Consider the following 57671-nt stretch of genomic DNA (forward strand, 5'->3'; position numbering starts at 1 on the left):
GGGCACGACGTGGCCCTGACATCTCGTCGTAAAAAAGTTTTGGAAGATCTTGCAAAAGAGATCCGAGGCTATGGGGCGGGAGGCAAGGTGATCGTCGCTTCATTGGATGTTTCGAATCCGGAAGAGAATTTTAAAATTCTTCCCAAGCTAGCGAAGGACTTGGGTGGTTTGGATTTGTTTATAGCGAACGCCGGAATTTCCACCAGCTCTTCGTTCGGAGTCAAGAGTTTTGAAGCGGACAAGAAGGTGATAGATACGAATCTAATCGGGCTTATGGCGGGGATTTCCTCTTTGCAGAGTTTATTTCGCTCCCAAAAGAAAGGACAAATCGTCGGAATTTCATCGGTTGCTTCTTTTAGAGGCTTACCCGGTTCCGCGAGCTACTCTACTTCTAAGGCCGCAGTCTCCACTTATTTGGAGGCGTTAAGAGGGGAACTGAAGAGTTCGGGAATTAAGGTCACAGTGATTCATCCGGGATTCATAGATACTCCTATCAACCAAAAACTGGCTTCCCGACCTTTTGTGGTTTCCGTCGAAAAAGGAGCTAAAAAGATCTACGATAGGATTGAATCCGGAACTAGGTCGGCGACCGTGCCTTGGTTCCCTTGGGCTCTTATCGGAGTGCTGATGCGTTCGATCCCCGAATTCCTATGGGAGAGAATCGGAACCAAATAAGGTTTTTCGCATATGTTGGAATCCTCCTCTTTGACGAAGGTGCTTTTCGTTTGCCTGGGCAATATCTGTCGCTCCCCCGCTGCCGAAGGAGCATTTACGGACCTCGTAACCAAGAAAGGCCTGCTTGGGAACTTTGAAATCGATTCCTGCGGAACTTCTCGTTATCATTTGGGAGAATTGGCAGATCCTCGCACCCGGCAAACCGCAAGGAAAAAGAGTATAGAGCTTGTCCACAAAGCGCGTCAATTTCGCAGATCTGATTTCGTCGATTTCGATTATATTCTGGCGATGGATAGATCCAACCAAAAGGATCTTCTCGCACTTACATCAAGCGAAGAAGAAAGAAAAAAGATACATCTATTCAGAAAGTTCCAGAAGGGGCAGAATAAAGAGTCGGACGTCCCGGATCCTTATTACGGAACTTTAAAGGATTTCGAAGAAGTCCAGCAGATCGTTACGGAAGCTTCCGAGGGATTTCTGGAGTTCGTTCTGAGCAAAAACGGAGTTAAGCATGGCTGATAAAAAAGAGAAAAAAAGGGTAATCGTGATCGGAGCCGGTTTCGGCGGATTGCAGGCGATCAAAAAGCTCTCTGACGAAGAGAATCTGGAAATCATCGTAATAGATAAAAAAAACCACCATTTATTCCAACCTCTGCTGTATCAGGTTGCAACGGCGGTCTTAAGTCCTGCCGATATTGCGATCCCCACCCGTTCCATAGTGGGGGATAGGGAGAACGTAACCGTATATCTGGGTGAAGTGGACCGAATCGACATAGCGGGCAAGATGGTCTATTTTCAGGGCCATGAAGAGCATTATGATTATTTAATATTGGCGGCGGGGGCTAGGGCCGGGTATTTCGGGAACGATCATTGGCAGAAATATTCCATCGGACTGAAGACCTTAAAGGATGCGCTTCAGATTCGCACTAAGATTCTAACTTCCTTCGAGCAGGCCGAATTGGCCGGAGATCCCGAGACGGCGAAAAAACTCCTGAATTACGTGATTATAGGCGGAGGACCTACGGGCGTGGAGCTCGCCGGTTCCATTGCGGAACTCTCCCACGAAATCGTGCGAAACGAATTCCATACCATGGATCCGGGGCTCGCTAAAATCACATTAATCGAGGCGTCTCCCCGTCTTTTGGCGACCTTCGATCCTACGTTAGGTGAATTCGCAAAGAAGAGACTCGAAAAAAGGGGAGTGGAAGTGTTCACTGGCACCAAGGTCTTGGACATAGACGAGAAGGGAGTGCATCTGGAGAATCGGGTCATTCCTACCTCGAATATCATTTGGGCTGCCGGAGTTCAGGCCAATCCGATCGGCCAGGCTTTGGGAGTTCCTACGGATAGAATGGGCCGAGTCATGGTCGACGAATATTGTAATATAGAAGGCCATCCGGAAGTATTCGTCATCGGAGACATCGCGAATTATTCCAAAGGATTGGAAAGACCGCTCCCGGGAGTTTCTCCCGTGGCGATGCAACAGGGAAGATACGTGGCTTCCTTGATTCGAGGAGATCTGAAATCCAAGAAGAGAAAAGTCTTCCGTTATGTGGACAAGGGCAGCATGGCGACTATCGGAAGGCAGGATGCCGTGGCCCAGGTCGGTTCCTGGAAAATGAAGGGACTATTCGGATGGTTGGCCTGGCTCTTCGTTCATATATTCTACCAAGTAGGATTTAAGAATAAGGTTTCCATCTTTATCACTTGGGTTTGGTCATATATAGCCTTCCGTGCGGAAGCGAGGTTGATACAGGACGAAGTGGAAGCTCACAAATCCGATCAATCCGTCGTTCATTAATCGGATAAAAAATCCTTGAATCTGTCGGGTACGGAAGAAGGATAAGCGGTAATGCGGATCGATGCCTGGAAAGGCAAAACCATCGTTCTCACAGGAGGCTCCTCAGGGATTGGAGAGGCCTTGCTTGAGATTTTATCCCGTATACCTTGCCGACTGATCAATCTTTCCCGGACCGAGCCGGAGCTGATCAAAAAAGTTTCCAAGGGCAAGGAAAGTCGTCCCGCGGAGCTATTTCATATCGGCGTGGATCTCTCCTCCGAAAAGGAGATCAATAAGGCGGTAAGCAAATTATCCAAGCTTACGGACGGTGTGGATGTTCTATTCAATAACGCCGGAGTTACCGCGCATTCCCGTTTCGACCAGACCCAGATGGAAGCCTTCCGAAAGGCCTTTGAAATCAATTTCTTCGGTCCAGTACTTCTCACTCATAGGCTTCTTCCTTATATCAAAAAAAGAAAAGGAGCGGTGATGGTGACTTCTACCGTTAGCGGTCTCTATGGGATCCCTGCAAGAAGCGCCTATTCTTCCTCCAAATCCGCTCTCCACGCGGTGATGGAATCGGCACGTATCGAACTGATGGAGGATGGATTACGTTTCATCATATTCTGCCCGCCCTATACCAAGACAAATCTCCGCGCTAACGGTTTGGACGGGGACGGAAATAAATTGGGAGAATCCCATTATTCAGGCAAGAGTAAGTCTCCCAAAGAAGTTGCAGAAAAGATGATAGAGGCGGTCGAGAATCCCAAGTCCCGCTTGGTCGTGATGGATAAGAGCGGATTGTTCCTGAAATGGATGAGAAATATCTCCCCTTCTTTCTTGGAAAAGGTGCTATTTAAGAAACTCTATAAGGATTTTCACTGAGGAGAAAGATTCGATCATGGAGACCAGAAGCATAATCAAAGAATTCCGATACGACTATCCTCTGGAAAAAGTTTGGAGCGCCGTTACGGTTAACGAGGAGTTGATCCATTGGTTAGCGGACAAGGTGACAGGGCGTCCTAAGATCGGAGCGAGCTTCTCCTGGACTTGGAATCTAGGTCCGGAAGGAGAACTTACTTCCACCGGAATTTATAAGAAGATCGTTCCTTTCCAAGAACTGATACTCGAATGGCAGGATCATCCTGCGGGCGATATCGAATTGAAGTTGGAGTTCGAGAAGGACGGAGAAGAAGGAACCGTTTTGAAGTTGACCAATTCAGGTTATCCGGTGGGAGAAAAATTCGATCATTGGGTAGAGGCGGCATCCGAAGGTTGGGACGAGGAAAGCATGCACCTTCTACAATACTTAATGAGGAATTGATATTCCGCTTCCCGAATAAAAAACGTCAAAAATTCTATTGACTTTGAAAATTACTCATCTTCGCCTTTATATTGCCGATTTCTAATATAAAGGGTTTATTCAATGCAGATCGAGCCATACGAACAACCTTATCTAAATATAGAAAATCCTGCAAATATAGACACGGTGATCGAATTGCTCGTATCCAAAGGAGAGGAGATCGAGAAGCCGATATCTATATTAAAGCTTCATAAGCTATTATATTATATCCAGGCCTGGGTGCATGGGCCGGCATCAAGACCCGTTTTTGACAAATTTAAGAAAGATAAAGGTATGTACGATTCCTTGACGCTGGGCGATATCACCAGAACAAATTCCTTGCTTTCTCCTGAAATCCTATTTCATGTTAACGAGGTTTTGGACGTATACATGAAGTATAGCGGCTCGGAATTGGAAGATATGACTCATAAAGAGGATCCTTGGTTAAAGGCAAGAGCGGATATACCATCCTATCAGTCATCGGAAAATTATATCCAAGAATCCGATATGACGATTTATTATCGAGCCCGCCTTGTGTAAATGAGTCGGATCCCTTCTCCTCGCGATCACAAAGCCAGTAAAATTAGGCCGGGAAATTTTAATCCTAGATCCTCATATATTTCTTTTTCATTCTCCTTATTCAAGGATACAGAAAATTTCGGTTTCGATTGTCAACCACCCTTAACGCAGAATTGGATTGGGGCCTTTGTCGAAGCCTTACGTTCTTTAAGTGAGTTGACTGTAAAAGATTTGGAAGATAACGGCAGAACCAAAGAAAAATCTCATTTTCATAAAATCCCATGGGGAGACGCGAATGTCTATTTTTCAAAGGAAGAGTTTTATCGAAGATTTATTCCCCAGAAATATGAAGCGGACGATTATGAAATCTATCAATTTTCGATTTCTAAGGCAAACGGAAGAATTATAGGCTTCTTCGATGAAGATAAGACCTTTAAGGTGGTTTTGATAGACGCAAAGCATAATTTTCATTTATCTATACACTCTGGGAAGCGTTTAGATTTACAGCACGAGCGAATAGCTAAGACGGAACATGAATTAGCTTTGGATAGAATCTCTCATATTACAAAAATTGTTAATGAAAATTGCAAATGCGGATTCGCGAGCAAATATTCGGATGTACTAACAGACAGATATATTAAGCATCACAAGGATACAATTCTTAGATTAAGTGATTTCCTAACTGATGAGGAGACGGAAACTTTTTTCGAGATGCCATGGGAAAGAAAGAATGAACATTTGCTCGAATTATTTGCTGATTTTTCCGAAAAAATCGCTCTCTATTGTGCGTCATCTCCCCGGATAGAGTAAGTTTCCAGTCGTCCATTTTCGCTTAAGCTCCCCTTTTTTACTTGAACTCTCGGGCTCCCAAAAAAAAATGACATTAGAGCCCTAACTCATGGGTTTTCGCGGTCTCTCCGCGACGAGCAGAGGCAATCACCTTTCCTCCCGGAGCAGAAGCCGTGAACTGCTTTTCGAGGTGGTAGTAATAGTGAATTTTCCCGAACTAGAGACATACTTCCAAAGTTTAACGGATATAACGGATACGATTTCGATCTTGAATTCCCCTTATGAATCCGATTTCGACGCGGACATCGCTAAGATGGAAGACTTCTTAAAAGATATCCAGTCCAAAGATTGGACCTCAACGGAAAGAGATTATTTCAATCTGTTCACCAGTCATTTTTCCTTTCATATCAAGATCGTCGAAGAGATCGTAAGAGAGGCGCGAGAGATCCTACATCCGGAACGCAGGGCTTACGTAAAGCGCTTGGTAGGTTATATCAAGAGTTCCGAAGAGTGGCTGAGCGATCTTCAGAAACGTCGCAAATCCACGGAAACTCTCGCCACAGCGTAAAATCTTTCCGATTGACATCCCCGGTACGCCGGGGAGTCTTGAGTTCGTGTCTTCTTCCGAGTTAGAAACCGAAGAGAAGTTGAACTTTTTCACTCGTCCTTTTCTTCTTTATCCAGTCGCACTTTTTCTTTTCGTCTTTCTTGTGGACAAGCTCTTCTTCCTGGACAAGGTCCGGGATTACGTGAAGGTAGAGCTCACCTATATTTATTACGATGTAAAACAGGATCTCCTTAAGGAGATGATCTCTAAATACGGTAAAAACGCTCCCGAAAAGCCGAGCAAGAAACTCGTTCTTCTCATGGGATCTTCCCGGATGCTTTACTTCAAGAATAGCGAGATACTGGATTTCTATCCGGATTGGGAGGTCTATAATCTCTCATCTGCGGTCACCACCCCTGCCTATTATTTGTATTTTCTGGAGAGATTATTCGAAGGCGGAGTGAAGCCGGACTATCTGGTTTTGGAGGCGGACCCTTTTCAATTCAACGCCAATAGCACTACTTTCAAAAAATCGAATCTGGCAAACAGTTTCGATTTACGTTTTATTCTCACCCATGCATGGGATCTAGGCCGAGAGAATGTGAACTATTATCTAGCGAATTATTTCTTCGGAGTAAGTAAGAACAAGCCCTATATCGCCAACGTGATTTATCATTTGACCAGCAAGAAATACGAGCAGGCGGAGTTGATCAAACAACTTACGGTAGATTCTCTACATAAAGACAAAGGAAACGCCATCTCTCCCGCGGGAGGATTTGTGGAGAAGGATTTCGGAAAGTTAGAAGCAAGTTCCGCTCGAACTATCGGGTGGATTTATCCCAAATACGCTCCCTCCGAAATGCAGTTCGAATTCTACGAGGATATTCTCTCTCTCGTAAAATCGAAAGGAGTTCCCACTATCGTAGTCCGCCCCGAAGTTTCCCTGCCCTTGGAAGATCTACTCGCAGAATTGGGGATCCCGGCCCCTTGGTGGGAAAGAATCCGTCCGATCAATGCAAAATTCGGAATCCCTATCATCGATATGACGGAAGCGAAAGATTACGATTGTAACGCTTTTGCGGACAGCGGGCATATGGCGGTGGACTGCTATCGACCTTTTCTCCGTTTCCTTAGAATGCGGTATCCTGGAGACTAAGACTCTAAGAACGCTTTCCTCCGAGGGATCGGTCGGGAAAGGAGGTTGACGAGCATCTCGACTCGGCTTAATTTTGTTGAGTTAGATTTCTTCCTACGGAGTTCTTATGAAAAAAATTATATCCCAGGCGACGCTTCTCTCCATTCTATTCGGCTGTTCCACCATTGCTATGGTGGAAAATAAAGGCAAGGACCAGGAATACCAGATTCTGGAACCCAATCTCAGGGTCGAAAAGTTCAAGGAAACGTTCAATCTGAAAGCCGAAGGTCCAGTGACCTTGGATTGTTCCGGAAAGCCCTGTACACCGGACCAAGTTTCTTCTTTAACCCCGGATCAGATCAAGAAACTCAAACGCAACGGTTCTTGGAAAGAATATGTGGAGAAGGAAGACGCCCAGAAAAAGAAATTCTCCGTTTTAGTAAGAGTCGGAGATTATAAGGACGATAAGCGGGAAGGAATTTGGAAGACTCTCTATGAAACGGGAGAAACTCTGAGAGAGTCCCCTTACGTAGCCGGCCTGAAAGAAGGCGAGGAAAAGAAACTCGCTAAGGACGGAACTCAGACAGAAAGCACTCTTTATAAAGCGGACAAGAAGAATGGCCCGTACTGGTCCAAGACGGACAAGGGTGTTCTGAGCGAAGAAGGCCAATATACCGACGACAAAAAGACCGGAACTTGGAAGGAATACTACGACGAGGACGGAGCTAAGAAAGCTGTAACCGAGTTCAGAGACGGTAAAAAATCCGGTAAAGCGATCAATTATTTCAAAGACGGTTCGACTGTATCTTCCGAAGGAAATTATACCGACGATCTTAAGACGGGTTATTGGAAAAATTCCTACGATAACGGTCAGCTTCAATCCGAAGGTTCCTACACTCCAAAGGGAACCGGCGCCGAAAAGAAGTCCCTAAGAACCGGAGCCTGGAAAGAATATTATAAAAACGGTAAGGTATTTGCGGAAGGTCAAAGGGACCATACTCGTAAGGGGGATTGGAAATTCTATTGGAGTAACGGTAATCCCGCTTATAAGGGAGCCATGATGAACGAGATGATGATGTCCTCCGCCGAAGTCTACGACAAGGACGGTCAGCTTGTCGGAAAAGGAAAGCTGATGTTCGATCTTCTGCTTATGGACGAGAAGACCGACGAACTCAAGGCCAAATACAAGCCGGACCTACCCTTCACTTATTACAAAAACGGAAAGAAGACTTTCGAGATTCTGAACGAGACCACGGCCATCGAATACGACGAATCCGGATCTAAAATCGGTCAAGGTCCGGTTATGCCGGGAACAAACGCCAAGAACGATTGCTGGACGACTCCCCAAGGTAAGAAATTCTTCGTGAACGGAAGAGAAAACGCCAAGATGGGCGAATTGCAGGGGTGCAAATAATTCTCTCTTTCCATATTCGAAAATTCAGGTTATAGTCGGGCGAAAGGAATCTGCCCGACGATTCTATAATTCAGGAAATATAAAGTTTGCAACAGACCATCGGCAGAGCGGATATAAAAAAAATTCTCCTGGGCTTTCTCATCGCGGCCCCCTTGTTCTATATTCTAGGATATTGTACCAAGGGGTGTTCTTCGGTCGATCGACGAGCCAAAGTCACGTATAGCGGCTCTTTTACGGAAGGGACCTTGGTTTCCATCGATTCCAAAAAAGTGGTTCTTAAGGATCCGGATTCCGAGATTCCCTTGGAAACCGTAGAGAAGATAGAATTTATCGAAGACGCCCAAAGTTTGGGTACTTCTGAAGTTCCTTTATCGGATGCGGAAAAGGCTTTCGTAGGAACTTATAAACTCCAGGTGGGAGTGCATAAGGGTGCGCTAAGCATTTTTCCCAGAAAAACCGGCGGGATCGGCGCTACTATGAGATTCACCAATTGGGGTAGGGGATCCAACGAGATCCTAACAGGAGTCAGAGTAAGCGGAAAATCCATACGTTTTATCCGTTCCTGCAGCGGATCCAGATGTTCGGAGATCGGAAGCAATACTCCGTTTACTCAAACGTATACCGGCGATCTGGACGGTAAGAAAATACTGGGCGCCTATCAGGGGACGAATAGTTCGGGACGTTGGACTGCCGAGCGTTAATTAGGTTATTATAATATGGAATCTCCAACAAACACACAAGAGAATTCGCCCTTAGCGGAAGCGGAGATCAAATTCGCTAAAGAAGTCTTGGATAAGATTCGCCAGGAGCTTACGCGAGAAATCACCGGGCAAGACTCGGTGATTCGGAATCTTCTTATCTCGTTGGCTTGCCAGGGCCACGTTTTATTGGAAGGGATGCCCGGTTTGGCCAAAACTCTTCTGGCCAAATCCTTATCTTCCGCTTTGGATCTGGATTTCAAGAGAGTGCAATTCACTCCGGATCTTTTGCCAGCGGATCTTGTGGGAACGGTCGTATTCAATCCTAAAAACGGTGAATTTCATACTCGTAAAGGTCCTATCTTTACGGGAGTCCTTTTGGCGGATGAGATCAATAGAGCTCCGGCCAAAGTACAGTCGGCTCTTTTGGAATGTATGGAAGAGAAAACCGTCACCATAGGGGAGAATACTTTTCCTCTGGAGAGACCTTTTTTGGTTTTGGCGACCGAAAACCCAATCGATCAGGACGGGACTTATCCGCTTCCGGAAGCTCAGATGGATCGTTTCTTTATGAAAGTCCAGGTGGAGTATCCCGATATGGACGAGGAACTTTCCATTCTGGAACAACACGGTAATCTGAATCCGACTCCTAAGCGTATTCGAAAAATCGCAAGTTCCAAGGATATCCTAAAGGTATCCTCACTAGTGGATCGAGTGCATGTGGAACCAAAGCTCAAGAGTTATATTGTAAGACTTGTGAGAAACACAAGGCCTGAAGAAAAAACGGTACCGGAACTTCTGCCATACGTGAGACACGGCGCTTCTCCTCGTGCGAGCCTCAGTCTTCTTAAGGCCTCCAAGGCTCGGGCTCTTTGGGACGGCAGGGATTACGTCGTTCCCGAAGACGTTAAGGCATCGTTACCCGAAATATTAAGGCATAGGATTCTCCTTACATTCGAGGCGATTTCCGAGGACGTAGGCGTGGAGTCGGTCATTCGCATCGTGTCCGATGCGACACAGGTGCTCTGATCGGAAAAACATTATGCTTCGCAAAGAATACCAAGGCTTAGTCCAGCTTTTGGATTTCAAAGAAAGAGGATTTTCTCTCCGAGAAAGGCAGGGTACTGCCATTAGTTCCCGAAAGGGCAGGGGAGTGGATTTCAAAGACGTTCGCCCTTATTCGGTCGGGGACGATACTCGTCTTATCGATTGGAACGTTACCTCCCGTTTGGGAGAATTGCATGTGCGGGAATTCAACGAGGAGAAAGAGAGGATAGGCGTATTCTTTCTGGACGTATCCGAATCCATGGATTGGAGCAGTTCGGAATGGACCAAGGCGGAGAATGCGTTTCAGGTACTTGCCTTGCTTGTACTTCTATATGTTCGCAAAGGAAATCTTGCGAAGATATTTCTCTATTCGGACAAAATGGAATGGGAAACCGGTTATCTTCGTACGATAGAAGAGGCGATTCCCGCCTTGGAAAAGGCGAGAAGCTTTTCCCATAACAAAAAGAAAACGGATCCGAAAATTCCTTATACCTTATTGAAGAATCGGATCCGGAAATACACGGACTCCTATATTCTATCCGATTTTCACGGGTTGCCTTCTCTCCGGAAACTCACTGGTCTTCGAAAATTCCACGCTCTACATGCGATCCGATTCCTGGATCCCCTCGAGTTTTCCGCTCCCGCATACATGCTTTCCTATTTTAGAGGCAAAGACCCGGAGACGGAAAGCATGCCTAGAACAAGAGAAGGGGATATACGTTCGAATTTGGAGCAATTGTTCAAGTCCCGGTATTTGGAGTTGGATGGTAGCGAGTCCGACCCCTCCCGACTTTTATCCTATTGGAGAAGTCTCGGATGAGAGCCGATTTTTTGCGCCGACATTTTCCCGAGATTCGTAAGATCATTGTATTTTATGTTTTTTTAATTATAGCTACTCCCGTTTTCGCTTGGGAAGAGGCTTGGATTCCGGAAAAGGTATCTATAGGAGAGAATGCGGAATATTCCCTAATCTTTCAAAAAGGGGAGATAGTCCTATCCGAACCCTTGTCCAAGGGGATCCATCCGGATCCGAATTCTCCCGATCTTCCTTTGTTGGAGATATTGTCCTACGAATCCTCCGAAGATTCTTTGAAAATCACGGCGGCCTATTACGCTCCCGGGAAATTCTCGCTTCCTATCTCCTGGAAGGACGCGAGCGGCCGGGAATTCCGTTCCGAAAAGGTGCTGACGGTTCTCTCTTCTTTGGGAGAAAAAGATTCTTCTCCCGAGGACATACTGCCTCCTCTGGAATTCTCGGGTCCGTACTTTTGGAAATTGGCCGCGTGGATTTCAGCCTTCCTGGCAATGGGGCTTGCCGCTTTTTACGCTTGGTATCTGCATAGGACTAGATCGAAGGAACCTGTGGATGCTCTTGTGGAGGCAAACCCTTGGATTCAGAAAATTCTAATTTACGAAAATCGATTGGATGAACTGCTCCAAGCTTCCCCGATAGGGGCGAGGGATTTTTATAGGGCTCTTTCGGGGTATATTCGGGAAAGCTTGGCTCAGAAAATGCTGTCCTCGTTCGCTCATTTGACCGAGGCAGAACTTTTTTCCAAGATATACGAGTCCTTTCCTATCGACGGAGAGGAAGTCAAGAATTGGGAAAATTTACTGCGCAAGTCCCAGTATTCCGGAAACGAAGCGGAATTGAGCCGAGAAGAGGCGGTAGAGGCCTGGGATTATTGGAAGGGAGTCTTGGGGCCATGACGGATTGGGAAGCTCCATACTACCTTCTTCTCTTATTGCCTATTTGGATATGGACGGTGTATTCTTTCTGGAAAGGAAACTCTGTATTGAGTTACGATCTTCGTCTTCCCGGCTCCGGTAAGGAAGAAAGTAAGAATCTAAAAGAGATTCTCTCCGGATATTTCCCTTTTATTAGGCCTATCGCTCTCAGCCTATTCGTGATCGCACTTGCCGGACCGGGTAGAAGTTACAGATTCCTTCCGGATGAAAGACAAGGAGTGGATATCATGTTGGCATTGGACGTTTCCGGATCCATGTCCAAGAGCAGAGACTTCTTACCCGAAACTAGATTAGGAGTTTCTAAAAAACTACTGAAGGAATTCATTCGAAGAAGGGAATCGGATCGCCTTGGGCTCGTAGTCTTCGCAGGAGCGGCTTATCTGCAATCTCCTTTAACTAGTGATCGTTCTACTCTGGAGGAAATTATAAACGCCGCGGAAGAGGAGACCGTTCCCGAGCAAGGCACCGCGATTGGAGACGCAGTAATTCTTTCCTCCTACAGATTGAGACGATCTCCCGCTCGTTCCAGAGTGATCGTTCTTATCACGGACGGAGTTTCCAATACGGGCAGGATCGATCCGGTGACTGCGACGGAAATCGCCAAAGGAGTCGGAATCAAGATCTATTCCATAGGGATCGGGAAAGAAGATCAGTCCTACGAAGTGAATTTCGATATTCTTGCCGAACTTTCCAAAACGACCGGAGGCATCTTCTATCGTGCGGAAGATGTGAGTCAATTGCGGGAGGTCCTGGCTTCCATCGATGCGTTGGAGAAGGATCCCTTGGCACTTCCTCCGGAAGAGGTTCGGGAGACGGACGCCTTATTGTTTCTTTTATATGCTTTAGCTCTTCTGGGCTTGGACTTGTTCCTACGCACCTGGACATTTCGGTATTACGCATGACGGAAGAGTTCCTACAGTCTTTTTGGATCGTAATAGGAATCGTATTCGTCTCTTATGCGGTCATAAGAATCGGTTTTTATTTTCTTTGGAACCGCTGGAGAAGGAGTTATCCGGGTCTCGGAAGGGAGTCCATAGTTCCTTCTCTTTGGATAGCTCTTTTGCGGATCGTTCTGTTGGGTTCGGCACTCTGTATCTCTTACTTAGCCTTTCGTCCTTATGAAGGTCCTCGCTTAAAGGAGGAGGAAGCTTCCCAAGGCGTGGACTTTCTCTTCTTAGTGGATACCAGCCTCTCCATGCAAGCGACGGATACCGCCCCGACCCGAATGGCAAGGGTAAAGGAAACGATTTTGCGGATTCTTCCTGGGCTATCCGGCAATCGCTTCGGGATGATCGTTTTTGCGGGTTCCCCCTTTTTATACTGCCCTATGACATCCGATATAGGGGCCTTTTCGGACTACGTGAGGGGCCTGGATGTGGATATCGTCGGGGATCGAGGCACAGACCTGGCCGCGGCTTTCCAAAAGGCGGAAGATTTGCTGAAGTCGAATCGGGTCTTTCGGAACCGGATTCTTGTTTTGATTTCCGACGGAGAAGATGTACAATCTCCGGGGACATTTTCCTTTCCGGCCGATGTATGGGTCTGGTCCGTAGGAACTCCAACAGGGGGATCGATCGCCTATACCGACGACGGTTCGAATCTTTCCGGGTATCTCACGAAGGACGGCTCCTTGGCTCCTTATGAAAATTCTCCGGGAGTGGTGATCTCTAAAGCGAATCTTCCTTTCTTAAAGTCTATCGCCGAGGAGAATGGAGGCAGGTTCCTGGATTTGGACAGAGAGTCCCCGAATCCGAAGGAAATCCGTTCCTGGTTGGAATCCATGGATAAGAATACGAACAAAAGGATCCGTAATTTGCGCCGCGCGGAAGGATACAGGAAGTATCTTTTGCCCGTAGTATTGCTTCTTTTATTCGATTTCATTTTCCTAGAGTTCATAGGAAAGTATCTGAATTCATCCCGGAGGAGAAATCTTTCGGCTGCTATTTTGCTTTTTGGAATATTCTTTTTTCATAAGGAAGCCTCCGCAGTAGAGTTGGATCCGGGCGGGAATCGGATCCAAGAAGGTAGGAATTCCTACGAAAGCGGAGACTACCAGGGTGCCTTGGAAAAATATAAGGAAGCTGAACCTTATTTTCCCGAGGATCCGCGATTGGATTTCAATCGAGGTTCTTCGAAATATAAATCGGGAGATCTGGACGGTGCGATCCGTCATTTCGAGAAAAGTGCCGACTCCAAAGACCCTAAAGTTCGGGCCATGTCCCATTTTAATCTCGGAAACGCCTATCTGAAATTAGGCGACCGAAAGAAGGCCGCGGAGCATTATCTTCGTTCCTTGAAAGAAGATCCGAATTTGGAATCAGCCAGGAAGAATTTGGAATGGCTCCGAAAAATGCCTCCTCCACAAAACGGAAAAAACCCCCAGGAAAATGAAAAGTCGGAAAGTGGCAAAGGAGAACAAATCAAGCCGGGTCTCTCCACGGAAGATCGCAATTCTTCCCGCAAAGGTGAGAAGGGACAGGTCGGTAAAGATTCCAAGTCTAAGAATAAATCCAAGGCCGAAGAGGAATTGGATAGAATCATGGAATCCATGGACTTGGATTCCGTAAGGCGCAAGAGTCCCGGATCGAGAAGCCGAGAGGTGTTTTGGTGAAAATCAGAGTTTTTATCATTCTATTTTTCTTATTCTCGATAGCGGATCTATTTGCGGGGGACCCGAAATTCTATCTTAGCCAAACCAGAGCGGAGTTGGGAGAACCCGTTTTCGTAATCGTAGAAGCCGAGGGCTCCGCCGAAGTCAGAGTGATAGAGAAGGAATTCCAAGGGCATGGAATACGCGCGGTATACTGGGGCATGGAAGATAGCACCACTATCGTCAACTTCAAGGCGTATCGAAAAAAGCTACTGAAGTATAGATTGGTCGTATCCGCTCCGGGTAAATACTCCGTGCCTGAAGTAGCGGTGGATGTGGAGGGTAAAAGATACGGGGCCAGCGGCTTGATGGTGGAATTCGGGCCCCGGCGAGCGGCCACACGAAATCCGAATTCGATTTGGAATCGTTTCTTTTCCACGGAAGATACCCAGGGTCCTGCCGACGGGGACTTGAAAGTGGTTTTCCAACTGGACAAAAAGGAAGTTTGGGTAGGAGAGCCGGTTCTGGGCTTCTTTGCATTATATTATAGAAATGCAATACGTCCTTATTTCGATCGGGATCCCTCCAGTTCCATAGAATTTCCCTATTTCCGAAGCGAAGTGATTGCGGGAGTGGGGCTTACGATACCGGAGTCCGTAATATACGAAGGAGTGCAATACGATACGTCTCCTTATAATAAGGAATTCTTCGTCCTCACTCCACTCAAAAGGGGAGAATTCTCCCTAGGATCCACCGGTTTTCATTTAGAGGGACAATTACAATCGTACTTTCATATGAGAACTGTCAAAACGATTCCGGGTAGAATACAAGTCCGGGATCTTCCTCTTCCTTCTCCTCCGAGCTTCGGAGGCGCTGTAGGCAAATTCGAAATGACTTTGGAGGATATCCCGAGGGAAACGAGCCTGGGAGATCCTTTTCAATTCCGACTCGTTCTTCGCGGAAAAGGAAATCTATCCTCTATCAAGGATCCGTTACGTTTGTCCTGTCCTGAACGGGATTGTTATCCGGATATCACATTCTTACAACTCCGTCCCCAAAAGGAATTCAAGGAATTGGATCCGGGAGAATACGGTTTTTATTTGAATCATTCTTTTTCTTACTCGGTTCTTCCGAAGGCGGAGGGAACCTGGCAGGAGTCGGACCTGAAATTCTCCTATTTCGATCCGAAGTCCGGGAAATATACCGATGTCTCGGTTCGATTTCCTCCGGTGCATGTAGGACCTCCTCGCCCTAAATCGAATCTTCCCGAATCGGAGAAAAGTTCGGGCGTGAGTTACGGATACGTATGGATTCTGACTTTGGGGATTTTTGCGGGGGCTCTGGGATTTTTCTTAACCGTATATTGGAAAGGTAAGTTTGCGGCGGAAAGATTATTGAAACGCTTGGATCTTTGGATCGGCTCCAAAAGGGGTTTTGTTTTGAAGCATTCCGCGCTTTCCCGGGGACTATCGGAGGAGGAGGCGAGCCTGATTGCCGGTTGGAAGTCGGAGGATATTCCACTTACGGAAACGTATAAAAGACTAGGCCCCGCTTCTAAGACTGCTTTATTGAAGATCGCAGATCGATTAATGCTAAACGTAAAGGAGGATGAAACTCGATGAGCGAAGAAGTGAAAGGAAAAATCTCGGTCGAAACCGAGAACATATTCCCAATTATTAAAAAATGGTTATATTCGGAAAAGGATATTTTTCTAAGAGAGTTGGTTTCCAACGCTTGCGACGCTATTGCGAAGCTGAAAAAAATTTCCTTAAGCGAAGAATTCGAAGGCGGAACCGATTATCGGATCGATTTGGACTTCGATCAGAAGGAGAGGACCCTTACGATCCGGGATAACGGAATCGGAATGAGCGAAGAGGAGGTGAATAAATACATCAACCAAATCGCCTTTTCGGGAGCGGAGGAATTCGTAAAACAATATCAATCCGAAGGTGACAAACCGGAGATCATCGGGCATTTCGGATTGGGTTTCTATTCCAGCTTCATGGTGTCCTCTAAGGTAAGAATTGAAACCAAGTCCTACCGAAAGGGTAGTCAAGGAGTGGTTTGGGAGAGTGAGTCCGGAACCGAATTCAGTCTTAAGGCGGGAGATAAATCCGACAGAGGAACCCGGATCACTCTGTTTATGGATTCGGATTCGGGAGAATACCTGGATGCCTGGAAACTCAAGGAGCTAGTCCGGAAATATTGCGATTTTCTTCCCGTCCCGATTTATGTTAAGGAAGAACAGGCCAATAAGCAAACCCCGCTGTGGAGCGAGCAACCGTCTTCCGTAAAGAAGGAACAATACCAGGAATTCTATAGTTATCTTTTCCCTTTCGCGGGAGAGCCGCTCTTCCATGTTCATTTAAACGTAGACTATCCTTTCCGTCTGCAGGGGATCTTGTATTTTCCTAGGCTCAAGCACGAGTTGGACGCCAATCGCATGGGTATCAAACTCTATTGCAACCATGTGTTCGTGTCGGATGAAGCTAAGGAATTGGTTCCGCAATTTCTAACGGTCCTGCAAGGAACCCTGGATATCCCGGATCTTCCTCTTAACGTATCCCGCTCGTATCTACAGAACGATCCTTTGGTAAAAAAGATTTCCGGACATATCGTGAAGAAGGTTTCGGACAAATTACAGGAAGAATTTAAGAAGAATCCGGAAGAGTTCCGTAAGAACTGGGATGAGATTTCTTTGTTCGTGAAATACGGGCTCATGACGGACGAAAAATTCTACGAGTCCGCAAAGGACCTCATATTCTTCCGTTCTTCCGACGGAGAATTGACCAAACTGGAAGATTATCTGGAACGCAATAAGGAGAAGAACGCAGGAAAAATATATTACGCTAACGAAGCGGAGCTTTCTTCCGTATATATGGATCTATTGAAATCCCAGGGCTTGGAAGCCTTGCTCGTGGATTCCAGGATCGACAATCACTTCCTACAATTCCTGGAGAGCAAGAACGCCGACTGGGTTTTTCAAAGAGTGGATTCCGAGTTAGCGGACCAAGTATTGGACAAGGAAGCTTCTCCCGATCTAGCGGATTCTCAAAACCAGACCGTGGAAGAAAAACTGAAGACCATCTTTAGCAAGGCGATTTCCAAAGAAGGAGTAGAGATCAAAACCGAGGCTCTTAAATCGGAAGAGGTTCCTGCGGTCATTCTTCTCCCGGAACATATTCGTCGTTTGGCGGAGATGGGGCAGATCTACGGCCAAAAGCCGGTTGATTTCCTAAAGAATCATACTCTTTTAGTGAATCGAAAATCCAAACTGATCCAAAATCTGGTTTCCTTGCAGCAAGGGCTTCACCCGGAGAAAGCGGAAAAATTGGCTAGATCCGTATATGATCTGGCGCTTTTGGGTGCCAAGCTTTTGGGCGAGGGGGAGATCGGTGATCTGATCCGGCGCCAAAGGGAATTGTTGGAGGACCTTTCCTCGGACAGGACCTAAAAAACGAAGGGGAAAATCGGGGACTCTACCGATATCTTTAATGGTACCGGTATGCGGAAGCCGATTTTCCTAACTGCAATTCTTCTATCTTTTTTCCTTTCCGCGGGCCTTCATTCTCAGGAGGCCGGAAAGAATAAACCCGCCTCCGAAGAGGAGAACGAAATCCATAAAGACGGCAAGTCTCTGGATAAGGAATACTACGAGTATTATTTCAAGACTCTTCCCGATATCGACCAACTTGAAAAGGCCAAACTGGAATACAATCTGATCCGTTCCTTGAAGCTGGAATTGAGAAAAAGAGACACGGAGAAGATGAACTCCGAGGAATTAAAGAAAGTCAACGCGAGTTCCGTGCGTTACGAGAGGGTCTTCGAAGATTCCATTTGGATGCGAGGGATCCGCAAACAGATGCAACACCTTAAATTTAGGGAGTATATGTACGTCGTGGTGTACGACAAATACTATTGCTTTATTTCCTACGAAATGAATCCCGCCAGATACATTTTGGAGCCGTATCAGGTGCAGCTTATCTTTAAGAAAGAGAATCCTTTTACTACTACTCCGCCTCAGCCTTAAAGGTTTTGTAATAGAAGCTTAAGAGAACGAGCCCCACCGAAAAGGCGATCCCGAACAAGAAAAACATTTCCATAAAAGAATGGCTCGGAGGAGCGGCGGTGTTGCCTACGATCCTTCCTAAAATTCGCGTCTTTCCTAAATTATTCCAAGTGCGGGTCCGTACTTGTACAGTGTCGCCCACCCTCATTCTCCGATTGGTGAGCTCGTCCACTTCTTCCGTAACTTCGAATTTTTTTCCCTGCTCGTCGGGAACTAAATAGGTATAAACGTGGACAGTTCTGCCCAATTTGTTCAGTTTCGTGTCCTCGACCAGGACTCCGAATTCCTTGGCACCTCCGGGCAGGGAGAGAAACCGATAGATGGAATCCAGGCTTTTGCCTTCCCAATAAACCACGCCGAATAAAGGTAGGAAGAACGCCAGAGAGACCCATCCCATGATAAACAGAATCTTGTAAAACGGGGTAGAATACGGTTTCATCGGCAAGTTCTTAGCATCTTTTTGCTTGCGGATTATTACAACCAAGTTTCCTTTTTCGTCCTCCGGAAAAAACGGATGGTCCAAGCTCTCGGGGAGAAAAATATTTGAGTATGCGTCTGTCTCGATCGGATTTTCTAAAATATTTGGGCAAGGGAATGATCGCCCTTGCCGCCTCCAGAACGATCGATCTTTGGGCCAAGGATCTCCCCAAATCGAATTCTAAAAAAAAGCCCGCGGTTCTTCCTACGGAGAAGATCTCCTCTGCTAAGATTCCCGGTCCGAATTTCAAACCGGTTCGACCTAACACGAAAGACGATCTCATTTTGCCTAACGGCTTTACCTACGATGTAATCGCTATATACGGGGACAGGATTAATCCGAACGGGGACACTTTCGGATTCGCAGCCGATTTTAATTGCTTCTTTCCGTTTCCTAAAGACAAAGACTCGGCATTACTCTGGACTAATCACGAATATTTAAACGAATTAGAATATTATGTAAATGGATACGACTTCCAGGCCAAGGGTCCGAACACTAGGACTCCCGAGCAGATTCAAAAATATCTGTATTCTCTGGGAGGTTCGGTGACCCATCTCAGACGAAAGAATGGGACCTGGGTTTTGGATCCGGATTCCGAATACGGAAGGAGAATCCACGGTAAGACGGAGTTCCTACTGAAAGGTCCCGCTTCCGGATCCGATGCGATTAGCGGAAAGACCAAAGCGATCGGCAGCTTTGCGAATTGTTCCGGTGGGAAGACTTACTGGGATACCGTACTTTCCTGCGAAGAGAACTTCGACGGAGTAGTCGCGGATTGTAAATTGGAGGATGAGAGGGAATACGGATGGATCATAGAAGTGGATCCTTTCGACCCTAAATCCGTTCCGGTGAAGCATACCGCTTTAGGTAGGTTCGCGCATGAGAACGCCGCATTAACGCTTTCCAAAAACGGAAAATTGGTTGTCTATATGGGAGACGACTCCAAGGACCAATGCGTTTATAAATTCGTTTCCGAGGAAAAATACGACGCAAAGAAGGGCAAAGACAATTCCAAACTCTTGGAAAAGGGAACCCTATACGTTGGCAACTTCGAGAAATGCGTTTGGGTCCCTTTGGATCTGGAAAAAAATCCTCATCTAAAGAACGCGCAAGCCTCGGATGGGAAACCTAGATTTAAGGACCAAGGTGACGTTCTAGTGGAATGTAGGGAGGCCGCAAAGGTCGCAGGCGGGACTCCAATGGATAGACCCGAGGATCTGGAAGTCCATCCTTTGGATGGGAGCGTATTCGTTGCGTTCACCAATAACGATAAGCATGGGAATTTCTACGGACAAATCGTAAGAATCAAAGAAGAAGGTTCCGACGCGGAAGCCGATCGATTCGAGTTCGAGGTATTCGTAGCGGGCGGAGGAAAGAGCGGGTTCTCGTCTCCAGACAATCTGGCTTTCGATTCTTCCGGAAATCTTTGGATGGTGACGGATATGACCACCAAGCTTTTGGGAAAATCCATCTTTAAGAAATACGGCAATAACGGAATGTTTTTCATCCCGACAAGCGGGCCCGAGTCAGGAAAGGCGTTTCAATTCGCTTCGGCTCCTATAGGAAGCGAGCTTACGGGACCTTGGTTTTCTCCCGAGGAGGATTTTCTATTTTTATCCGTGCAACATCCCGGCGAAGACACGAAGGATTACGATCTTCCTACGAGTAGATGGCCGCACCTGAAAAAAGGGGATATCCCCAGGCCGGGCGTGGTCGCGATTCGAAGAGTTTAGTGCTTTAAGCAGGCGGCGATCGCGTCTTCTTCCTTTTCGAAATGAGAGAAGGGTTTCCAGAGTCCCAGAAGATTGAAGATTTGTATCACCTTCTCTCCCGCTTCGGTAAGTAGGAGCTTTTTGCCTTCCTGAGAGAGGCGATTCTTGAGTTCGAAAATGGCACGGATTCCCGAACTGGAAACGTATTTCAGATCGGATAAGTTCAGGACCGTATTGCCCGCATGACCGGCATCCAATACCTTCTCTTTAAACGTGGGAAAGGTGGACTCGTCTAAACGACCGGATATTAAGTAAATCTTAATATCGTGTCCGGCATCCTGCTCTATAATCTTCAAGCTATCCATTCTTCTTAACTACCACCCGTAACCGTTCCGGAGAAACCGAGAAATCCGCCTTCGCCCCGGGAGGAAAATCGTAGATTCTTTCGGCCAAGGAATCTATGGAGATTCCCCCTCGCATTTCCGAGATTAGACGAAACGAATCCCGCACAGTGAAGTGATCCAATTTATATTTTTGGTTTTCCTTCTTGCGTAATTCCCTACAGTACACTTTGAAATAGGGCTCCTGCTTGTCAAAGCTTACGTCTCTGTTTTCGCAAGACATAACCCAACCAGTGGACCCGGCACCCGTATAGACCAAAAGTCCCGAGCATTTCTGCTCTTCGGTGATTCCTTCGTGGGAAATAAGAAACCGACTCGTGAGATCCGGGCTATTGTTCCTAATAGAGATCTCGCTGATTCCTTGGAAGGTTTTAATCTCGCTCCCGTCAGGGTATTCTATTCGGACGTCTATTCTGGGCCATTCTTCTATTTCGATTCCCGCCCAGTTCTCGGAGACCGCTTTGGCGATATCCGAAGTATGAAAGGAGAGTAGGGCGCCGACGGAGGTTTTAGGATCCGAGTTGCATCCTAAAACCAGATTTTCCAGTGCATGGTGAGCCACATAGGTAAAGTGATTGTCTCCGCCTAAAGCGATCACCAGATCGAATGCGGAAATATCCAAGGAGTCCAATTCTTCCCGGAAGACGAAGACTCCTTTCGGAAAGAGCGCTTTCAATTCTTCCCTGCTTTGAAGCTGTCTTTCGTGGGAACTATAGATTCTGGAGAAGGAATCGTTTTGGATAGAGGCGATTCTTTTGAATTCCTCGAGGTTCCCGTAGGCATCCACCTCCAATTCGTATTTGGTTCTCTTGATGACTACGAGTACGGATTCGGGTTTTTTTCGCATTTCCGAGGGCATGGATTATCTATTTCGACGAAGGATCCCGCCCTGGAAAACGAAAAAATCAGACCAATACGGGCTCCGAACTGCTGTTTGTTTCGGAATCTTTATCGGCCAAAAGTCGCTTCAATACGGCCATCGTGGCCTTGAATTTCATCCTACTTCCGGTCAGTCGGTACAACGCCACTAGATGCTTTAGATTACGGATATTTTCCGGTTCTCTGGATCTGAGTTTCTCCGAGAATTCCAGAGACTTCCAATAATCCTTGGTTTTTCGAAGACAATAGGAAACGTAGAAGATGTACTCGTTGTCGAAGGGAATTCTCGCCAAATAGGCTTCGGAATATTTCGCTCCCGATTCGTAATCCTTGGCGTTGATGGAGATCCTCGCCAACTGTTTATAAAGGGCCGGGTCCGAATCGTCGATGGACAATGCCTGTAAAAACGCCTTCTTGGTCTTTTCGGAGTTTCCTTTCTTGTATTCCTTGATTCCGATTTGAATGAGCCTGTTGTATTCTTCGGATACGATCTTTGCCGGTGCGGATTCCGAAACAGTCTTGTATCCGATACTCATAAGGCTAAGGTCATCGGAGATCTCTCCTGCGGCGGAGATCAATCTCTCCAGATCCTCCAGATTTCCTCCGGATAGTTCCACGAAACGTAGGAACAGATTTTCGTCCTCGTTCATCACAGGATCCGCGAAGTTCGGATCGTTTAGCAGAATATCGTCTCTTCCGTCCGATCCCAAAAATATCAGATCTCCCGGCTCCAATTTATCCACTCTTACTAAAGGCTCGGGGGTATTCTCAGAGAATCCCAACTTGCGAAGAGCGAATTCGGAATCCAGGAAGGAGGCTTTTCCGTCCCGGAACAAAACCATATTCGGGTGTTCCGCATTGAAGGAATAGAGAGCTCCCGTTTCCTCGTCCAATAGACAGATCAACGCGGAAACTAGCATGGTTCCGTCGAATGTTACGAAAACGTTTTGTAGTTCCGTATAACAATCCTTTAACCATTTTTCCGGAGTCTTTCTTTGGTTGGTTCTGGAAAGCTGGGTTCTGGTTACGATCGCTTTGAAAACGGTTCCCATAACCAAGGCCCCGCCGGCGCCCTGGATGGATTTTCCCATTGCGTCTGAGTTCATGATGACCAGATATTTCCTGCCGTAGAGAAGGATTTCGCTGACTGAGACAAGGTCCCCGCCGATATCCGACTCTCTCTTACGGAAGGTGAACGTCTTCTTCTGTTTCAGGATTCCTCTGATCTTAGTGGAAGGGCTTTCGTACTTGGTCGTCGCTAAGGGACGTAGGAGCAGGGAAGTGAGATAATAATCTCCGTCCTGTTTTTCCTTCAGGGCGCGCAGGTCATCCAGAGTTTCCTGGAGTTCCTTCGTCTTCTCCACCACCTTTTTCTCCAAAAACATCTGGTGGTCCAAGAGATCCTTCTTCATCTGGATGAACACTTCCGCCATTTCTCCTAACTCGTCGGAGCGATCCAGATCCACGATCTTGGATTCGTCCTCGCTCGGATTCTGCATGGCGAAGTTCAAAGCCTTGACCGCGTCTATGATATCCCGGGAGAATCGGTAGGAAGCGAAAAGAATGCCTCCGAAGACCGCGAGAGCGATGAGTCCGCAATAGACCCATAGATTACGCGTGGATTCGTATAGTTCGGTTTCGTCGATGAGAAGTAGGAAGTCCAACGTAAGATTGCTTAAGCCTTTATTCTCATAAGGTACTTCGGTAAGATAGAAATGTCTGCCTTGGAAGGTGAATCTGGAATTTTTCGACCATTCTTCCGGTTTTTTCTCCTTTAGAAAGGTGGCGATCATCTGATCCGAGGTGGAGATTAGTTTACCTTTCTCGTAGATGGCGAGATGCACGTCTTCCGACCCGGTGATGGTTTGGATGAATTTATCGTCGACCACCTGGCCCACCATCATCAATCCTCCGTTCCGGAGAGGAGCGGTTACCCTCAAGCCGAGACCGCTATGACCGATCTCCAGAGTGGATGCAATTCTTCCTTGTAGAGCTTCCTGAACGATCTTTTGTCCGGATTTGTCGTCTCCGTAGTCAGCAGGACGATGGAAGCGGAAAAACACCTTTCCTTTGGAATCGTGGATCTCGAAAATTGAAAGCCCGTATTGGCTCATGATTCCCTTAACGTATTCCAAATTGGCTTGGAGAATCCCCCGATTATTCAGGCCGTTTTCCAGTATAGAAAGAGTCTTCGGGTTTCTTTCTATCTCTTTCAGCAGGAGTCGAATCACTTCTTCCTTATGTTTGAGTTCCTTCCGGAACTCCAAGGACCGGTCCAAGGCCCTTTTGTCTTGGGGTTCGTTTTTCACCCGGTCGATCATCTGGATGAAAGTAATCGCAAGAATAAGAACTAGAAGGAGCTGACTTGCACCTAGTATTAAAAATATCTTTTGTCTAAAACTCATAGTTCGGTTCCGGAAATTCAGATTTCCCAGGATGGGGAGGCCGCTTTTTGTTTTTAGCCTTGTTCTCCTTCAGATAGAAGGAAAGCCATAAGCTAAACCCTAAAGATCCCAACGGTACTAAGGATTCGTGAAAATCAGGTTACAAAAAGCGATCTTCGCCTAAGATTCTGTTAGTCGGTTTGGGTTTCCGACCGACTTCGTGACAAGAGATCCGAAACCGTCGATCCGTTTTCGGGTCCTAAAAATCGATCTTCCAGGGTGGAAAATCCTTCCCGACCGAAGTTGGGAGGCTTGACGAGAGACGGAAACGTAAAAAACTTACGACAGATGAGCGAATCGGATACTGGCCAGCAGGGATTTCCCTTTAATCCCTTACAAGACTTCGTATTGGGAGAAGTCTTAGACCGAACGTTACAACGTTTAGGTATTCCGAAGCCGGAAACCGAGACGGCGATTCTTTCCCATTTACCTACGGGCAAGACTCAATTCGTCTTCACCCCCAATGCCAAAAAACAAATCCAGCTACAGAGTATGCCCGTGGAATTGAGAGGCTTCTTGGAATCGGGAAAAGATTCGGAGATAGTCCGCATTCTTCGCAAGACCATTCAGGAAGAGGGAAGATTGGATTTGGCTTTGGAGCTGATCGAATGGATCTTTACCGGATTCGAGAACGAACAACTAGTGCGCTCCTTATTCTCTCTCGTTCTGAACGATAAGATTCCACTTCCGACCGAATTTTATTCTATTCTTAAGGAAGAATACGATAAGGAAATGCGGGGAGATTTGGATCGCCTGAAAGAAGAATAAAAAAGCCGCGAGGTTCGCGGCTTTTTTAGAAGTTTTCCTTACGAGACGATTAAGCTACGTCTGCAAGGGGAGAAGGAGCGGTGCCGGGAAGTTCTTTCCTTCCTTTTTCGGTCCAAACCGCCCTTTGTATACGGATAATCCCCAGAAAATGCAGGACTTTCATCACTTGATAGGTTAGGTCCAACTCGAACCAACGAAATGCGAAGTTCGGAGAGTTCGGATGGGCGTGGTGGTTGTTCTGATACAATTCTCCCAGGATCAAGAAGTCTACCGCAAGAGTATTCTTGGAATTGTCGGGATTCTTATCGTGGTTACGATAACCGTACATATGGCCGCACCAGTTTACGATCGCTCCGTGAGTCGGTCCCATAAGGTAATGGATCGGGAGTAGGGCATAAAGCCATTCCGCACCCGCAGGAACAAAAGCCATATAGAATAGAGTGTAGGAAGTACCGAAGAACAAACGTACGAACCAAGCGTCCGCAAAACGATCGAATCCAGGCATCTCCGGATAATTTCCTCTGAACTCTTTCTCCACTTCCTCTTTGCGATTGAGGATATCCTCGTAAACCACGGCGGTGGTCCACATCATATCGAAGAAACCTTTGGAAGCCACTGGAGAATGCGGATCTTTTGCGGTATCGCTATAAGCGTGGTGTCTGCGGTGCAGAATCGCATAAGCGCGAGGGTTCAAGTAGGAAGAACCTTGTACTACGAATGTGAAAAGATAGAAGAACTTTTCCCAGAATTTATTGAGTTTGAACATCTGGTGAGCGGAATAACGATGCAAATAAAACGACTGAACAAATGCGGCTAAAAACCAATGCGCCGCAAAGAAACTTAGGATGATTGCCATGAAGGGCTCCTTTCTATTTGTCGTATAGGAGTTCTCGGAAACCGGATTGTTGCAAAAAAGTAGGAAGAGTTTTCCGATTTCCTTACCGGAAACCGGATTTGGCAGATTTTACGGAATTTTAGGAGACAGAATTAAAAGGATTTCTCTACCTTTTTAGTCCTTGGGTAGTACCTGCTTCTTTCGGACTCTTTTCCGGCGCTGGATTCGGTCGGGGGCATTTTCCGACCCAAAATGCAAGGACGCGAATATACGTCCTTTATGCACCGGGGCCGGATAGATAGGGAGCTTATTTCCTTGGGTTCGGAATGTTCGGTTTTTTGAATGCCGCCCGACTACGAGTGCCGCCTTGGCTCTCCAAAAATTCAGCGATGTCCTTTTTTTCGTAAGCTAGAGCTAGTGTTAAAGGAGTGTATCCTTCCGCCTGTGCGTTTATGGAGGCGTTTCTCTTTACAAGATCTTTGACTACATTCGGTAAATCGAATACGATCGCAAGATGAATCGGTTTCCATCCCATATAATCCGCGTTCGGATCCGCTCCTGCCGATAAAGCCTTCAGGGATTTTTCCTCGTCCTTAGCGTAAAGGCTTGAGATTAGGATTCTATTCTGCGCCTGCTTCTCTTCTTCCGAAATGGAAGGCTTAGGATCCTCCGAATTTTGAGGAGAAGAGGATCCTAAAATCGTATTCGGATCTCCGGCAAAAGCATAATCGTAAACCGGCTTGAGTGTAGGGGGTTTGGTATGATAGAACAACTCGGAGCCCGAGTTTGTAGGATGAGATAGCTTGGTTACTTCCTTAGGATTCGTTTGGCTCAGATAGATTTCTCCGAAATTCTTTTGAGTGAAGATAAGCGCCAAAATCGTCTGAGCGGTCCAGGGTGCCCAGGTGGCGAAATAACCCTTGTATCCGGTTCCCAAAAACGGAGCGGAATACATAGAGATTCTTTTCTTGGCTTCCTCGTCCCGGATGACTCCCATATCGTAGGCCATATTACCCGCGGTGAAGCAGGCTCCCAGAAAAAGAACCACGGCATCGGGGGCCGGTTTCAATCCGGAGGAAATCTGTTCGTTGGACACGAATTCCTTTCCGAGATAAAATCCTCCTACAGTTTTTTGATCGTAAGGCGGATTGTCCAAATTGGTGCCCACTCCATGGCCTGCATACAGAATAAAATTAGAATTCTTTGATGCACTGCGGATTTCGGACCAAGGATTATTCGGTGGATAGAATTCGGATACGCTTACTCCTCGATCGGCGAGGACCTTGACTAGACTTTTCATATTAGTCACATATTCCCTGGTCTTAGGACCGTCGTTTCCGTCCACTTCTCCCACGATAGCTACCGCTTTGAGTCCGGACCCGGAAATCTTAGGAGCCGGAAGTTCCGCCCTCTTTTTGATTCCGGAGAGATTTTCTCCCACTGCGGATTTGGGGTGGACCGGCTGGGCGAACAAAGAAGAGGTCCCGAAGAAGAGAAGTAGAAGCGAAACGGAAAGGAATCCTAAATGCCTGGAAATAAATTTCATTCGCAGGATCTTATACGGGAATCGGCTCCTGTCAAGAGATTCGTTTCCGGGAAATTCTTCTTTATTTTATCGGCAGGGCCCGGCAGCGATTTCTATACCTGCAAAATCGATACTTCCCGAACCTTCTTTCCTTAAGGAAACTTTCACTTTTCCTGTTTTAGAAATGAATAAGGGGATTTGCGTAGGTAAATAGTCTTTCTTATTTTCCGGAAGTAGAAAGGAACGGTTTACGGTTTCGACCTTCCCTTGGGAAACAATTACTCTAAAATTCTCTTTCGATGTTGTTGGGGTTGACGAAGCCCCATATATCTCAATGCAATACTCACCGGAACTAAAATAGGCTACGGTATCATAAGGGATAATGTTTACGCTCGTTCCGGATAGTAAAGGTGGTTCGCCAAAGCGAAAGGATGTGCGACCGGAAATCGGAATGGAGGGCTGGCCCCAGTTGCATTCGTAAATCGGCTCTATTTCCAGCCTACCGTTAAAAAAAGTGAAGTACTTCCGTAAATGCAAAGTATAAGGAATGTGTGTCCAATCCCAGATCTTTTGCTCGATCGGCTTCTTATTACAATCTCTCCAATTTATGCGTATGTCCGGATCGAAAACATACGAGGCATGAGCCCAAGTTGAAATCAGGAAGGTCAAGAGGAGAATTATTCTTAAGAGTATCTTTTTGTGAGAGAAAGAAATAACTGGAACGAGCAATAAAACAAATTGAGGAGCCAGATCGCTTAGAAATCTCGGGCCGTAACTTCCTCCCGCCCACCATATCGTATACCGCGAATAGAAGAGGAGATATGCGATTATAATTAGGAGTTGTCCAAACAAAAAGGTGCGGAAATGTTGTTTTGCAAGGATTACTCCCAACAAACAGAAAATAAAAATCGGAGAAAAAACCCCTAGTCCAAAACCAGGGCTCCAGAGCATACCGGGCAAATTTTCCCGGAGAGACCCGTTGAATAGGTTTGGACCGCCTTTATTTGCATAGGCCTGTAAGAAACTAGGATATCCTCCCTGGATATCCGAATAAATCTGATAATTAGCTCCGGCTAAGATGGAAATTGAAGCTATAAATCCTAAACTAGTTAAAGCCAATACATGCAATCGTATTTCTTTGTCTAATTTCGGAATAATTAAAAATAGAAAATAGATGCCGTAGGCACCTGCTATTAACAGCGCTGTCGGCCGAATGAACGGAAATGTTCCAAGTAAGAATCCGAAAAAAAACCAATATGGGACGTGATAAGATTTGAAATCCAATAGATATTGGATAACGAGAATAGAGGCAAGTACAATAAAGCCATGCTGCCATAAGGTTTGTGAAGATATAGAGAATTGAGTGGAGGCAAAGGAAAATATTAAGGTCAATAACACCGCGCTACGTAGAGAAATGCGCTTTTGAAAAATTAAGAAAATGCGATATGCTGAGAAGGCCGCTATCAAAGAAGCAGTGAATTTTTCTAGGTAATATAAAGGGAATAACGTATCAGGAGAAATTCCTCGGAAGTCGGGATTCGGAAAGGAGATCCCGACTGTCTTTAGGATTAAGAAGCTTGCGAAATTGAATAATCCGGGTAAAATCGGGTAACTTCCGTAAAGTTTACTATCACTCCATATTATATAATAGGGATGTCGCAGAAAATCGCCGTTTGGAAGTCTTGTGTAGGCGTCAAGGCTTGTCGGATCGGATCGGAACTCGGCCGCAGGGATCGGTGCGTGTAAGATGAAGAATTCATTTAAGTCGAAGTTTCCCTCGTTCCAGAGGGAAAACGGCATCAATTTTGCCGGAACGCTATCCCCAAAGCTGAAGATGAGTCGGCTGAAAGTATAAATAAAAAAAGAAGGCAAAAAGACGAAAAAGAAAGGGTTCTCCTTCATTGTTTTAGCGCAAGCGGATCGCAAAGAGCCGTTCTCTTTCTTTTTGGATATTGCAATGATTGCAAAGCCGATTATGAGAGACAGTAAGAACACGACCTTTCCGTTTTCGAAATCTTTCCGCTCGGGGTCTTCCATTTCGAAAAAAAGGAACGTGTATATTCCCAATATGATTGATAAGAAGGATTTTACATATATTTCGACATGGTTAATATGTTCCCGCTTTCGTATTGAAAGATAACCGATTGTAAAGCAGATGAACGAAAGTGAAATACCGAAGATCGGAACGCTTGCGGGGCCGTTAAAGCCGATGAGTCTACCGAGGCAAGCACCTATAATTGTTGCTCCAAGAAATAAAGGCGTAGACGTATTCTGTCTTGTTATTAAATTCTTTAAGATATTCATGATGAGTAATCGGTAAGTTTATTTGGTTTTTCGTTCGATCTTAGGGGATTCTTATCTGAATTTCTTTTTGACTGCGGCAGAGAAAGTTTCTTCCAGATTCTCGAAGGTCTCTCCGCTTTTTAGTCCAAGCTCTTCTAAGACGCCTAACCCGAAATTCCCGTATTCTCCCTTGACCCATTTTCTAAGCTGGAGATCGGTTTCGTTTCGTCTTTCCGGATCCGGTTTTTGGGAAACGATGAATTCCAGAAGTTCTTTGATTCCCTTCTTTGTCTTTACGCTAGTCAGGAAGATGGGGGGAATTTTTCCTCCCGGGACGATTTCTTTCAGGAATTCCAAGGTAGTGGAAAGGGTATGAAAACTGGCACGAGCGAGCGATTCTTCATCGCATTTATTTAATATGAATGCGTTGGGGACTTCCATAATCCCGCTCTTCATGAATTGGATTTGGTCTCCTCCGAGAGGGACCATTACTAAGAAGGAAAGATCCGAGAGTTTGGAAACCTCGATTTCATTTTGGCCGATTCCAACAGTTTCCACGAAGACCAAATCGAAAAAGCAGCGTAGCAACCGGATCACATGGTATGTGTAAGGATTTAGTCCTCCTAGCTCCAATTGACTAGGTTGAGAACGGAAGAAGATCCTTTTCTCTCGAGTGGGCAGAGATAGGCGAGTTCTGTCTCCGAGAAGAGAGCCCCCGCTGATATGACTGGACGGATCTATGGCGACTATGGCCATCTTCTTTTTTTCTTGGTGGGCGAGAAACTCGGTGGAGATTTCTCCTAGAAGCGAGGACTTGCCCGCCCCGGGAGTTCCCGTAAAACCTACGGTTAAGGATTTGCCTCCAGAGAATCCTGCTTCGCGTAATTCTCGGAATAGGATCTTACGGAATTCGAAGGAATTCGGTTTCTCTAGTTCGCTGATCAGCTTGGCGAGAGGATATTTCTCTCCCAGGGAAGCCTCTCGAATCAGTTCTTTTAATTCTTCCTGGGCAAGCCTTGCCGCCATATCTACGTTATACGGCGATCGGCGCCTTGGATACGATATCGATGATTCGATCCATTACATCCATTAGATCGTAATCTTTAGGAGTGAAAATCGCTTTGACTCCGATCTGTTGCAATCTTTGGAAGTCCGGTTGAGGAATAATTCCTCCGAATACTACGGGGATATCCGCTTTATAATGCTTCAATTCCGCGAAGATTTGCTCTGCGAGTTCGATATGGGATCCGGAAAGAATGGATACCCCGATCACGTTCGCATTTTCTTCGACTGCGGATTGTACGATTTCCTCCGGAGTAAGACGGATTCCGGAGTAAATCACGTCGAATCCTGCATGCTTCGCGGAAACAGCGATCATTTCTGCGCCGTTGGAATGACCGTCTAAACCGGGTTTGCCGACTACGATTTTAGGTCTCGCTCCGTTTGCCTTCAGGTATTTCTCCACCTTGGCGCGGACGTTAACCACTTTGTCGGACTCCAGATTCAGTTTTTGTCCTTCCACTCCGGTTGCCGGACGGTATTCTCCGAATACTTTGCGAAGCGTATCGGCCCATTCTCCCGTGGAGACCAATGCCTTGGCGCATTCTACGGAAGCGAACATTAGGTTCTTTCCGTTTCTTGCATCGTCTTCGAGTCGGGCGAGGCTTTCCTCAACTTTCTTGGCATCTCGTCTGGATTTAACGTCGGCCAAAACTTTCAGAGTTTGCTCCGCGGACTTAGGATCTACTTTGAAGATCCCTCCGTCCGGATCGTTGGTAAGAGGGGAGGGGATACCTTCTTTCCATTTATTCTTACCTACGATGATAAGTTCGTCGTTATTGATCTTGGCAAGGCGTTCCGCTTGGGATTTTACGAGCTGGGATTTCATGTATCCGTTCTCGATCGCCTTGATGGCTCCGCCCATTTCCTTGATCTTTGCGATCTCTTTCTTGGCATTCTCGACCAGATCTTTTACTTTGCTTTCCACTACTTTGGAGCCTTCGAAAAGATCCGGGTATTCTAGTAGATCGGTTTCGTAAGCGAGGACCTGTTGGAGACGAAGAGACCATTGTTGGTCCCAAGGGCGAGGTAATGAAAGTGCTTCGTTCCACGCCGGAAGCTGCAATGCTCGGCATCTTGCATCCTTGCTTAAGGTCACTCCCAAGGCTTCGATGAGAATTCTCCAAGCGTTGTTCTCCGGTTGCTCTTCGGTAAGTCCCAAAGAGTTCACCTGTACTCCGTATCGGAAACGGCGGTATTTCTCGCTTTTGACCTCGTAAGTATCTTTGGTGATGTCTTCCCACATATCGGAGAATGCACGCATCTTGCACATTTCTTCGATGAATCGGATTCCCGCGTTTACGAAGAAGGAGATCCTACCTACGCATTGCTCGAATTCATCGTGAGTGAAACAATTTCTATCTTTAACCGCGTCCAGGATCGCCATGCCTGTGGCTAGGGCAAAAGCCAACTCTTGCACGGGAGTGGCTCCCGCTTCTTGGAGATGGTAGGAACAAATATTGGAGGGGTTCCATTTTGGAATCCTCTTTAGGCAATATTCGTACATATCCACGATAATTCGGATGGAATGCTCGGGCGGGAAAATATAGGTTCCCCGAGCCAGGTATTCTTTGATTATGTCGTTTTGGGTGGTTCCCTGGAGTTTGGAAACGTCTTCTCCTCTTTCTTCGGCGAGGGCTACATAAAGGGAAAGAAGCCACATGGAAGTACCGTTGATGGTCATGGAGGTATTCATCTCTTCGATCGGGATCTGATCAAAGAGGATTCGGAAATCTTCCAGAGTATTGATAGGAACTCCTACTTTTCCGATTTCGGGTCTCGCGATTGCGTGATCGGAGCTATAACCGCATTGGGTGGGAAGATCGAAGGCGATGGACAAGCCTGTCTGGCCTTTTGCCAAATTTTTGCGGAAGAGTTCGTTGGATTCCTTCGCGTTCGTATGTCCCGCGTAGGTTCGGAAGATCCAAGCCGCTTCTTTTGTGGGGTTTCCAGCCTTATCGTAAAGGATATGGTCTTTTTTTTCCATCTTCTTGTCCTCGGAATATGCCTCTAAGTTTAGTTCAAAATGTGTTGGTATAATTTCACCTAAATTTTTAACGTAGCTCCGAAATCCGTAGGGAGACCTTCAGCCGCATGGACTTGGAAAGAAACAGAAAAGCAAACCCCGTTCTTCTCTCGCTCTCTGCGCTCTTTCTCACCGGATTACTGACTCTTCTCTACTCCTGGCACGGAGATCCATCCAATCCGGAAAGTTTTCGGGTTCTCGCCGAGCTCAGATCCTTGGCCGAGGACGGAACATTCTTCTCCTATCAGGAGCCGTTGCCCTTTCTTCTTCTCTATGTTTGGAAATCGGTTCTGGGGTTGAATTATATACCCGCATATCTTTCTTTCGGAGCTTTTTTCTTAAGTTTGGCGGTGCATCTCTGCGCGTATCTGATGCAAAAAGAAACCTGGAAGCTGAATCATTATCTGCTTTGCTATGCGGCGGCGATCAGTCCTTTCGCTTACGGAATCCCGCTCCATAATTTGGGAGAACTAGTCAGTTTGAGTTTTCTTCTTCTGCTCTTTCTTTCTTTCCGGATGGAGACGGTGGTGGATCTGGTGCTTCTCGTTTCCTGCACTTTACTCGGTCTATTCTCGCATTTCACATTCTTCTTAGTAGGATTCACGGTTTTTGTAGTTAAAGCGGGGACCGTGGGAATCCAGGAAAAGAAGAAGCAGCAGTCGGTATTCTTCAAACGCAGAAATCTTCCGAAGCTCTTTTTGTTCGGTTATCTTTCCTTTTTCGCATTACTGATTATTCTATTAGGAAATCTTGATTTTTATGGATCCCATTCCTTCGCCTTTATGGGAAAAGCGATTTGGTCCTATCTTTTGGGGTTCGGTTCCCTTCTTCTCATTCTATTCGTGGGAACTTTCCTTCTTCGCTCCGAAAAGGAATTGAATTCCATTCCGGCTTCGATCGGAATCTTCTTCCTGATCGTGGCTTCCGGTTATTTTTCCGTGAGACCGTTTTCCGGAGTAGATAAGGTTAAATTGAGTTCCCTATCCAAGGATATAGTTTCCCTTAGGGGGAGATCGGTGGTGGATCCGGAAGAAAGGATCTTTACTTCTCCGGAGATAGCTTCTTACGTCTATTTCTATACTAAGCAGAAATTGTCCCATTCTGGGAACTCCGAATTCAGGGATAAGGACTATCTAATCGTTTCCGAAGTCTGGGCCGTGGATCGCAAACTTTTGCAAAGGGAAGTGAAAGCGAAAAATACTCCCTATCTATTTCTCTCGGGGGAAAGGATTCTTATCAACGGATTTCTATGGAAGAGGATACAAACGGATCCTAGTCTGAAGACATTGAAGCCCCGTTCTATAGAAGCAAAGTCCGAGATACAAAACCAAAAAGGATACGACGCATTAAAAGCTTATCTGATCTCTATACTCGCCTCTTCCAAAGCCCCGGAAGTATGAATAAGAAATCCGAAGATTCGGACTTTATCGCTTACGGCGCGAACGGACAGCCGTTCGAAACGAATTATTGGAAGGAAATTTACGGTAGCGGGAAGGATGTGGACGCATCCTTTAACGCAAAGGAACATGCGAGATATATAAAATCCTTGTTCGACCTCATGCAGATTCAGCCTAGAAGCATCGCCGACTTCGGATTCGGTAAGGGACTACTGCTCAAAGAATTCGTAAAAGCGTTCGAGCCTCGCAGGGTGTTTGCGGTGGATCCCTCCGAAGAGATGATAGATCAGATCGCCAAACAAAAATGGATCCGAGGCTATAATCTTTCCTTTTTACATTCCACAATCCAGGATTTGGAGATGAAGTATTTCACCTCCGCACCTTTCGATCTTGGGATCTGCAACTCGGTGGTCCAATACATTCCCGATAAGGAGTTGCCGAAGGTATTCGAAAAATTGCATACGATAGCGCAATATCTGTATTTCACGGTTCCCACGAAGAACGATTACGATCGCATGAAGAAAGAGATCTACTTCGTCGATCCTTACGCCCATCAAAGATCCAAGAAATATTATGAAAAACTAATTCGACCCTATTTTCGAAGGGTCGCTTTCAATCTTTTGGAGAGTAGAATCGTAAAGGACACTCAATTCTGCGACGAACTTTTCGTAGAGGACTGAACTACTTCACTCTGGCTCCTTCTTTGATCTCCTCCGTCGGGTAGAGCACTACCTCGTCTCCGTCCTGAAGACCTTCGGTGAGTAAGGACCACTTGCCGCTCTTGGCTTCGATCTTTACTATCGTCTTCTTCGCTTTTCCTTTTTGGACCCGATACACCGCCCAATCCTTTTGATCTCTAAAAAGGGCGGCCGTGGGGAGTAGAAGGGAATTCTCTTTTTGGAACGCGGTGATTTTCGTTTTCACTTGGAAAGAATCGCCTATCTGAGAAGGAGGATCGAAGTCTATGATCACTCTAACTCTTTGTTCTTCCACTCCTAAAGAGGAGACTTTCGTAAAGGCGGCGGGTTCGATCAGTCTCACTTTTCCGGAGATAGGATCTCCTCCCCAACCTTCGATAATTACCGGATTGCCCGGACGAACTTCCACGCTATCCTGGGTGAGTAACTCGCAGGCAATTTCTAAGCGGGAAGTATCTCCTATATCCAAGATGGGCGCTCCTATGGAGATGGGCCCCGCGCTTTCTCTATGGATAGTGAGAACGGTTCCGGAGACTGGGGCCTGGATTTTGCGGTCGTAATCCCAATTGATGACCGCAACCGTTTCCCCTTTTTGAACGGGTTCTCCCACATGTTTATGCACTCTTTGTAATACTCCATTCACCGGAGAATATAAGGTAAATCTATCTTTGACTCTAGTGACTCCGTCCTCTTCCACGATCTGCTCGTAGGTTCCTTTGGTTACGAATCCGGTTTCTACCGTTAGGGGTTTCGGTTTCAGGAACCACCAGAAGAATAATACTGCGAGCAAGATTCCCGCTCCGATTCTGAATATTCTGTTTTTGTAAATCGTTATAGCCGATTCTTTCCAATCCATGGGTTACTCTCTTATTTTTAATACGGATATCAGGTCCATGGATTTGATCTTTAGATACAGGATCCAGAAGCTGAAAGCCGATGTGATGAATACGGTTAATATGGAATAAAAATACGTTTTGCGCGAAATGGAGAGAGGGATCTGGAATCCTTCCGTCTCTACCGATCCCAGAAGAGCGTAGCCGAATAGATATCCTAGAGCGCAACCGATCGGCACCGAGAGAAGGATTTCCACGACGAGTTCTCCGGATAGAATTAGGAAAACCTCCTTTTTAGTGAAGCCTAATATCCTCAGGCTTCCCAGTTCGAAGGCTCTTTCTGATAAGGAGATAAGAGCGCTATTATATACTACGCCTACGGCGATTACGCATGCGAAAATCAAAATGACGAGAGAAGTGGAGAGTAGGCTCCGGGACATGATCTCGTAAAATATTTTTAGGGTTCTTTTTCTGACCGATATTCCCGAAATTTTAGGATAATTTTTCAATTCATTTAATAACGATTCCTCTTTTTCCGAATCGGTTCTAAGCGCCAATTGGTTGATCGAATCCCCTTCGGAGAGTAGGCGATTTACGGCGGATTTCTCCATATAGGCGCCCTGGCCCAGTATTTCGTCTATGGTTCCCACAATCTCGACGGAAGTGGTCCTTCTATCTCCTTCCAATATTTCCAGATCCACGAAGTCTCCTTTTCGGACTCCCATTTTAGAGGCGAGGCTTGCGTTAAGCAGAATGCCCTGTCCGGGCGGGGCGATATCGGTTCTGGTTTTACTGGCTAATTTTCTTAATTCCGAATTTCTGGGTAATCCCGTCAGTAGAAGTTCCTTCCTAAAACTTCCGAAATGAATCCGTATGGGGACCGTTCTGTATCCTTCCGTTAATAACACTCCGTCCTTTTCCGCAATTTCCCTTTCTGCATGAGAAGAAACGGCGTTTTGAAAACTTAAGGTGACGGAGTCTTTCTGCAAACGTTGGAATTGTATCTCTAAGATCGAGTTCATCGTATCTCTGGAGAATAGTCCGAGTACCATGGTCATCACCGCCGACGAGATTCCTAAGACGGAGAGAAATGTCCTTCCGGGGCGCCGGACCAGATTTCTAAGCGCAATGCGTCGTATAGGAGGTAGATTCTTCCAAAGTATTTCGAACAAGCTCTTACGGAAGGTTTCGGGAATGGGGGGCCGCATCGCTTCCGCAGGCTGCATATTGATGGCCTTGCGGACGGAAATCAAGGATCCGATTGCACCGGAAAGAAGACCGATGCATAAGGCCTGTACGATTAGAATCGGATCGAAATAGAACGGCAATTTCGGAAATTTATAATATTCTCCGTAGAGTCGGAGCATTTTCGTTCCTAGGTATGCTCCGAATATTATTCCTAACAAGGAACCGATAAGGCAAATAACGGAAACGATCTTCAGATAATGCAGGGCGATGCTTAGATTATCGTAACCGACGGCTTTGAGAGTGGCGATTTGTTCCCTTTGTTTGGAAATGATTCTAGTAGCTACGATATGCATTAAAAACGCGGCGACTCCTAGAAATATCAAAGGCATAGAATAGGCTGTGGTCCTTAATTGTTTGAACTCGTCTCTCAGGAAAGAATGGGAAGGCAGTTTGTCGCGATCATAGGAGCCCAGACCTCCGTAAGGCTTAAGCAAGGAATCCAATTCTCCTAATGTAGCCTTCTTATCCGCGCCGGGAGTGAAATTGAATACTATATCGTTGATCGCTCCCTGCATATCTAAGGAGTCTTCCGCGTCTTCCCGGCTCATCCAAACGATTCCGAAATGCTTATCGTCCGGAAGAAAGCTACCCGGCCGAAATACATACACGAACTCCGGGGAAAGGGCTATGCCTGTTACGGTTAGGATTCTCTTCCTGCCTTCTAAAATTGCGATGATTTTCGAACCGGTATGAAATTGGTTCGCGCTTGCGAAGGATTCGCTGACAATGATTTCGTCTTTCTGTTTCGGAAAGCCTCCTTCTCGAATGGATAAAGTATTTAGATTCTCCGGGAGACTTACGATTTTTGCGGCGCTAGGAATGGATTCGGATTCGAAATCCAAAACCACTTCTTTTAGAATTCTTCCTTCGACATAGGAGATCCCGGAAATTTGCGAAACTTGGGATAGGACGGATCTGGGAGCCTTATTCAAGGATACGAATCCCTGAGCTAGGGAATAATCGGCATAATAGGAGTCTCTCGCTTTCTTTAATGAATCATAAGCGCTCAAAGAAGTCAGATACACGGCTATTCCCGAAGCAACAACTAGGATGATCGTAATTCCTTGAGACCGAAGGGAAACAAATTCCCTCCAGACTTTCTTATCCAATGTCTTCACCAATGTAAATCCTCAGTGGACATTTTATTTCGATTTCGACGATCGGATACCATGGATCCGTCGCGCATCTCCAGGACACGATCCGCAATGGCTGCGATTCCGACATTATGAGTAATCACCACGGTGGTTGTGCCTAACTCTCTGTTGATTTTGGAGATCGCATCCAAAACGATCTTCCCCGTTTTGAAATCCAGAGCGCCGGTAGGTTCGTCGCAAAGGAGAATCTCGGGCTTTTTGACGATGGCTCTTGCGATCGCCACCCTTTGCTGTTCTCCTCCGGAAAGTTGAGCGGGAAAATGGTCCCTTCTATCCGAAAGACCCACAAGTTCCAAAGCTTCCGAAGGTTTCATAGGATGAGAGGAGATATCGGTGATCAACCGGACATTTTCCTCTGCGGTAAGACTGGGAATCAAATTATAGAATTGGAATACGAATCCGACGTATTTTCGCCGAAACTCCGTAAGCTCATCTTCGTTGTCTCCCGTCAGTCTTTTGTTCTTGAAATAGACTTCTCCAGCGGAAGGGGAGTCCAGGCCTCCTAATACATTCAGTAAAGTTGATTTACCGCTCCCGCTTGGACCTAAGAGGACTACGAATTCGGATCGGTACAATTCCAGATCCAATTGTTTCAGTGCGGGGACCTGGATTTCCCCCATACTGTAGATCTTTTGCAATCCTATCGTTTTGAATATAGCGTCTTTCGGATTCGATGGGGACTTCTTCATTCAAAGCGATCCTTTTCTTATGTAGGGGAAAAGAAAAGGGAATCGCTAAGAATGTAAAGCTGATAAATGGCAAGGCAGGGAAATTCGTACACCCAACCGTTACTGTTTCCGAAGAAAACGGAATATTCGGAGAAGTAGTAAGGTGTAATATGATTGCAAGCGAGGATATTAAAGTGCTCTTATGAAAGAATGATAAGGATCCGGTTTTACTCGATTTGGCTCATTTTTGGAATTCTCTCTTTTTTCCACCAATGTCGGGACCCCGAACCGGTCATTGAATCGATTGGCGCTTCTTCTACGCTTCTGAAAAATGGAAAGGATTCCGAATACAATGTTAGCAATCTGGTCGACGGTTCCTACAAGAGTTGGTGCGAAGGCGTTCGCGGTCAGGGGATAGGAGAAAAAATCAGGTTGGAGTTGAAGGAATCGACCACGATCCGCAAAATCTATTTTGTAAACGGATTCGGAAATCCGAGGTATTTCTGGACAAACAATCGGGTCGCAAATGTTCGTGCGATCTTTCCGAATGCGAAACAAGAAGAGACTTTTACCTTATACGATCATTTTAAACCCCAAGAAATCGTATTAAAGAACCCTACTAAAGATAAGTCGATTGAATTAGAAATACTATCCGTGAGCGAAGAGCCTCTCGGGGAAAAGTATCCGGAAGATACTTGCATCTCCGAAATAGGTCTGCAGCCCTTAAATGTAACCGTCCCTACCTTGCAAAACGTAATTACGGACTTCAAGATGGTGACTTTCGTGGATAGAACGCGAGGCGCGCATAGATATACGGTTTTCGGAGACGGACGAGTTGCGGGAGATTATTGTGCTGGATGCCAGGTCTCGGAAGGATTCAGAGGGACTTGGGCGACTCGGAATGGAAGAATCGAAATGCTTTATGAAATCGATACGCATGTAACCGGATGCGATTCCATGGGGGAGCAGGAGTGTATACGAAAGGAAGTTTCAATTAAGGAGAATTTCCCTTCGTTTAACCCGTTGGAGATCAAAAATGAAGCCGGAGAAACATTCGAAGTGGAAGAATGGCGATAATACGTGTCTTTTACCGAGATCCGAACGGAGACGCGGATCGTATAGTCGGCAATCTCTTCCTGCATCCCTTAAGGTATTATTGGACACTACAATATAATCGTTGTTAATTCTATTTACAAGTATTCGGAGATTCGATTTACTGCTCTTCGTTTCGGAAGTGCAAGGATCCGAAATTGTGCGCACATGTTACAAAAAATAGAAAGAATTTACGAAGATCGGGACTATTTGACCCGAATCAAAGCGGTTCATATATTCATTTTCAATATATTTACCTTGGGTGTCGGAATTTTCGCAAGTATACTATATTTGGAAAAGGGGATTCGTCCCGGATATGTGATTATCACCGTATCCTCTTTCGTTTCGGCTTGGCTGATTTGGAGTAAAAAGTTCGAATTCGCAGTGCGTCTGAACCTACTTTCCGGATTCGCCTCAGTGACGGCAGGATGGTTTTTTGGCGCCAAGGAAGGGAACTTTTTCTTTTCGATTTCCGCTCTGATATTGGTATTCCTATATCTATCCAATATTCGTAATACGATATTGGTTTCGATTTACTGCTTTGGACTTTTGGCTTTCCGTGCCTTTTCCGGAAAAAGTTTCGAATTTCAGAATCTCGTGTCCTCTCTGGATGTAATAATCATGTATTCCGTTTTTGCGATGGTGTCGATTATGACCGTTCGGGTGATCCAGAACTATTCCGAAGAAAAAGACGTACTCATAAAGGAGATCCATCATAGAGTCAGAAACAATCTACAGGTCCTATCCGGGCTGATCGACCTACAAAAAAGCGTACTCTCTCCGGATACTGGAAAGCATTTCTCGGAGTTTCAGAATCGATTGTTCGCGATCTCCAAAATCCACGATTACGTATACAAGTCCAAAAATTACAATCGGGTAAATTGTAAAATCGTCTTCCAGGAGATACTCTCCAATTTGATCAGAGCTACCTCTTCCGAATCGGTTTTCGTAGATCAGCAGATCGAGAATTTGGACTTTCCCATCGAGACTGCAATTCCTCTGGCTCTCATATTCAACGAGGCGCTATTGAACTCGCTCTTACACGGAAGAAGCAGGGAGACTCCCTCCCGATTGCTCGTAAGTTTGAGCGCACACGGAAATTGCTACCATCTCTTGGTGTCGGACAACGGCCCCGGATTGGAGAGCGATACGGTCTGGAGAGAGCCTTCCACGATAGGTTTTACTTTGATACGTATTTTGGCCCAGCAATTAAGAGGGGATCTAAGGGTGGTTCTGGACGGCGGAACCAGAATCGAGTTCAGTTTTGATCCTGCCAAGAGTTCCTTATCCCTTTAAAACGTCCCGGCGGACTAAATCGGTGCTTAGGGGATAGGGAACCCCGGGCAAGAAGCCTCTGTTCGTTTATTAATGTAGAATATGAGATTTGGATCTCCGAAATGAAATGATTCTTGCCAAACGAATTTACGAAACGGATAAAAGTATGGAATGCCGAAAACCAGTTTCGACATACTTTGGGTCATTATCTCCTCCGGCCTCGTCTTCTTCATGCAGGCGGGATTTCTCTGTCTCGAATCCGGCTTAACCCGAACTAAGAATTCGATCAACGTAGCGATTAAGAATATTACGGATTTCGGAATCGCGACTTTGATCTTCTACTCCGTTGGTTTCGGGCTTATGTACGGGAAAAGCTTTTTCGGAATCGTAGGAACCGATTCCTTTTTTCCCACATTCTACTCGGATCGTCCCGAGGTCCCTGTATTCTTTCTTTTCCAGCTCATGTTCTGCGGGACCGCCGCTACCATAGTCTCGGGAGCAGTCGCGGAAAGAATGAAATTCGGGGCTTATATCATAGTGACGACCGTGATTTCCGCTTTTATCTATCCGGTATTCGGGCATTGGGCTTGGGGAAAGAACTTAAGCGATTGGGAAGTCCTTTCCGGTTGGTTGGGAAGAATCGGATTCGTGGATTTTGCGGGATCCACTGTAGTTCATAGCGTCGGCGGTTGGGTCGGTCTTGCCGCCATGACTCTGATCGGTCCTCGAGCCGGGAGATACGCTAAGGACGGTACGATTCGAACCATCACGGGTCATAATCTTCCGTTAGCGATGCTCGGGACCCTGATATTATGGTTCGGTTGGATAGGATTTAACGGAGGGAGTACCTTAGAATTGAACGGTCTCGTTCCGGGCATTTTGGTAAACACGATGTTAGCGGCTTCCAGCGGAATGGGAACCGCCTTAGCTTACGGTTGGGTACGCTTAAAATATGCGGAGGCTACTTTGCCCTTAAACGGGGCCTTGGCGGGATTAGTCGCGATTACGGCGTCCTGTCAGGCAGTCACCTCCTTGCAGTCCGCATTAATCGGGGTAGTTGCAGGAATTTTAATGTTCGAAACTAGGGAGTTCCTGGATAGAATCAGGATGGACGACGCGGTCGGGGCGATCCCCGTGCACCTCGCCGCTGGGGTTTGGGGGACTATAGCGGTAGGGATATTCGGAGACTTGAATATTCTCGGAACCGGTCTGGACAGAATGGAACAAATCGGGATACAGGCCCTGGGAATTCTCGCCTGTTCCGTTCTTGCTTTCGGACTTAGCTATATCAGCCTATTTTTGGTGAATCGATTTTATCGTCTGAGAGTTTCGGAGCATAACGAACACCAGGGCTTGAATTATACGGAACATAGGGCCTCCACGGAATTGAACGATTTATTTCTGGAAATGGAATACCAGAAAAGAACAGGAGATCTGAGTCGTAATCTTTCCATAGAACCTTTCACCGAAGTGGGGCAGATCGCGGAAAGATATAATCTGGTATTGGAAAAGATTCGGAACAATATCAAGGAGAAGGAGGACCTGACCAATCAGCTGGAGCAAAACTTGAATCTGATCCAAGCGGACCTCTCCACTGCCCGCAAGATCCAATCCAGTATCCTATCCCAAAACGACAAAATTCTGGGAGAACTCGAAATTACGGTTCGTTATCTGCCCTTGACGGAAGTAGGCGGAGACTTTTTCGATATTATGGAACTGCGTCCCGGATTGGTTCGGGTATTCTTGGCGGACGCAACCGGACACGGTGTCCAGGCGGCGCTAATGACTATGGCGATCAAGGCGATTTATGAATCCTTAAAGCGCGGGATTTATAGCGTGACTGAGATCATATACCATCTAAACAACGAATTCATACATACTTTCCGTAATTTGAATCAGTTTTTCACTTGTATCGTTGTCGATATAGATACGAATACGAAATCCATACGTTATGCATCTGCAGGTCATATCCCTCAATATGTGAGGGATGACGACGGTATCCGAAAACTGGAAAAAACGGGAAGAATCATAGGCGTGGTTCCGAAGACCCAGTATACCTCCCGAGAGATAGAGTTTCCTCCCGGCGGCCAATTGCTTCTATTTACCGATGGTCTGGTGGAGCAATGGAATTCCAACAAAGAGGAATTCGGAGAGGCTAGGGTGGAGGAAATGATCCAAATGTTCGACGGATCCGTAAGAGAAGGAATCGATCATATACTTAAAAAACAGGATTCCTTCTTAAACGGTCTTCCCAAACAGGACGATATTTCCGTAATCGGAATCAACTGGAAAAAAGACGATCCTAGTCCTTGATTTTCTCCCACCACTTCTCGAAGGAAGACTTGGAATTCGCGTCCACCCATTCTCCCGGTTTGGGGGTCGCTATATCGATTCCGTTCTCTTCGGCGGCCTTGACTGCTCTTTGGATCGGCTCTTCCCATGAGTGGATCGCCAAATTAAAAGTGCCCCAATGCACAGGCAGGAATTTTTTGCCGTTCAAATCCAGATGAGCCTGTAATGCGTGTTCTGGATTCATATGAATTCCTTCCCAGGTCCAATCGTAAGCTCCTATTTTAACGGAGGTGAGTTGGAACGGTCCCAGTCTTTTTCCGATTTCCTTGAAATGAGTAGAATATCCCGTGTCCCCGCTATGGAAGAATCTATGCTTAGGACCGAGTATGGACCAAGAAGACCAAAGAGTGGATTTGCGGTTAAAGAGACCCCTTCCCGAATAATGAACTGCGGGGGTGCAGATAATTTCGATATTCTTAATATTCCCTTTGTCCCACCAATCCAGTTCCACTATCTTTTCCGAAGGAATCCCCCAGGTTTCTAGGTGGGCGCCGATTCCGAGGGGTACGAAATATTTAGTACCTTTGCTCGTTAGAAATTTCGCGGTTTCCATATCTAGATGATCGTAATGGTCGTGAGATACCACTACTGCGTCGATGGGCGGCAGATTCTTCAATGGGATGGGGACGGGGAAGAATCGACCTGGACCGATACTTTCGAAAGGAGATACTTTATCCGAAAAAACGGGATCGGTCAGAATGCGGATACCGTCTATTTCGACTAAAACTGTGGCATGACCGAGCCAAATCGCTCGCAGTCCCTGGGGAGAAGGAGAAACGAAGTCCTCGGGATTCGGAATCACCACCGGCACAGGTTTGGAAGGGACTCTGATCTCCGAACCGAATAGTTGTCTTCTTAACATCTGGCCGTAAGTTCCGGGAACGATCATCGGCACAATGGGATTATTTTCGAAATACTCTCCCTGGAATTGGCGAGATTTTTTCATTCTTTCCAATCTTTGGCCGGCCGGATTTCCTCCGAAGGAACTCAAACAAGCGGTTTGGCAGAGCGTGAGAATGAATAACACTCCAAATAAGATTGCGGTCGCTAGGGAGAAACGTTTCGTTTTGGGTCCCATCATATTACCTCCTTTCTTTTAGGAAGGATAACGGCTTACAGGAAAAGTAAGGATTGGCAATCCCTATTTTGAAATTTTCCGGAGTGAAAACGGGGCGGGGAGCTTCGGAAATACAAGAACGGTTTCATGGATAACCCGCCGTTTTGAATCTAATCACTAAAAGTGGGGACTCCATTCTCCCGAAAATGTTACCGAGAATAAACTAGCAGAAACAGGCTTTAATCTAAGGAAACAATTTTTTGCATATGAGGAAAATGGGAAATTACTCGTCGAACCTGTTAAGCGGTTTGCAGGAAAGAAATTTGATTTAAGGAGAATTTCAGAACGGTTTCTGAGACCGAGAACGGTCTACGTTTTTAAATATATTAATTTATTTTAAAATGAATGCACGAAAAATTATTTGTTTCCTTTATGAAACAAATTTGTGACCTTTTTGTGTCCTATTTATTAGGGAAGCATGATTGATAAAAATCATTCAGATTCGGATTATTATATTTGTAGGAAAGAAACGGTATCTGGAGTCGGAATGGATTAGTTCAAGAGGGAAAACACCTTATATATATGTATCCCTTTTGGTATAAATAAATTGCCGGATGATAAGAGATGGTTGGTGTAGCGGAAAAAACGGTATTAATATTGGAAGATGCCGAAGAGATTGCAAGACTCTACGAGAAGTATTGCAAAAAAATCGGAGTCAATTGCGAGATAGTAAACGATATCCCTTCGGCGGTTTTGAGAATGAAGAGTTCCAACCGGCGATATTCGGCTATCGTCGTTGATTTGGTTCTAGGGGACCAGAACGGGATCGAATTCATTCAAAAGGCTAAGGAATTAGGTTCGGAAGCGTCCATCATTGTGCAGACTTCCCAGAATTCTCCCGGAGAAATCATCAATGTGATGAAACTGGGAGTAGTGGATTACCTGATCAAGCCGGTATCTTTTGCGGCTTTCGAAAAAACGATTCGAAACGCGATCGATTTGAACACGGATAAAATCGCCCAGATTCAATTCGAGAAGAGCAGCCGAGAAGTACTCCGAAATAAATTGGAATGGTTAACCTATAAGGAATCGGTGCGTAAATCCGACGAGGATTCTCATTTGATCTCCACGATTCGGTCCTTAAGCACTTCCTTGTCGCAAGGCTCTGGCATCGGCGCCATCGTCTCCCTATTGGATCTACTAAAATTGAGCCAGGGCGAGTCCGGAAAGGGCAAGATTGTGAGTAACGAAGTCTTGGAAATGCTGTACTCGAACCAAGAGATCATACGAAAACAATTGGATGGGCTATCTTCGATCTTGACCATCGCGGAAGAGGATAGTTCCGAAGAAAGAACTTCCACCGTCGCCTTGATGCAGGCCTTCTCCAATAAGGTCAAATCCATCGAAACGCAACTCCACAAGAAGAGGCTTAAGATCCGATTCTCGCGCTTTACGGTCGATGAACACGTCCAAATCAATCGGAAATGGATCGAGATGTCCTTTCAGGAGTTACTACTGAATGCGATCAAATATTCCAAGCCGGGGACTTGTATCGATATATTCTTCAGCTTGGCCGACGGATACTTTTGCTTTGCGGTTAAAAACGCCGTGGAGAACGACCAGGCCTTAACGGATTCCAAGAAAGGAGAAGTATTGGTTACTCGTCCTTTCTATCGTATCCTTCCTCCGGTGGAAGAATACACCGAATTAGAGCAATACGGCCTGGGTCTCGGGCTCACTGCAGTGGATCTGGTGGTAAATAAGCATAGAGGTATATTTCATATTTATAATGTCACGGATCATACTACCGGTGAGGTAGAGGATTGCGTAATGGCAAAAGTCTTTTTGCCACTCGACACGACGAATGCGACGGAATCCCGAAATGCGGGGCTAGGTTTCGGTACGCTTTCCATGGCGTCTTCCTGATACGTCACGCATAATATTTGCGTTATGTCGTATAAAAGGGAATAAATGGAAAAATTGGAAAAATCTTTCTATGATATGTACTGACTTCTGTGGTATTATTGTGCCTTCTGAGTCAATACTGTACTTAGAGTTTTTATAAGATTTTTGTCAAAGATCTGGCGTTAGCCTTCGAGAAAATACAAGGGATCTGAATGGAAGTAGATTACGAAAATTTACTAAAGGATTATTTGGTCGAGACCAAGGAGCTTTTGGACGTTTCCGAGCAAGCGATCCTAGAGTTGGAAAAAGGTTATCGTCCGGATGAAATCAATACGATTTTCCGCGCGATCCATACCATCAAGGGTAATTCCGCGATTTTCGATCTTCCTTCCGTTACCAAGCTATCCCATGCTTTCGAAAGTTATCTGAATCATTTTCGCAAAACGGAAATTCCTCCGAGTTCGGACGAAATCCATCTTTTCCTTAGATGCATCGATGTCCTCAAAGAGATGACCGAGGAGTCCGACGGAGGAAAGAACAAAGATATCGGCGAGATATTGGATAAGCTGGAGGAGTATCTGACCAAATCCAAACATGCCGCCGAGCCTGGAAAAAACGGAAAACATGCAGTTGCATCCGAGGAGCCTCAGACTGCCGGATTGTACCTAAAGCCCAAGGCGACTACCGTTCAGAATACCAACGGAAAAGTCGGCGTCCCTAAGAGCTATATAGAAAGGGCGGAATCCGAAAGAAGGTTCCTTTTACTCATAAGATTCCGCTCCGGAGAGGGGAACTTGGAAAAGCTATCCGTTTTAGAAAGCGGGTTAGGCGGTCAAATCGAGGTCTTAAAGACAGGATCGATTCCTTATTCTTCTTCCGGAACGAACGGAAACGGACGGATGGAGGAAATCCATTTTGCAATTCTGCTTTCTTCCATGGATAGGGAGAGACTTATAGAGTCGTCCTCTTTTCCGCTGATTTCCGTGACCTCCGTCTCCGTTCCCAAAGCTTCGGTGGAACTCCGTGAGGCGAGTAAAATCGAATCCAATTCTTCTAATATTCTATCTTCTGAAACTAAAACGGAATCGGGAAAGAATAAGGACAATCCTTCCGAATCTTATTTAAAGATCCCCCTTCAGTTGTTGGATCATATGATCAATTTAGCGGGAGAAACGATCGTAGTCAGAAATCAATTATTACAAAGGATAGAATCCTACGAGGATCCTACTCTTCTCGCGATCGTAAGAAATTTGAGTCAATTGATCACTTCCTCCCAGGAAACGGTGATGCGGACCAGACTGCAGAAGTTGGAGGCCTTGTACAAGAAGATCCCTCGCTTGATCCACGATTTGGAAAGGACCACCGGTAAGGAAGTGGAGTTGATTCTGGAGGGAGGGGAGGTGGAACTCGATAAGAATTTGATAGATTCCATCTCGGACCCGATCACGCATATGATCCGAAATTCGGTGGATCACGGTTTGGAGTCCCCTTTAGACAGAATTGCAGCAGGTAAACCTAGAAAAGGAACGGTAATACTCTCCGCGACCTTACGAGGCGGAAACGTGATCCTTAAAGTCGAGGACGACGGACGAGGATTGAATTACCGCCGTATCAAGGAAAAGGCGATAGAGAAGGGTCTACTTACGGAAGAAGAAGCCGAACGAAAATCCGACGAAGAACTTTCCGAACTCATTTTTTCTCCCGGATTCAGCACTGCTCAAGCGGTTTCTTCCACTTCCGGTCGCGGTGTCGGAATGGACGTGGTCAAGATGAACTTCCAAAAAGCGGGAGGATCCGTCTCTATCAATTCCACTCTTGGAAAAGGAACTTCGGTCGTCGCATCCCTTCCTCAGACTCTGTCGATCATCAATTGTCAAATGGTTCGAAGCGCCGGGATGCTGTTCGCCATTCCTCAGCAAAATATATCGGAGTTGATCCTTTTCGATAAGAGACTCGTCTCTTCCGTGGAAAAGAAGGATGTATACCAGCTCAGAGGACACCTTCTTCCCATATTGGATTTGAGACAGGTATTCGAACTTTCTAATGAATCCGAGGACCTGAATCGTTTTATCGTAGTTGTGCATACGGAGAAACACAAGTTCGGATTACTTGTGGAAGAGATAGAAAATCCCGAAGAAATCGTAGTTAAACCCTTATCCAAGGATCTTGCTAAACTGAATTTATACACGGGCGCTGCCATTCTCGGAGACGGAAATGTGGCTTTGATTATAGACGTCGCAGGAATCGCGAAATTCCTGAAGTTACAGCCGAATGTCCGCGAAGAACTCAGATCCGAAACCAAGAAGGACGAAAAACTCAAGGAACATTATCTCCTCTTCTCCGTCCGATCGCAACTCTTCGGATTGAATTCAAATCAGGTCCTGCGGATAGAACTCATCGATCCTAAAAACATAGAGAAAATCATGGATAGGGAAGTGATGCAGTATCGCGGCGAGATCGTGGAGCTTTGTCGCTTGGATTCCTATTTCAAACTGAAAGATAAGGATCACCGGCCAGAAAATACGATGATACTTTTCCAAACCGCGATAGGCAAGAAAGGAATACTAGTAAACGAGATCTATAATGTCATCGAAGAGATCTCCGCGTTCACCGAGAATGAGGACCAATCTTCCGGAGTCGTCGGTAACGGAATCGTTCTGGAAGAGACGGTAATCGTCATCAACCCGATCACTATCCTGAGTAAAATCACGAAGAACCTTCTAAAAGAAGCAGTTTCTCAATAAATAAGGTTCTAACCATGGAAACTGTAAAAACCAGACAATATCTATCCTTTTATTTAGGGACCGAGATCTACGGGATCCAATTGGAAGGCTGCAAGGAAGTGGATCATAATAAGAAGATTCTAAAGGTTCCTCATGCCCCTTCCTATATCGAAGGAATCGTGAACCTGAGGGGGGATCTGGTAACCATATTGAACCTGTCCTCTCTTTTCGGAAAGCCGCAGACTATTTCGAATCAGAAATATTCTTTGATTCGATTGAAGGGGAAGAAGGAGACCTTCGCGATTCTTTCCGATTCCGTTTCGGATATAATAGAAGTTTCGGATAACGCTTTGGAGGCTTGTCCTTCCCATCTTAGCGAGAAAGAAAGTCGTTTCATTCGCTGCGTTTCCGTTTTAGAGAATGGCACATTGATTATTTTAAACCAAGAAGAGTTGCTTAGATTAGAGGATGAGTAGGTAGAAAATTATGTTAGGCTTCGTATCGCAAAGTAAAGCTAGAGAAAGCGAAAAAAAGCAAATGTCGGTGAGCGTAACCGACCAAGAAAGGGTGATGAAAGAAGGGTCGACTCTCGTCTCCATGACGGACCTGAAAGGTAAGGTGACTTACGCAAATAAGGAGTTTTTGGAGATCGCCGGGCTTACGGAAGAAGAACTCGTAGGAAAGCCGCATAATGTGGTGCGTCACCCGGACATTCCTCGCAGCGTATTTAAGGACTTTTGGGATACCATCCAAAGTGGAAGACCCTGGAGAGGAATCGTCAAAAACCGATCGAAAAACGGGGACCATTATTGGGTGGATGCGAACGTTGCTCCTAGAGTGGAAAACGGCAGTATTGTAGGATTTATGTCTGTAAGACGGGCTCCTAATCGGGCTCAGGTAGAGTCCGCATCTAAGCTTTATGCGGACATTATCAACGGCAAAAAGACTCTTACGCCTACGAACATTCGGAAAATATCCGTTCGATTCAAGCTCTATTCGTATATAGCATTCAACGCAATCGCTGTTCTCGGCATTTCCTATTTGAGTTATATCGGAATCGAAAAGCTTTTCCTGGCATCGGCCTCCGCTCTTTTCTCGGCCGTGCAAATAATATTAGGTATTTATTATACGAATTACGTTCTTCGCCCGATCAAAGAGGCTTCGAAAGTGGCGAATCGTATCGCATCGGGAGATCTCTCCGTAAATATCGCCCATAACCGAAACGACGAAATCGGCGAATTGGAGAAATCGATCCTGAATATGCTCATTAATACCGCGGCATTGATCGCTAGATTGAAGGAAAATGGGGACACTTTATTCCAATCTTCTAGGGATTTGTCCGCGGCGAGTTTGAATCTTTCCTCGGGTATTGAGCAGATGTCCCAACAGTCGCAAGCGATAGCGGCTGCTGCGACCGAGATGAACCAGAATCTAAACGTGGTATCCAGTTCGATCGAAGAGATGTCCGTCTCCGTGGCCGAAGTCGCCAAGAAAGCGGCCGATTCTGCAAAAATCGCGAGAGAAGCGAACACTACAGCCATCGACACCGGAGAAGTAGTAAAAGAATTGGGGGAGAATGCGAAGGAGATCGGAAACGTGATCGAAAGCATTTCTAATATAGCCGCCCAAACTAAGCTTCTCGCCTTGAACGCCGCAATCGAAGCGGCAGGAGCGGGCGACGCCGGAAAAGGTTTCGCAGTGGTCGCTTCCGAAGTGAAGGAACTCGCTCGTCAATCCGCGGAGTCTTCCGAGGAGATTAAGAGCAAGATCTCGGCGATCCAGAAAAGTACGGAAAAAGTGATAGAATCCATCGGGAAGATTACCAGTGTGATCGCCGAAGTGAATCAAATCAGCGGAAGTATCGCCTCCGCGGTGGAAGAACAGTCCATTACGACCAAAGAAATAGCGTCTAACGTAAGCCAAACCTCTCTTACTTCCAACGAAGTCACTAAGAATATCAACGGAATTTCCACCGCCTCCCTGGACGGAGCGAAGGAAGCTAGCGGAGTCTCCAAGCTGTCCCAATCCCTACAGGATCTCGCCGCAGGTTTGACTATGTTGGTGAGTCAGTTTAAAATATCGAATACGGGAACGAATTGAGAAAAGTGAATATGGAACTTTCTGTCGAAAAGTTAAAAATGCAAGGAAAGGCATCCGTATTCGTCGTAGACGATTCTTTAGTTTATCGGAATTTGCTGAGAAACGCATTCGGACAGGATTCCGATTTTCGGTTCTTAGGAACGGCCATAGACGGGAAATTCGCTTTGCCTAAGATTGAACAGTTGCGTCCGGACTTCGTAATACTCGATGTGGAAATGCCCGAGATGAACGGGTTAGATACTTTGAAAGAGATCCGAAAGAGGTCTCCCGATACGAAGGTGATTATGCTGAGCTCCTTAACCGTAGAAGGGGCCAAGGTTACGCTTCAGGCGTTGGAACTGGGGGCGATCGATTTCATTAGCAAACCGGGCGTGGACTCTTTGGGAGAGTCGGGTATAACCGAAGTATTGGAATCTTTAGCGTCTAAGATCCGGAGTCTGCACTTTGCGTCCGGCTCGAAATTCGTACAGGAAGAGAAGGTAGAAGTAAGAAGATCGCAACCGAAGGTAGGAAGAGGAGAATATTCCATTTGCGGGATCGGTATTTCCACAGGGGGACCGATAGCATTGAGGGAATTGCTCTCCAATATTTCTCCCGATTTAAACGGGACATTAGTGATCGCCCAGCATATGCCTCCATTGTTCACCAATTATCTTGCGGAGAGTCTATCTTCGGTATCCAAGATCAAAGTCAAGGAAGTGGAAGACGGAGAAAAATTGGAAAAGTCGACCGCTTATATCGCGCAAGGCGGCAAGCAATTGGAGATATTGAGAGGAGAAGACGGCCCTTATGCAAGAGTATTCTCCGGCCCGGAAGAGGAGCTTTGCAAACCGTCCGTGAACATACTCTTCCGTTCGCTTGCAAAGAATTTCGCCGACGAAACGGTCGCTGTCATCATGACGGGTATGGGAGAAGACGGATATTTAGGCATGAACGATCTCAGAAAAAACGGAGCATACTTGATCGCGCAAACCGCGGAATCATGTACGGTTTTCGGAATGCCTAGTCGACCGGTCAAAGAGGGAATCGTAAACGATGTCCTGAATATCAAGAGCATAGCGGAAAAAATAACATTATTGTTAAGTAGGAAGTAAGATAATGAGTGATGACGCGGCTGTATTGATGGAAGCGATTAAGGAAATCACGGGACTTTCCTTGTCCGAAGATAAGACATACCTTCTGGAAAGCCGCTTATCCGATCTGATGACGGATTATCGATTGGGCAATTTCAGGGAACTGTCGGAAAGATTTCGAAACGGTTCCGATCGAGAATTTAGGGAAAAAGTGATCGAAAGAGTTACGACTCACGAAACGAAGTTCTTCCGCGACGAAAGTATCTTCGGTGCGATTTTGGAAAGGATTATACCCGAGATTCTGGAAAGAAAGAAGGAATCCGGTACGGCCGATCCTGTGATTCGGATTTGGTCGGCCGCGTGCTCGACCGGTCAGGAGCCTTATTCCATAGCGATAGCTATTCGAGAGAAGTTGCCCCATGTATTTAAGAATATTCGGATATTAGGGACCGATATCGCCAAGGATACGATTGAGAAGGCCAAGCAAGGGATTTATTCCGCTTTCGAAATAGGGCGGGGATTGACGGATTATCATTTGGAGAAATACTTCGACGAGATTTCCCCCAGTCAGTACAAGGTCCAACAAGAGATCGCGTCCATAATCGAATTTAAGCAGCATAATCTCGTTTCGGATCCGTATCCGAAGGGATTCGATTTGATTCTTTGTAGAAACGTATCCTATTATTTCGAATTGCAGGAAAGGATTCGACTCTTCGATAAAATTAAGAATTCATTGAATGCGGATAGCTTCCTGATTTTAGGATCCGCGGAGTCCATTACGGAATACTCCCAAAGTTTCATTATACGCGAATTCGGGCTTTGTCGTTTTTACGAATTGAACTCATCCAACTTCACATTATTCAAAAAAGGAGCGTAGCATGGGAACAAAGGTTTTAGCCGTCGACGATTCGGCGACAATGAGGAGTTTGGTCCAACAAACTCTAGGTATGGGCGGATACGACGTTATTCTCGCTTCCGATGGAAAGGACGGTATCGAGAAATTCGGTACGGAGACGGTGGACTTGGTTATCACGGATATCAATATGCCGGTGATGGACGGGATTACTTTTATCAGGGAACTTAGAAAAAGAGATCAGAATATACCGATTTTAACTCTTACGACCGAATCCGAAGACGGGATGAAGCAAAAAGGAGCCGAAGCCGGAGCGAACGGCTGGATTATAAAGCCGTTCAGGCCCGCTCAATTTCTAGATATCATAAAACAGGTTCTGCAATAGGAAGAGGCCCGATTGCGATGGTCGAAACCGAATCTATTACGGAAGAAAGAGTAAGGCTCTTGGATGTGTCCTCCATTGAGAATGCGAGTCGGTATTCGGAGGCTTACCCCAAAGATTGCGATATCATAAAAGCTTCTTCCGTCGAAGAGGCATTGGAGAAGAGTTTCAGTTATTCTCCGAAGATAATCGTTTTTAGATATCGTTCCGAAGAGATCGATATCATGAGATTTCTTTCGATCATTCATAAATTATGCGCTAATAGTGTATTCTTGGTCTTTCTGTCGGAAGATTCCTCTCAGGATTTCGATCGGCTCAGGGATTGGATCTGGGGCGTCTATCCCGAGTCGGAGATTCAATTTATACTTAAAAAAGAGATTCCCAAGGTGTTGGAATTCCTACGTTCCGATTCCGGTCAGAAAATCTCTGATATAGACTCCGAAAGCTTTATCTCCGAATTGGAATGGTTGGTTTGGAAGGAGACTCGAAAATCCGCCGAGGGCAATTACCTGGGGAGGAATATTATCGATAACCTTTACCAGACTCTTTCTCAGGGGTTGGGTATCGGCTCCCTGATTTCAAGATTGGAACTTGCAGAAATCTTTATGAAAAAGGAAGATCAGTTCGCAAGAATCCCGAAACAGCTCATGTCCTCGATTTTGGAGAATAAGGAGCATCTTCGGGAAAGAAACGAAAATCTCGATCGCTTTAAGAAATTATTCGAGCTTAAGATCGCTAAACAAGCCACCCCAATCGGAGAAATCGATTCTCTAGTGCAGATGCTTGTGGAGGAATTGGGTCCAGTGGCGGCTTTCAAAAAGCAAACGATCCAACATCACGGCTTTACTAAGGACGAGAAGGAATTGGTCTTTGCGCAGCCGGATTTTTCTCTCTTCGCTATCCGAGAATTATTCGTAAACGCTTTGAAATTCTCTCCGGAAGGATCGGTGATCTGTTCTTCCTTCATTACCGGAAGGAATTATATCATTTTTAGAGTTTTGAACGATATATCCGTGATTGAAGGAGGAGTAACCGGCATCCCCGAAGAGTTTAAGTTCCGACTATTCGAGCCATTCTTCAAATTGAATAACGTATTCGACGAAAGATTCTATAATCTCGAATTCGGTATGGGAATGGGTCTCAATCTTATCCAGAGCATGGCAAGACAGTCCGAAAGTAAGGTAACAGTGGAGGAGATTTTAGACGACTCGCGATTCCCGCCGGAGAGAAGGGTCGCTGCCGATTTAAGATTCCGAATCTGTTCGAACGAATCCGAGAGTAGAATCTCTAGTCCGGTCTAACGATATATGGCGCGAATACATTTTAGAATCCCAATTTCCGACGAATCCGTTTATGCCACGAATTTAAGAATGTCCGGAGAGTCCTTCGAATCGACCGATTCGGAAATGCCAGGAATCGTACATTATACGTTGGAAAAATTCAGATCGTTTCTGCCTCGAACTCCCTTCGCGAATGCGGAAGTCGGAGTATTCAAAACTAAGCTGGATCCGAAATTCGAGTTGGTCAAGCAGAGCGGACGCACATTCTTCATAGAGGATACTTCTCTTGCGGAAGAATATAGAAGTGAAGATAAAAGATTCATAAATTACGAAAATGAGATTAGCTCCGATTTGTCTTCGGCCATTTCTTCCTACAAGGACCAGAACGTTAAGACCGAACTGATTTATCCCATAGTCATTTCCAACGGTAGGAACGAGGATATCAGCGTCGGCTATATCTGGGTAAAGAACGAAGAGGAGGGAATGAAAAAGCACCAATTGGGAACCTTGAACTCCCTATCCGAGAATATCGCTAAAGAGATCCGGAAATGGAGCGATGGAAAGACCTCGTCTAGATTCAAGATTATGGATCTCTCCATGGGAGGAGTTCGTTTGAGAATACACGACGATCTTCTTACGGAGCCTTTGGCCAGGGATAAAGAATTCGTCTTCGATCTAGTCATACGCGAGAATTTCCCGACTACGATACGTTCCACTTTGAAATGGTGGTCCAAAGGAGCTGACGGATTTCTCGAATTAGGTTTAGAAATTCATAAAATACTCGGCGAAGGGCCGGAAGAGAATCGCTTTATCTCCAATGTTTCCCAGTTGAAGGACGAATTGAGGGATTCGAATCCCTCGGAGGAGAACGAAACGGAGGCCAAAAAGGATACCGCTTATAAGAAATCCGGCGAATCCGTCTATCAGAACGACCGTATCTTGTGCATAGATTCTGATTTGCAGTCTATGAAGCAAACGAGTGAGACTTTGAGTAAAGCAGGATACGAAGTCGTTTCCGCGTCCACGGTAGCGAAGGCGTTAGGATTGTGTCTGACGACTTTCCCGTCCTTGATCGTTGTCGACACTCATTTTGCGGATGTGGACGGAATTAAATTTCTTCGCGCACTGCGAAAGATTTCTCCGGGTAGCATGTTTATAGTCTATTCTTCCCGGGAAAAGAAGTCGGAAAGACTCGTAAGATATTTGAGTTGGATTTGGGCCCACTTGGAAAAACCGGATACGGACGAAAGGTTGCTGGAAAGCGTGAAGGAAGCGATGGACTTTCATGCCAGAAGAATGAGCCAATTCCATCTTTCTACCGTAAGCGAAGAGGATCTTTCCGGGGAGATCGAATGGCTCTTGTGGAAGAATTATCACCGAAATTCGGAGCAGCTTTCTCTCGGGAAAAATATTCTGGATAACGTCACTCATAGTACGGCTCAAGGGTTGGGCTTAAGTTCGCTACTCATACAGCTGGATCTTGCGGAATATTCCATGAAGATGGACGGCGAAGAATGCCTGATTCCCATGCAGGTTTTGGATTCTATATTAGAAAATAAAAATGTTTTGCGCGATTGGACGGAGAAGCTTGCCAAGCTAAGGATTCTTTTTAATTTGAAAATGAGCAAGGAACCCATTTCTTCCGGAACGATCTCAGGCAAGATTTCCGAAACGATCCAAGATCTGGAAGAGATCGCGAAAATTAAGAATAATAAAATCGTATTTACCGATAGGATTTCGGGCAGTACCGTTCTATCTAATCTGGATTTCTTCGATTTCGCTTTACGCGAACTATTGATTAACGCGATGAAATTTTCTCCTCAGAATTCCAAAATCAACGTTCTTGTACACAGCAAGGTCCATAGTCTTTGTATTTCGGTCTTGAACGAGATAGCCCAGAACGAAGGAGGAATCACCGGGATTCCGGATAAACTATCATCGCAGATCTTTGAACCCTTTTCTAGATTGAATAATAATTACGATGAGAGATTTTTTGCGGTCGATTTCGGGTTGGGAATAGGTTTGCATCTGGCGGATCATCTCGCCGTTCAGGCCGGAGCTAAATTGGAAATTAAAGAAGTTACGGATTATTCTGAAGAGATCGGAGCCAAGAAAGTTTCGGCGGAAATTTCAATGCCTCTTTTTACGGTTTCTACCAACCGTGAATACAATGTTTCGAACGTAAGGACGAGCGAAATTTCCCGTTAAAAATTTCGTTTAAGAATCGAAGGAATAACTCGCTCCGATCAGAATTGCCGGGATATCCGATTTCAAGGAATGTTTGAATTCGGAAAGGCGGATATCGGAGATGCTAAAGATGGAGTGATTCACATTCCAGTCGGTCGACGGATTTCCCGTAACCTTAGCGGGAAGATAATATAGAAGAGTGAAGTCGAATTTCCATTTTCCCGATTGATAACCGATTCCTCCGGAAACCAAATCCTGGACCATGATGCCGGCCTGCAACGCATTCGTCCCGTCCGATTTTAAGACGCCGGAATTGTGTCGGATACCGGCTCTATAGGTCCAAGCATTGTAATTGTATTCTCCTCCTAATCCCAGGGCCCAAGCGTCATGGTAGTTTATATTTTGAGGGATCGTATTCGTTGCTCCGAAAGGAGTAGGAAATACGGAAGAGGCAAGAGTCTGCTTATATGTGGTCGTGTAGGAGGAATAGTTATAATACAACCAATCCAATCCGATACGGAATTTTTCGGTTCCGTACGAGATTCCGACGCCGTGTCTTTCCGGAACCGAAAAAGAAGCCGAGACTCCTGTTCTTCCGGGCCTGGAGCCCACCTGCATATCTCCGTCTAA

General features: G+C 45.9%; 49 protein-coding genes and 1 pseudogene (2 of these 50 cut by a window edge). 36 read left to right on the forward strand and 14 right to left on the reverse strand.

From position 1 onward, the window contains the following. From LEP1GSC061_RS11105 to LEP1GSC061_RS11195, 20 genes and pseudogenes are all read left to right on the forward strand, one after another. Window positions 1-675, forward strand: the 3' portion of a protein-coding gene (locus LEP1GSC061_RS11105; protein ID WP_016545647.1) for an SDR family NAD(P)-dependent oxidoreductase. It extends 90 nt beyond the left edge of the window; 675 of the gene's 765 nt are visible here — the last part of the coding sequence; its start codon lies off the left edge, out of view; its stop codon occupies window positions 673-675. A gap of 12 nt (window positions 676-687) precedes the next feature. Then, window positions 688-1194: a low molecular weight protein-tyrosine-phosphatase gene (locus LEP1GSC061_RS11110; RefSeq protein ID WP_016545762.1), complete on the forward strand. Its 507-nt coding sequence runs from the start codon at window positions 688-690 to the stop codon at window positions 1192-1194. Beyond that, on the forward strand, window positions 1187-2476 hold the full coding sequence (locus LEP1GSC061_RS11115; RefSeq protein WP_016545613.1) for an NAD(P)/FAD-dependent oxidoreductase: 1290 nt from the start codon (window positions 1187-1189) through the stop codon (window positions 2474-2476). Before LEP1GSC061_RS11110 ends, LEP1GSC061_RS11115 begins: the two co-directional genes overlap by 8 nt. Before the next feature lie 51 nt (window positions 2477-2527). Further along, complete coding sequence (locus tag LEP1GSC061_RS11120; protein ID WP_016545593.1) at window positions 2528-3340, forward strand: SDR family oxidoreductase; 813 nt, start codon at window positions 2528-2530, stop codon at window positions 3338-3340. Between the two features lie 16 nt (window positions 3341-3356). After that, the gene (locus LEP1GSC061_RS11125; RefSeq protein WP_016545544.1) at window positions 3357-3779 is read left to right on the forward strand and encodes an SRPBCC family protein; all 423 of its coding nucleotides are present in this window, start codon (window positions 3357-3359) and stop codon (window positions 3777-3779) included. Window positions 3780-3881: 102 nt separating this feature from the next. Continuing rightward, complete coding sequence (locus tag LEP1GSC061_RS11130; RefSeq protein ID WP_016545643.1) at window positions 3882-4337, forward strand: Panacea domain-containing protein; 456 nt, start codon at window positions 3882-3884, stop codon at window positions 4335-4337. Next, window positions 4338-5126 carry a hypothetical protein gene (locus LEP1GSC061_RS11135; RefSeq protein ID WP_016545729.1) on the forward strand — a complete coding sequence of 263 codons (789 nt, stop codon included), beginning with the start codon at window positions 4338-4340 and terminating at the stop codon, window positions 5124-5126. A gap of 181 nt (window positions 5127-5307) precedes the next feature. Next, complete coding sequence (locus LEP1GSC061_RS11140; protein ID WP_016545558.1) at window positions 5308-5673, forward strand: hypothetical protein; 366 nt, start codon at window positions 5308-5310, stop codon at window positions 5671-5673. Between the two features lie 46 nt (window positions 5674-5719). Then, on the forward strand, window positions 5720-6808 hold the full coding sequence (locus LEP1GSC061_RS11145; protein ID WP_016545707.1) for a DUF1574 domain-containing protein: 1089 nt from the start codon (window positions 5720-5722) through the stop codon (window positions 6806-6808). A 106-nt stretch (window positions 6809-6914) separates the two neighbouring features. Beyond that, on the forward strand, window positions 6915-8201 hold the full coding sequence (locus tag LEP1GSC061_RS11150; RefSeq protein WP_016545620.1) for an LIC20035 family adhesin: 1287 nt from the start codon (window positions 6915-6917) through the stop codon (window positions 8199-8201). An 86-nt stretch (window positions 8202-8287) separates the two neighbouring features. Then, complete coding sequence (locus tag LEP1GSC061_RS11155; RefSeq protein WP_016545519.1) at window positions 8288-8902, forward strand: LIC20036 family protein; 615 nt, start codon at window positions 8288-8290, stop codon at window positions 8900-8902. Between the two features lie 15 nt (window positions 8903-8917). Further along, window positions 8918-9928, forward strand: a complete 1011-nt coding sequence (locus LEP1GSC061_RS11160; protein ID WP_016545696.1) for an AAA family ATPase — start codon at window positions 8918-8920, stop codon at window positions 9926-9928. Window positions 9929-9941: 13 nt separating this feature from the next. Next, window positions 9942-10766 (forward strand): DUF58 domain-containing protein, encoded by an 825-nt coding sequence (locus tag LEP1GSC061_RS11165; RefSeq protein ID WP_016545601.1) that lies wholly within the window; start codon window positions 9942-9944, stop codon window positions 10764-10766. Further along, window positions 10763-11656, forward strand: a complete 894-nt coding sequence (locus tag LEP1GSC061_RS11170) for an LB_053 family protein (RefSeq protein ID WP_016545579.1) — start codon at window positions 10763-10765, stop codon at window positions 11654-11656. Before LEP1GSC061_RS11165 ends, LEP1GSC061_RS11170 begins: the two co-directional genes overlap by 4 nt. Further along, window positions 11653-12597 (forward strand): VWA domain-containing protein BatA, encoded by a 945-nt coding sequence (batA, locus tag LEP1GSC061_RS11175; protein ID WP_016545505.1) that lies wholly within the window; start codon window positions 11653-11655, stop codon window positions 12595-12597. The genes LEP1GSC061_RS11170 and batA overlap by 4 nt, the downstream gene beginning before the upstream one ends. Then, a pseudogene (gene batB / locus LEP1GSC061_RS22040) lies at window positions 12594-13619 on the forward strand (VWA domain-containing protein BatB); the annotation flags it as partial. The gene batA and the pseudogene batB, both read left to right, overlap by 4 nt. A 69-nt stretch (window positions 13620-13688) precedes the next feature. Further along, window positions 13689-14306 (forward strand): TPR repeat-containing protein BatC, encoded by a 618-nt coding sequence (gene batC, locus LEP1GSC061_RS22045; protein WP_332248701.1) that lies wholly within the window; start codon window positions 13689-13691, stop codon window positions 14304-14306. Beyond that, window positions 14303-15907, forward strand: a complete 1605-nt coding sequence (locus LEP1GSC061_RS11185) for a BatD family protein (protein ID WP_016545508.1) — start codon at window positions 14303-14305, stop codon at window positions 15905-15907. The genes batC and LEP1GSC061_RS11185 overlap by 4 nt, the downstream gene beginning before the upstream one ends. Next, window positions 15904-17739, forward strand: coding sequence for a molecular chaperone HtpG (gene htpG, locus LEP1GSC061_RS11190; RefSeq protein WP_016545590.1), 1836 nt, complete (start codon window positions 15904-15906; stop codon window positions 17737-17739). The genes LEP1GSC061_RS11185 and htpG overlap by 4 nt, the downstream gene beginning before the upstream one ends. Before the next feature lie 51 nt (window positions 17740-17790). Beyond that, window positions 17791-18315: a hypothetical protein gene (locus tag LEP1GSC061_RS11195; RefSeq protein ID WP_016545598.1), complete on the forward strand. Its 525-nt coding sequence runs from the start codon at window positions 17791-17793 to the stop codon at window positions 18313-18315. Here the strand turns inward: LEP1GSC061_RS11195 and LEP1GSC061_RS11200 are convergent. Beyond that, entirely contained in the window at window positions 18296-18793 is a 498-nt protein-coding gene (locus LEP1GSC061_RS11200; RefSeq protein WP_040508624.1) for a hypothetical protein, read from the reverse strand. The two genes, LEP1GSC061_RS11195 and LEP1GSC061_RS11200, sit on opposite strands and share 20 nt — an antisense overlap. Before the next feature lie 110 nt (window positions 18794-18903). Here LEP1GSC061_RS11200 and LEP1GSC061_RS11205 point away from each other — a divergent pair, with 110 nt between their 5' ends. Beyond that, entirely contained in the window at window positions 18904-20565 is a 1662-nt protein-coding gene (locus LEP1GSC061_RS11205; protein WP_016545521.1) for a PhoX family protein, read from the forward strand. On the opposite strand, the gene LEP1GSC061_RS11210 is transcribed toward LEP1GSC061_RS11205, so the two are convergent. The 3 genes from LEP1GSC061_RS11210 to LEP1GSC061_RS11220 are packed head-to-tail and all read right to left on the reverse strand — an operon-like array spanning window position 20562 to window position 24229. Further along, window positions 20562-20909 carry an STAS domain-containing protein gene (locus tag LEP1GSC061_RS11210; RefSeq protein WP_040508562.1) on the reverse strand — a complete coding sequence of 116 codons (348 nt, stop codon included), beginning with the start codon at window positions 20907-20909 and terminating at the stop codon, window positions 20562-20564. The two genes, LEP1GSC061_RS11205 and LEP1GSC061_RS11210, sit on opposite strands and share 4 nt — an antisense overlap. Further along, window positions 20902-21804: an NAD(+)/NADH kinase gene (locus tag LEP1GSC061_RS11215; protein WP_016545495.1), complete on the reverse strand. Its 903-nt coding sequence runs from the start codon at window positions 21802-21804 to the stop codon at window positions 20902-20904. The genes LEP1GSC061_RS11210 and LEP1GSC061_RS11215 overlap by 8 nt, the downstream gene beginning before the upstream one ends. Window positions 21805-21850: 46 nt before the next feature. Beyond that, entirely contained in the window at window positions 21851-24229 is a 2379-nt protein-coding gene (locus LEP1GSC061_RS11220) for a SpoIIE family protein phosphatase (RefSeq protein WP_016545756.1), read from the reverse strand. 327 nt (window positions 24230-24556) lie between these two features. Here LEP1GSC061_RS11220 and LEP1GSC061_RS11225 point away from each other — a divergent pair, with 327 nt between their 5' ends. Continuing rightward, window positions 24557-25036, forward strand: coding sequence for a hypothetical protein (locus LEP1GSC061_RS11225; RefSeq protein WP_040508626.1), 480 nt, complete (start codon window positions 24557-24559; stop codon window positions 25034-25036). Between the two features lie 49 nt (window positions 25037-25085). Here the strand turns inward: LEP1GSC061_RS11225 and LEP1GSC061_RS11230 are convergent, their stop codons facing one another. The 5 genes from LEP1GSC061_RS11230 to LEP1GSC061_RS11250 all read right to left on the reverse strand — a co-directional run bounded on the left by LEP1GSC061_RS11230 (window position 25086) and on the right by LEP1GSC061_RS11250 (window position 32725). Then, window positions 25086-25892, reverse strand: a complete 807-nt coding sequence (locus tag LEP1GSC061_RS11230) for an acyl-CoA desaturase (protein ID WP_016545673.1) — start codon at window positions 25890-25892, stop codon at window positions 25086-25088. A 286-nt stretch (window positions 25893-26178) separates the two neighbouring features. Continuing rightward, window positions 26179-27417 (reverse strand): ankyrin repeat domain-containing protein, encoded by a 1239-nt coding sequence (locus LEP1GSC061_RS11235; RefSeq protein WP_016545748.1) that lies wholly within the window; start codon window positions 27415-27417, stop codon window positions 26179-26181. A gap of 66 nt (window positions 27418-27483) precedes the next feature. Continuing rightward, a complete protein-coding gene (locus LEP1GSC061_RS11240) occupies window positions 27484-28863 on the reverse strand; it encodes a hypothetical protein (protein WP_156844547.1) in 1380 nt (459 codons plus the stop codon). Between the two features lie 888 nt (window positions 28864-29751). Further along, the gene (locus LEP1GSC061_RS11245; protein WP_016545650.1) at window positions 29752-30705 is read right to left on the reverse strand and encodes a P-loop NTPase family protein; all 954 of its coding nucleotides are present in this window, start codon (window positions 30703-30705) and stop codon (window positions 29752-29754) included. Window positions 30706-30712: 7 nt separating this feature from the next. Next, complete coding sequence (locus tag LEP1GSC061_RS11250) at window positions 30713-32725, reverse strand: protein meaA (protein ID WP_016545561.1); 2013 nt, start codon at window positions 32723-32725, stop codon at window positions 30713-30715. Between the two features lie 107 nt (window positions 32726-32832). Here LEP1GSC061_RS11250 and LEP1GSC061_RS11255 point away from each other — a divergent pair, with 107 nt between their 5' ends. Beyond that, window positions 32833-34164: a hypothetical protein gene (locus tag LEP1GSC061_RS11255; RefSeq protein ID WP_016545637.1), complete on the forward strand. Its 1332-nt coding sequence runs from the start codon at window positions 32833-32835 to the stop codon at window positions 34162-34164. After that, window positions 34161-34841, forward strand: coding sequence for a class I SAM-dependent methyltransferase (locus LEP1GSC061_RS11260; RefSeq protein ID WP_016545489.1), 681 nt, complete (start codon window positions 34161-34163; stop codon window positions 34839-34841). Before LEP1GSC061_RS11255 ends, LEP1GSC061_RS11260 begins: the two co-directional genes overlap by 4 nt. 1 nt (window position 34842) lies before the next feature. Here LEP1GSC061_RS11260 and LEP1GSC061_RS11265 read toward each other — a convergent pair whose 3' ends face one another. Genes LEP1GSC061_RS11265 through LEP1GSC061_RS11275 form a run of 3 tightly spaced genes read right to left on the reverse strand, consistent with a single transcriptional unit; the run spans window position 34843 to window position 38783 of the window. Beyond that, window positions 34843-35715: an efflux RND transporter periplasmic adaptor subunit gene (locus tag LEP1GSC061_RS11265; protein ID WP_016545728.1), complete on the reverse strand. Its 873-nt coding sequence runs from the start codon at window positions 35713-35715 to the stop codon at window positions 34843-34845. A 3-nt stretch (window positions 35716-35718) separates the two neighbouring features. Continuing rightward, window positions 35719-38061, reverse strand: coding sequence for an ABC transporter permease (locus LEP1GSC061_RS11270; RefSeq protein ID WP_040508564.1), 2343 nt, complete (start codon window positions 38059-38061; stop codon window positions 35719-35721). Then, on the reverse strand, window positions 38055-38783 hold the full coding sequence (locus LEP1GSC061_RS11275) for an ABC transporter ATP-binding protein (RefSeq protein ID WP_016545523.1): 729 nt from the start codon (window positions 38781-38783) through the stop codon (window positions 38055-38057). The genes LEP1GSC061_RS11270 and LEP1GSC061_RS11275 overlap by 7 nt, the downstream gene beginning before the upstream one ends. 189 nt (window positions 38784-38972) lie before the next feature. Between LEP1GSC061_RS11275 and LEP1GSC061_RS11280 the strand changes: the two genes are divergently transcribed. The 3 genes from LEP1GSC061_RS11280 (at window position 38973) to amt (ending at window position 43442) form a co-directional block, all read left to right on the forward strand. Continuing rightward, window positions 38973-39839: an NADase-type glycan-binding domain-containing protein gene (locus tag LEP1GSC061_RS11280; protein WP_040508566.1), complete on the forward strand. Its 867-nt coding sequence runs from the start codon at window positions 38973-38975 to the stop codon at window positions 39837-39839. A gap of 183 nt (window positions 39840-40022) precedes the next feature. After that, a complete protein-coding gene (locus LEP1GSC061_RS11285; protein WP_016545469.1) occupies window positions 40023-41150 on the forward strand; it encodes a sensor histidine kinase in 1128 nt (375 codons plus the stop codon). Between the two features lie 150 nt (window positions 41151-41300). Then, window positions 41301-43442, forward strand: coding sequence for an ammonium transporter (gene amt / locus LEP1GSC061_RS11290; protein WP_016545471.1), 2142 nt, complete (start codon window positions 41301-41303; stop codon window positions 43440-43442). Here the strand turns inward: amt and LEP1GSC061_RS11295 are convergent. Further along, the gene (locus LEP1GSC061_RS11295; RefSeq protein WP_040508567.1) at window positions 43432-44562 is read right to left on the reverse strand and encodes an MBL fold metallo-hydrolase; all 1131 of its coding nucleotides are present in this window, start codon (window positions 44560-44562) and stop codon (window positions 43432-43434) included. The genes amt and LEP1GSC061_RS11295 overlap by 11 nt on opposite strands. A 600-nt stretch (window positions 44563-45162) precedes the next feature. Here LEP1GSC061_RS11295 and LEP1GSC061_RS11300 point away from each other — a divergent pair. From LEP1GSC061_RS11300 to LEP1GSC061_RS20850, 9 genes are all read left to right on the forward strand, one after another. Beyond that, window positions 45163-46464 carry an ATP-binding response regulator gene (locus LEP1GSC061_RS11300; RefSeq protein WP_016545551.1) on the forward strand — a complete coding sequence of 434 codons (1302 nt, stop codon included), beginning with the start codon at window positions 45163-45165 and terminating at the stop codon, window positions 46462-46464. Between the two features lie 191 nt (window positions 46465-46655). Beyond that, window positions 46656-49187 (forward strand): chemotaxis protein CheW, encoded by a 2532-nt coding sequence (locus LEP1GSC061_RS11305; protein ID WP_016545633.1) that lies wholly within the window; start codon window positions 46656-46658, stop codon window positions 49185-49187. A 14-nt stretch (window positions 49188-49201) separates the two neighbouring features. Continuing rightward, window positions 49202-49642 carry a chemotaxis protein CheW gene (locus LEP1GSC061_RS11310; protein ID WP_016545691.1) on the forward strand — a complete coding sequence of 147 codons (441 nt, stop codon included), beginning with the start codon at window positions 49202-49204 and terminating at the stop codon, window positions 49640-49642. A gap of 10 nt (window positions 49643-49652) precedes the next feature. Beyond that, a complete protein-coding gene (locus LEP1GSC061_RS11315) occupies window positions 49653-51266 on the forward strand; it encodes a methyl-accepting chemotaxis protein (RefSeq protein WP_016545442.1) in 1614 nt (537 codons plus the stop codon). An 11-nt stretch (window positions 51267-51277) separates the two neighbouring features. After that, window positions 51278-52360 carry a chemotaxis-specific protein-glutamate methyltransferase CheB gene (gene cheB, locus LEP1GSC061_RS11320; protein ID WP_040508629.1) on the forward strand — a complete coding sequence of 361 codons (1083 nt, stop codon included), beginning with the start codon at window positions 51278-51280 and terminating at the stop codon, window positions 52358-52360. A gap of 4 nt (window positions 52361-52364) precedes the next feature. Then, window positions 52365-53216, forward strand: a complete 852-nt coding sequence (locus tag LEP1GSC061_RS11325; RefSeq protein WP_016545602.1) for a CheR family methyltransferase — start codon at window positions 52365-52367, stop codon at window positions 53214-53216. 1 nt (window position 53217) lies between these two features. Then, complete coding sequence (locus LEP1GSC061_RS11330; protein WP_016545456.1) at window positions 53218-53577, forward strand: response regulator; 360 nt, start codon at window positions 53218-53220, stop codon at window positions 53575-53577. Window positions 53578-53594: 17 nt separating this feature from the next. Next, window positions 53595-54875, forward strand: coding sequence for a sensor histidine kinase (locus LEP1GSC061_RS11335; RefSeq protein WP_016545550.1), 1281 nt, complete (start codon window positions 53595-53597; stop codon window positions 54873-54875). Window positions 54876-54881: 6 nt separating this feature from the next. Continuing rightward, entirely contained in the window at window positions 54882-57062 is a 2181-nt protein-coding gene (locus LEP1GSC061_RS20850) for a DUF1577 domain-containing protein (protein WP_052006532.1), read from the forward strand. 9 nt (window positions 57063-57071) lie between these two features. Here the strand turns inward: LEP1GSC061_RS20850 and LEP1GSC061_RS11345 are convergent, their stop codons facing one another. Next, on the reverse strand, window positions 57072-57671 hold the 3' portion of the coding sequence (locus LEP1GSC061_RS11345; protein ID WP_016545656.1) for an OmpP1/FadL family transporter. Its footprint extends 792 nt past the window's final position; only the last 600 of its 1392 coding nucleotides appear in the window; its start codon lies off the right edge, out of view; its stop codon occupies window positions 57072-57074.

The sequence above is a fragment of the Leptospira wolffii serovar Khorat str. Khorat-H2 genome (genome assembly GCF_000306115.2).
GTDB lineage: Bacteria > Spirochaetota > Leptospiria > Leptospirales > Leptospiraceae > Leptospira_B > Leptospira_B wolffii.

Bases quoted from the DNA above. Each gene is read 5' to 3' on its own strand.
- LEP1GSC061_RS11110 (WP_016545762.1), top strand. From the start codon at position 688: ATGTTGGAATCCTCCTCTTTGACGAAGGTGCTTTTCGTTTGCCTGGGC.
- LEP1GSC061_RS11115 (WP_016545613.1), top strand. From the start codon at position 1,187: ATGGCTGATAAAAAAGAGAAAAAAAGGGTAATCGTGATCGGAGCCGGT.
- LEP1GSC061_RS11120 (WP_016545593.1), top strand. From the start codon at position 2,528: ATGCGGATCGATGCCTGGAAAGGCAAAACCATCGTTCTCACAGGAGGC.
- LEP1GSC061_RS11125 (WP_016545544.1), top strand. From the start codon at position 3,357: ATGGAGACCAGAAGCATAATCAAAGAATTCCGATACGACTATCCTCTG.
- LEP1GSC061_RS11130 (WP_016545643.1), top strand. From the start codon at position 3,882: ATGCAGATCGAGCCATACGAACAACCTTATCTAAATATAGAAAATCCT.
- LEP1GSC061_RS11135 (WP_016545729.1), top strand. From the start codon at position 4,338: ATGAGTCGGATCCCTTCTCCTCGCGATCACAAAGCCAGTAAAATTAGG.
- LEP1GSC061_RS11150 (WP_016545620.1), top strand. From the start codon at position 6,915: ATGAAAAAAATTATATCCCAGGCGACGCTTCTCTCCATTCTATTCGGC.
- LEP1GSC061_RS11160 (WP_016545696.1), top strand. From the start codon at position 8,918: ATGGAATCTCCAACAAACACACAAGAGAATTCGCCCTTAGCGGAAGCG.
- LEP1GSC061_RS11165 (WP_016545601.1), top strand. From the start codon at position 9,942: ATGCTTCGCAAAGAATACCAAGGCTTAGTCCAGCTTTTGGATTTCAAA.
- LEP1GSC061_RS11170 (WP_016545579.1), top strand. From the start codon at position 10,763: ATGAGAGCCGATTTTTTGCGCCGACATTTTCCCGAGATTCGTAAGATC.
- batA (WP_016545505.1), top strand. From the start codon at position 11,653: ATGACGGATTGGGAAGCTCCATACTACCTTCTTCTCTTATTGCCTATT.
- htpG (WP_016545590.1), top strand. From the start codon at position 15,904: ATGAGCGAAGAAGTGAAAGGAAAAATCTCGGTCGAAACCGAGAACATA.
- LEP1GSC061_RS11195 (WP_016545598.1), top strand. From the start codon at position 17,791: ATGCGGAAGCCGATTTTCCTAACTGCAATTCTTCTATCTTTTTTCCTT.
- LEP1GSC061_RS11200 (WP_040508624.1), bottom strand. From the start codon at position 18,793: ATGAAACCGTATTCTACCCCGTTTTACAAGATTCTGTTTATCATGGGA.
- LEP1GSC061_RS11205 (WP_016545521.1), top strand. From the start codon at position 18,904: ATGCGTCTGTCTCGATCGGATTTTCTAAAATATTTGGGCAAGGGAATG.
- LEP1GSC061_RS11210 (WP_040508562.1), bottom strand. From the start codon at position 20,909: ATGGATAGCTTGAAGATTATAGAGCAGGATGCCGGACACGATATTAAG.
- LEP1GSC061_RS11215 (WP_016545495.1), bottom strand. From the start codon at position 21,804: ATGCCCTCGGAAATGCGAAAAAAACCCGAATCCGTACTCGTAGTCATC.
- LEP1GSC061_RS11220 (WP_016545756.1), bottom strand. From the start codon at position 24,229: ATGAGTTTTAGACAAAAGATATTTTTAATACTAGGTGCAAGTCAGCTC.
- LEP1GSC061_RS11225 (WP_040508626.1), top strand. From the start codon at position 24,557: ATGAGCGAATCGGATACTGGCCAGCAGGGATTTCCCTTTAATCCCTTA.
- LEP1GSC061_RS11230 (WP_016545673.1), bottom strand. From the start codon at position 25,892: ATGGCAATCATCCTAAGTTTCTTTGCGGCGCATTGGTTTTTAGCCGCA.
- LEP1GSC061_RS11235 (WP_016545748.1), bottom strand. From the start codon at position 27,417: ATGAAATTTATTTCCAGGCATTTAGGATTCCTTTCCGTTTCGCTTCTA.
- LEP1GSC061_RS11245 (WP_016545650.1), bottom strand. From the start codon at position 30,705: ATGGCGGCAAGGCTTGCCCAGGAAGAATTAAAAGAACTGATTCGAGAG.
- LEP1GSC061_RS11250 (WP_016545561.1), bottom strand. From the start codon at position 32,725: ATGGAAAAAAAAGACCATATCCTTTACGATAAGGCTGGAAACCCCACA.
- LEP1GSC061_RS11255 (WP_016545637.1), top strand. From the start codon at position 32,833: ATGGACTTGGAAAGAAACAGAAAAGCAAACCCCGTTCTTCTCTCGCTC.
- LEP1GSC061_RS11260 (WP_016545489.1), top strand. From the start codon at position 34,161: ATGAATAAGAAATCCGAAGATTCGGACTTTATCGCTTACGGCGCGAAC.
- LEP1GSC061_RS11265 (WP_016545728.1), bottom strand. From the start codon at position 35,715: ATGGATTGGAAAGAATCGGCTATAACGATTTACAAAAACAGAATATTC.
- LEP1GSC061_RS11275 (WP_016545523.1), bottom strand. From the start codon at position 38,783: ATGAAGAAGTCCCCATCGAATCCGAAAGACGCTATATTCAAAACGATA.
- LEP1GSC061_RS11280 (WP_040508566.1), top strand. From the start codon at position 38,973: ATGATAAGGATCCGGTTTTACTCGATTTGGCTCATTTTTGGAATTCTC.
- LEP1GSC061_RS11285 (WP_016545469.1), top strand. From the start codon at position 40,023: ATGTTACAAAAAATAGAAAGAATTTACGAAGATCGGGACTATTTGACC.
- amt (WP_016545471.1), top strand. From the start codon at position 41,301: ATGCCGAAAACCAGTTTCGACATACTTTGGGTCATTATCTCCTCCGGC.
- LEP1GSC061_RS11295 (WP_040508567.1), bottom strand. From the start codon at position 44,562: ATGATGGGACCCAAAACGAAACGTTTCTCCCTAGCGACCGCAATCTTA.
- LEP1GSC061_RS11300 (WP_016545551.1), top strand. From the start codon at position 45,163: ATGGTTGGTGTAGCGGAAAAAACGGTATTAATATTGGAAGATGCCGAA.
- LEP1GSC061_RS11305 (WP_016545633.1), top strand. From the start codon at position 46,656: ATGGAAGTAGATTACGAAAATTTACTAAAGGATTATTTGGTCGAGACC.
- LEP1GSC061_RS11310 (WP_016545691.1), top strand. From the start codon at position 49,202: ATGGAAACTGTAAAAACCAGACAATATCTATCCTTTTATTTAGGGACC.
- LEP1GSC061_RS11315 (WP_016545442.1), top strand. From the start codon at position 49,653: ATGTTAGGCTTCGTATCGCAAAGTAAAGCTAGAGAAAGCGAAAAAAAG.
- cheB (WP_040508629.1), top strand. From the start codon at position 51,278: ATGGAACTTTCTGTCGAAAAGTTAAAAATGCAAGGAAAGGCATCCGTA.
- LEP1GSC061_RS11325 (WP_016545602.1), top strand. From the start codon at position 52,365: ATGAGTGATGACGCGGCTGTATTGATGGAAGCGATTAAGGAAATCACG.
- LEP1GSC061_RS11330 (WP_016545456.1), top strand. From the start codon at position 53,218: ATGGGAACAAAGGTTTTAGCCGTCGACGATTCGGCGACAATGAGGAGT.
- LEP1GSC061_RS11335 (WP_016545550.1), top strand. From the start codon at position 53,595: ATGGTCGAAACCGAATCTATTACGGAAGAAAGAGTAAGGCTCTTGGAT.
- LEP1GSC061_RS20850 (WP_052006532.1), top strand. From the start codon at position 54,882: ATGGCGCGAATACATTTTAGAATCCCAATTTCCGACGAATCCGTTTAT.